Source organism: Polaromonas sp. AET17H-212, assembly GCF_002379085.1.
Classification (GTDB): domain Bacteria; phylum Pseudomonadota; class Gammaproteobacteria; order Burkholderiales; family Burkholderiaceae_C; genus Polaromonas.
This window is the reverse complement of sequence record NZ_NBZW01000005.1, coordinates 110,886-168,072: the sequence shown is the minus strand read 5'-3', so window position 1 is coordinate 168,072 and position 57,187 is coordinate 110,886. Positions and strand designations below refer to the sequence as shown.

Genomic DNA, 57,187 nt, shown 5'->3' with positions numbered 1-57,187 from the left:
CACCGGCGCCCAGCATACGCATCATCGGCGACATCATCGAGTACACGGCCAAACACATGCCGAAGTTCAACTCGATCTCCATCAGCGGCTACCACATGCAGGAAGCCGGCGCCAACCAGGCGCTGGAATTGGCGTTCACGCTGGCCGACGGCAAGGAGTATGTGAAGACGGCGATTGCCAAGGGCCTGGACGTCGACGGTTTTGCCGGGCGCCTGAGCTTCTTCTGGGCCATTGGCATGAACTTCTACCTCGAAGTGGCCAAGATGCGCGCGGCGCGCCTGCTTTGGTGCCGCATCATGAAGGAGTTCAACGCCAAGAGCCCGAAGAGCCTGATGTTGCGCACGCATTGCCAGACCAGCGGCTGGAGCCTGACCGAGCAGGACCCCTACAACAACGTGGTGCGCACCACCATCGAGGCCATGGCCGCGGTCTTTGGCGGCACGCAAAGCCTGCACACCAACAGCTTTGACGAGGCGATCGCGCTGCCGACCGAGTTTTCCTCGCGCATCGCGCGCAACACCCAGCTCATCATCCAGGAAGAAACCCACATCCCCAACGTGATCGACCCCTGGGCCGGCAGCTACATGATGGAAAAGCTCACGCAGGACATGGCCGACGCCGCCTGGGCCATCATCGAAGAGGTCGATGCCATGGGCGGCATGACCAAGGCCGTGGACAGCGGCTGGGCCAAGCTCAAGATCGAGGCGGCGGCCGCCGAAAAGCAGGCGCGCATCGACAGCGGCAAGGACGTCATCGTCGGCGTCAACAAGTACAAACTCAAGACAGAAGATGCGATTGAAACCCGTGACATCGACAACGTGGCGGTGCGCGACGGGCAGATCACCCGTCTGAAATCCATCCGCGCCAGCCGCGACCCGGCGGCGGTGCAGGCCGCGCTGGATGCCCTGACGGCCGCCGCTGAAAAGGGCGACGGCAATCTGCTCGATTTATGCATCAAGGCCATGCGCCTGCGTGCCACGGTGGGCGAGGTCAGCGATGCGCTGGAAAAAGTTTACGGGCGCCATCGCGCCGATACACAAAAGGTGACCGGTGTGTACGCTGCTGCTTATGACTCGGCCGAAGGCTGGGAAAACCTCAAGTCTGAAATCAACGCCTTTGCCGAAGCCCAGGGCCGGCGCCCGCGCGTGATGATTTCCAAGCTGGGCCAAGACGGCCATGACCGCGGCGCCAAGGTGGTGGCCACGGCTTTTGCCGACCTCGGTTTCGACGTGGACATGGGGCCGTTGTTCCAGACACCCGAAGAATGCGCGCGCCAGGCGATTGAAAACGATGTGCACGCGGTGGGGGTATCGACGCTGGCCGCCGGCCACAAGACGCTGGTGCCGGCCATCATCGCCGAGCTCAAGAAGCAGGGCGCCGACGACATCATCGTGTTTGTCGGCGGCGTGATTCCGCGCCAGGACTACGACATGCTTTATGAGGCGGGCGTGAAAGGCATTTACGGCCCAGGCACGCCGATTCCGGCCAGTGCCAAGGATGTGCTCGAGCAGATCAAGGCTGCGCTGAAGTGACTCGGCCCTTGCTCTGCGTCACTCTGAAAACCGTTCGGGCTGAGCCTGTCGAAGCCTTTCACCAGAAACCATCCAAATGAATCTCGATCTTGTTTGGCTGACAGATTCAATTCGAGATAAACCGCCGGAGTGGATTTCTGCAATGGCTGCAGTTGTTTCCGTTTTGGGTTTATTTCTTGTTTGGAGGCAACTAAGCCTTGCCAAGAGAATCGCCCAGTTGGCTTTTGAAGATGATCTTGAAAAAGAATATCGAGATTTAGTTAAGGAAATTCCTACGAAAGCATTGCTTGATTCTGATTTGGATGATTCTGAATACCAGAAGGCGTTTGATGAGTTTTTCCGATATTTTGATCTTAGTAATACGCAAATTATGTTGAGGCGACAGGACCGCATAGGCGATGTGGCTTGGAAAAATTGGTGCATGGGCATGCGTTTTAATTTGTCATTACCGGCTTTTTATCGAGCGTGGGGAGAAGTGAAAACGCGCACAAGTGAGCAGTCGAACGAATTTTTCAGTGAGCTGCGGCGATTGGAAGCAGACAAGTTTCAAAGCGATCCGAAGCACTGGAAATGAAAGACATGCGTCCTTTTTTTGTCTATCTCTTGCGTTGCTCAGACAGCTCCTACTATTGCGGGCACACGGATAACCTTGAATTGCGTATGCAGCAGCACCAAGCAGCGGATACCGGCTATACGGCGACTCGCAAACCCGTTGAATTGATGTGGCAAGGTGAGTTCGAAACCCGCGAAGGCGCGATTGCGTTCGAGCAACAAGTCAAAGGCTGGTCGCGGGCCAAGAAAGAAGCATTGATTGCCGGGAATTGGGACAAGATTCAGGCGCTTGCCAAATCGAAAAAAGCCATTCGCCGTGAGCTGCCGGTTCTGAGCTCCGACGAAGGGGTCGAAGGGGTTGAAAGTGATGCAAGGCTTCGACAGGCTTCCTTCGACTCCGCTCAGGACGGGCGGCTTCGACGAACTCAGCCCGAACGGGCGGGGACGGTTGCCGGGGCTGCTCTTCTGCACGGAATTCTGCACGGCGACGCCGCCGCGCAGCGCCGCGCCATTGCCAAAGCCATCACACTGCTCGAATCCACGCGCGGCGATCATCGCGCGCAGGGCGACGAACTGCTGACGGCCTTGTTGCCGCACACCGGCAAGGCCTTCCGCCTGGGCATCAGTGGTGTGCCCGGCGTCGGAAAATCCACCTTCATCGAGGTGTTGGGCCTTTACCTGATCGCGCAGGGCCACCGCGTGGCCGTGCTGACCATCGACCCGTCGTCGAGCGTCTCGGGCGGCTCCATCCTCGGCGACAAGACACGCATGGAACAGCTGTCGGTGCACGAACGCGCCTACATCCGCCCCAGCCCGTCCAGCGGCACCCTGGGCGGCGTGGCGGAAAAAACCCGCGAGGCCATGCTGGTCTGCGAGGCCGCCGGTTATGACATTGTGATTGTCGAGACCGTGGGTGTCGGCCAGAGCGAAACCGCGGTGGCCAACATGACCGACATGTTTGTGCTGATGCAACTGCCCAATGCCGGCGACGACCTGCAGGCGATCAAGAAGGGCGTGATGGAACTGGCCGACCTGGTTGTCATCAACAAGGCCGACATCGACGCCGATGCCGCGATGCGTGCGCAGGCGCAGATTGCCTCGGCCATGCGCCTGTTCGGGCTGGTCAACAACGCGATGGGGCAGGCCCAGGCCGCGACCTACGACACCTTCTGGCACCCCCAGGTGATCCAACTCAGCGCGCTGCACAACCAGGGGGTCGATGCCTTCTGGGCGGCGGTGACGCAGTTCAGGAACATCCAGACTGCCAACGGCCGGCTGGCCGAGCGCCGCCGGCACCAGTCGCTCGCGTGGATGTGGGAGCGCATCGACGCCGGGCTCAAGCAGGCTTTCCGGCAGGACCCGGCGGTCAGTGCCTTGCTGCCGACCCTGGTGGCCGATGTCGAAAGCGGCCGCATCCCGGCCTCCACCGCAGCACGACATCTGCTTGCAGCCCAATCAGGGCGGGCGACGACAGCTATCAAATAAAGAGCATATAGAAAGCAAACCATGCAAGACATTCTTGAACAACTCGAAAAAAAACGCGCCGCGGCCCGCCTGGGTGGAGGGCAGAAACGCATCGACGCCCAGCACGGCAAAGGCAAACTCACGGCGCGCGAGCGGCTGGAACTGCTGCTCGACGAAGGCACGTTTGAAGAATGGGACATGTTTGTCGAGCACCGCTGCACCGACTTCGGCATGGAGGACAACAAGATCCCCGGTGACGGCGTGGTGACCGGCTACGGCATGATCAACGGCCGCCTGGTGTTTGTCTTCAGCCAGGATTTCACCGTGTTCGGTGGCGCGCTGTCCGAGGCCCATGCCGAGAAGATCTGCAAGGTGATGGACCAGGCCATGAAGGTGGGCGCGCCGGTGATCGGCCTCAACGATTCCGGCGGTGCGCGCATCCAGGAAGGGGTGGCCTCGCTGGGCGGGTATGCCGATGTGTTCCAGCGCAATGTGATGGCCTCGGGCGTGGTGCCGCAGATCAGCATGATCATGGGCCCCAGCGCGGGCGGCGCGGTGTACTCGCCGGCCATGACCGACTTCATCTTCATGGTGAAAGACAGCTCCTACATGTTTGTCACCGGCCCCGAAGTGGTCAAAACCGTGACGCACGAGGAAGTAACGGCCGAGGAGCTCGGTGGCGCGACCACCCACACGACACGCAGCGGCGTGGCCGACCTGGCGTTTGAGAATGACGTGGAGGCGCTCTTGATGCTGCGCCGGCTCTACAACTACCTGCCGCTGAACAACCGCGAAAAAGCCCCGGTGCGGCCCAGTGCCGACCCGGCCGGCCGCATGGACCTGAGCCTGGACACGCTGGTGCCCGAGAACCCGAACAAGCCCTATGACATGAAGGAGCTGATCACCAAGACGGTGGACGACGGCGACTTTTTCGAGATCCAGCCCGAGTACGCCAAGAACATCATCATCGGTTTTGCCCGCATGGAAGGCCAGTCCGTTGGCATCGTTGCCAACCAGCCGCTGGTGCTCGCCGGCTGCCTGGACATCAAGAGCAGCATCAAGGCGGCGCGCTTCGTGCGTTTTTGCGATGCCTTCAACATCCCGGTGATCACCTTTGTCGACGTGCCCGGCTTCATGCCCGGCACATCACAGGAGTACGGCGGCATCATCAAACACGGCGCGAAGCTGTTGTATGCCTATGCCGAATGCACCGTGCCGAAAATCACCGTGATCACGCGCAAGGCCTATGGCGGCGCCTACGACGTGATGAGCTCCAAACACCTGCGCGGCGACGTCAACTTCGCCTGGCCGAATGCCGAGATTGCGGTGATGGGCGCCAAGGGCGCCGTCGAAATCATCTTCCGCGAAGACAAGGGCGACCCGGTCAAGCTGGCCGCGAAAGAGGCGGAGTACAAGGCGCGTTTTGCCAACCCTTTTGTGGCCGGTGCACGCGGTTTCATCGACGACGTGATCCTGCCGCACGAAACCCGCAAGCGCATCTGCCGCTCGCTGGTGATGCTCAAGGACAAGAAACTGGAAAACCCGTGGCGCAAGCACGGGAACATTCCGCTGTGAGCCGAACGGAGAACAACAACATGTTTACCAAAATACTGATCGCGAATCGGGGCGAAATCGCCTGCCGCGTCATCCAGACCGCCCGCAAGATGGGCATCAAGACCGTGGCGGTTTATTCCGACGCCGACAAGGACGCGCGCCATGTCGAGCTGGCCGACGAGGCGGTGCACATCGGGCCGGCGCCCAGCCGGGACAGCTACCTGCAGGCCGACAAGATCATTGCGGCGGCCAAACAGACGGGCGCGCAGGCGATTCACCCGGGCTACGGTTTTCTCAGCGAAAACGCCGGCTTTGCCAAGCGGGTCGAAGAAGAGGGCCTGGTGTTCATCGGCCCCAAGCATTATTCGATCGCCGCGATGGGCGACAAGATCGAGTCGAAAAAGCTCGCCGGTGCGGCGGGTGTCAACTGCATTCCCGGCGTCAACGATGCCATCGAAACGGCTGAGAAGGCGGTCGAGATCGCCAAGGGCATCGGTTACCCGGTGATGATCAAGGCCAGTGCCGGCGGTGGTGGCAAGGGCCTGCGTGTGGCCTTCAACGACAAGGAAGCCTTTGAAGGCTTCACCTCCTGCCGCAACGAGGCGCGCAACAGCTTTGGCGACGACCGCGTTTTCATCGAGAAGTTTGTCGAGGAGCCGCGCCACATCGAGATCCAGCTGATCGGCGACAGCCACGGCAATGTGATTTACCTCAACGAGCGGGAATGCTCGATCCAGCGCCGTCACCAGAAGGTGATCGAGGAGGCGCCGTCGCCCTTCATCAGCGAAGCCACGCGAAAAGCCATGGGTGAACAGGCCGTGGCGCTGGCCAAGGCCGTCAACTACGAGTCGGCTGGCACGGTCGAGTTTGTGGTCGGCAAGGACCAGAGCTTTTACTTCCTCGAGATGAACACGCGGCTGCAGGTCGAGCATCCGGTGACCGAATGCATCACCGGGCTGGACTTGGTCGAACTCATGATCCGCGTGGCGGCCGGTGAAAAGCTGCCGCTGGCGCAGAAGGACGTCAAACGCGAGGGTTGGGCCATCGAGTGCCGGATCAATGCCGAAGACCCGTTCCGCAATTTCCTGCCGTCCACCGGCCGGCTGGTGCGTTTCCAGCCGCCCCGGCAGGACATGTTTGCGGCGGAGACCGCGCAGCTGTTCGGCGTACGGGTCGATACCGGCGTGCAGGACGGTGGCGAGATCCCGATGTTTTACGACTCGATGATTGCCAAGCTCATCGTTCACGGCACCGATCGCCTTGACGCGATTGCCAAGATGCGCGAGGCCCTGAACAGCTTTGTGATTCGCGGCGTGTCCAGCAACATTCCGTTCCAGGCGGCGCTGCTGGCGCACCCGAAGTTTGTCGCCGGCGACTTCAACACCGGCTTCATCGCCGAAAACTACGCCCAGGGTTTCCGCGCCGAAGACGTGCCGCATGACGATGCCGGTTTCCTGGTGGCGCTGGCCGCCTATGTGAACCGCCGCCTGCTGGGCCGCGCCGCGGGCATCAGCGGCCAGTTGCCGGGGCACGGGGTGACGGTCGCTGAAGAGTTTGTGGTCATCGGCCTGGGGGAAGCTGGAAAAAACGTCCACGAAGCGGTGACGGTGCGGGATTTTCAAGCCGAATCGGGCTCCAGCGCCATAGAGGCGGGCGGGAAGCGCTATGAAATATGTAGCAGATGGCATCTGGGCGGTGCCCGCATCCGCGGCACGGTCAATGGCCAGCCCTTTGCCGCCCAGGTCGAGCGCGGGGTGGGCCGCAATCCTCTGGCCATCCGCATCGCGCACAACGGCACGCGGCTGGACACGCTGGTGCTGTCGCCGCGCGCCGCCCAGCTGCACGCGTTGATGCCTTACAAGGCGCCGCCGGACATGAGCCGCTTTGTGCTCTCGCCCATGCCCGGCCTGCTGGTCGAGGTTGCGGTACAGCCGGGCCAGAAGGTGCAGGCCGGCGAACGCGTGGCGGTGATCGAGGCCATGAAGATGGAAAACGTGCTGTTTGCCACCGCCGACGGCGTGGTGGGCAAGGTGCTGGCCGCCAAGGGCGAGTCGCTCGCCGTGGACCAGCCGATTGTCGAGTTTGTCTGAGCTGAACCGGGAGACGCCATGAACCCACAAGCATTTGAAGCCCTGCTGAAAACCGAGCGTTTCAGCGAGATCACCACCATCGACCGGCCGGCGGGTTACCAGCTGGGTGAACACCAGCACCCGTTTGATGCCTGTGCGCTGGTCACCGATGGGCAGATCACCCTGGTGGTGGCGGGTGTGTCCAGCACCTACGTCGCGGGCGATGTCTTCCGGCTGGCGGCGGGGACGCCGCACCTGGAATGCGCCGGCCCCCATGGCGTGACTTACCGGGTCGGCCGCCGCGCGGCCGCTGCCTCATGAACCGGCCCTTCAAGGTACTGGGCATCCAGCAAATCGCGATTGGCGGTACCAGCAAGGACCGCCTGCGCACCCTGTGGGTGGACATGCTGGGGCTGGAGGTCACCGGCAACTTTGTCAGCGAGCGTGAAAATGTCGATGAAGACATCTGCGCCATCGGCAGCGGGCCATTCAAGGTCGAGGTGGACCTGATGCAGCCGCTGGACCCGGACAAAAAACCGGCGGTTCACAGCACACCGCTGAACCACGTCGGCCTGTGGATCGACGACCTGCCCAGCGCCGTGGCCTGGTTGACGGCGCAAGGCGCGCGTTTCGCCCCGGGCGGCATCCGCCAGGGGGCGGCGGGTTTTGACATCTGCTTCCTCCATCCCAAGGCCAACGAGGAGTTTCCGGTGGCCGGGGAGGGCGTGCTGATCGAGCTGGTGCAGGCGCCGCCCGAGGTGGTCCAGGCCTTTGCCAGGCTGGCTGGCTGAAAAGAAGCGCACCCTTCGGGATAACCCGGCTTCAGGTTCCCGCTTCCGCCGCCGTTAAGTCAGAGCACCCTGAACCGTTGGTGCGGCACTGTAACCGGGCTGGGGCTGGCTGGCTGCCGGGCGATGCATGCTACCGGTTCTCTGTGTACGCACGGTCGTGCGGGTGCGTGTCACGCGGGTCCCTGGCGACAGTTACCGGGCCGGCGCAGCGGCACCCCATGCCGGTTCTCAAGCCGCGACTCCGGAGAATCCTCATGATATTTGGCAAGCTGCTTCATCCCGCCACCTGCTTGCTGCGTCGGCTGCGTCTGGCAGGCAAGCTGGCCCTGCTTGGGTTTGTGGCGGCGCTGCCGCTGCTGGTGCTGGCGCTGCAGCTCCTGCTGGGCAGCGGCAGCTTCAGCCGTCCGCTCAGCGTGCTTGCCACCGGCGGCGTGGGGCTGCTGGTGCTGCTGTATTTTTTGCTGGCTTTTCACCGCAGCCTTGCGCAGGATCTGCAGCAGGTGATCCTGGCGACCCGGCAGCTGGTGGCCGGCGATTTGCGTCTGAACCTGACGCGACGCGGCCCCGACGAGGCCGGCGAGTTGGCCCAGGCCATGGGCGAGTTGGGCCGCACGCTGTCCGGCATGGTGGCCAATGTACGCAGCAACGCCGCTTTTGTCGCCCATTCCGGCCAAAGCATGGCCATGGGCAACCGGGACCTGTCGGACCGCACCGAGCAGCAGGCGGCCAGCCTGGAAGAAACGGCCGCCAGCGTGGAACAGCTGTCGTCCACGGTTCAGGCCAATGCCGGCATGGCTGGCCAGGCCAGTGACCGGGCCGCCCAGGTGCGGGATGTGGCCGAGCAGGGCGCGGCGGCCATGGCCCAGGCCATCGAGTCGGTGGAGGCCGTGCAGGGCAGTGCCAAACGCATGGGCGACATCGTGGGGGTGATCGACGGGCTGGCGTTCCAGACCAACATCCTGGCGCTCAATGCGGCCGTGGAGGCGGCGCGTGCCGGCGAGTCGGGCCGCGGCTTTGCGGTGGTGGCCAGCGAGGTGCGCTCACTGGCGCAGCGTTCGGCCGACTCGGCCCGGGAAATCCGCCAGCTGATCGGGGTGTCGTCGGGCCAGGTGGCAGCCAGTGCGGAAAAAATCCGTGCGGCGGGTTCGAACATGAACCAGATCGTTTCGGGCATCCGCGACGTGGCGGCCAACATGGCCCAGATCTCGGCCTCCAGTGCCGAGCAGAGTACCGGGCTGACCGAAATCACCTCGGCCGTGCACCAGCTCGACGAAATCACCCAGAGCAATGCCCGGATGGTGGGGCGCGCGGTCACGCAGGCGGGCAACCTGGAGACGCGGGCCGGCACACTGGTGCAGTCGGTGGCGTCGTTCAAGCTGCAGCAGGGGTCGGCCGAAGAGGCGGTGGCGCTGGTGGCGCGTGCCGTGGCGCACCGCCAACGCACCTCGCGAGACGCCTTCCTGCGCGAGCTGACCCTGCCCGCCAGGGGGTTTCACGACCGCGACATGTATGTTTTTGCGCTCGACAGCCAGGGCACCTACCTGGCCTTCGGCGGCAACCCGTCCAAGATTGGCACCCGGGTGCAGGACATCCCCGGCATCGATGGCGGGCAATTGCTCCAGTCCATCATCGACCAGGCCGGCCACGAGCCGGGCTGGGTGGAGTACGGCATCACCAACCCGACCACGGGCAAGGTGCAGGCCAAGATGTCCTTTGTCCAGCAGGTGGACGATGTGTTCGTGGGCTGCGGTGTCTACAAAAACCTGGTGGCGGGCTGATGCCGGCACAACGGGCCGGAGGAGGGACCGAGGGATTTACCCGAGAGCACAGTCCGCCGGGCCGGGCGTAAACTGGTCGGGCCTCCTGACCCGGTGGTGTTGCAGCGGGGCGAAGGAGACAGCGTTTTGCAGCCTACCAACACAGCCAATCCGTCCTACTTCCACAAGGTCGTCGATTGCCAATGGGCCTGTCCCGCCCACACCCCCGTTCCTGAATACATCCGCCTGATCGGCCAGGGTCGTTACACCGACGCTTACATGGTCAACTGGGTGTCCAACGTCTTCCCCGGCATTCTGGGCCGCACCTGCGATCGGCCCTGCGAGCCGGCTTGCCGCCGCACCCGGGTCGAGGAAAACAACGGCGAGCACCCGGAACCGGTGGCCATCTGCCGCCTCAAGCGTGTCGCCGCCGACATGAAAGACGATGTCCGCCAGCGCATGCCCCAACTCGCGCCCAAAAACGGCAAGCGCATTGCCTGCATCGGTGCCGGGCCGGCCTCGCTGACGGTGGCGCGTGACCTGGCGCCACTCGGTTACGAGGTCACGGTGTTTGACGGCGAAGCGAAGGCCGGTGGCTTCATCCGCACCCAGATCCCGCGCTTTCGCCTGCCCGAGTCGGTGATCGACGAGGAAACCGGCTACATCCTGGACCTGGGTGTCAACTTCAAGAGCAGCCAGCGCATCGCCTCCATGAAGGGTCTGCTGGCGCAGGACTACGACGCGGTGTTTGTCGGCTGCGGCGCGCCGCGCGGGCGCGACCTGGAGCTGCCGGGCCGCAGCGAGATCACGGAGAACATCCACATCGGCATTGACTGGCTGGCCTCGGTCTCTTTCGGCCACATCACCACGATTGGACAGCGCGTGATTGTGCTCGGCGGCGGCAACACGGCCATGGACTGCTGCCGGTCCGCCCGGCGTCTGGGCGGCACCGACGTGAAAGTCATTGTGCGCAGCGGCTTCGACGAAATGAAAGCCTCGCCCTGGGAGAAGGAAGACGCCCAGCACGAGGGTATTCCCATCATCAACTTCCACGTGCCCAAGTCTTTTGAACACCGGCAGGGCAAGCTCAGCGGCATGACGTTTGAGGTGGTCCAGGCGGTGTATGACGGCAGTGGCCAGCGCAGCCTGGTGGCGACCGGTGCGCCGGATGTGCGGGTCGAGTGCGACGCCGTGTTGATTGCCGTAGGTCAGGAAAATGCCTTTCCCTGGATAGAGCGCGACTGCGGCATCGGCTTCGACAAGTGGGGGCTGCCGGTGCTGGGCGAGGAGACTTTCCAGTCCAGCCTGCCCCATGTTTTTTTTGGCGGCGATGCGGCCTTCGGTCCGAAAAACATCATCACGGCAGTGGCGCACGGGCATGAGGCGGCGGTGTCGATCGACCGCTTTCTGAACGGCGAGGACATCCGCCGCCGGCCCGACCCGATGACCAACTTGATGTCGACCAAGATGGGCATCCATGAGTGGAGCTACGACAACGACACCTCTAACGATGCCCGTTTCAAGGTGCCCTGGGCAAAGGCGGAAATTGCGCTGGCCAGCATACGCGTCGAGGTGGAGCTCGGCTTCGATGCCGCAACGGCCTTCAAGGAAGCCGGCCGTTGCCTGAACTGCGATGTGCAGACGGTGTTCACCGCGCCAGCCTGCATCGAATGCGACGCCTGTGTCGATATCTGCCCGATGGACTGCATCAGCTTCACTGCCAATGGCGACGAGGCCGACCTGCGCACGCGGCTGAAGGCGCCGGCGCTGAACCTGGCGCAGGACCTCTATGTGTCCGGCGAACTCAAGACCGGGCGGGTGATGGTCAAGGACGAGGATGTCTGCCTGCACTGCGGCCTGTGTGCCGAGCGCTGCCCGACCGGGGCCTGGGACATGCAGAAGTTTTTGCTGACAACGACACAGGCCGGGCCGTCCTGCCGCGATGCCAACAAGGCTGCCAAACGCGCAGCAGGAGTGTCCGCATGAAAAAAAGGATTGAAGCCGTCAACGATTTTGTGATCAAGTTTGCCAATGTCAACGGTTCGGGTTCGGCCTCCGCCAACGAGCTGTTTGCCAAGGCCATTTTGCGCATGGGGGTGCCGGTGAGCCCGCGCAACATTTTTCCCAGCAACATCCAGGGGCTGCCGACCTGGTACGAGGCGCGTGTGAGTGACAAGGGCTATCAGGGCCGGCGCGGCGGCGTCGACATGATGGTGGCCATGAACCCGCAGACTTGGGGATCGGATGTGGCCGAGTTGGAACCGGGCGGCTACCTGTTTTACGACAGCACGCGGCCCCTGCCGGCGTCCAGCTTCCGCGACGACATCCATGTCATCGGCATGCCGCTGACCGAGATCTGCAATGCGGTCTACAGCGACCCGCGCCAGCGCCAGCTGTTCAAGAACATCGTGTACGTGGGCGCGCTGTCGGTGCTGCTGGAGATCGAACCCGAGGTGCTCGAAAAGCTGTTCGGCGAGCAGTACAAGGGCAAGGAAAAGCTGCTGGCCTCCAACGTGCAGGCCCTGCACCTGGGCCGGGACTTCGCCAGCGAACACCTGCAGGCGCCGCTGGGCATACGCGTGCAGCGCCGCGACATGGTCGGTGGCAGGATCTTTGTCGACGGCAACAGCGCCGCGGCGCTGGGCTGCGTCTATGGCGGCGCCACCGTGGCCGCCTGGTACCCGATCACACCGTCCTCGTCGGTGGCCGAGGCCTTCCAGTCCTACTGCGCCAGGTACCGGGTGGACCCCGCGACCGGCCGGCACAACTACGCCGTGGTGCAGGCGGAAGACGAAATCGCCTCCATCGGCATGGTGGTGGGCGCCGGCTGGAACGGCGCGCGCGCCTTCACCGCCACCTCGGGGCCGGGCGTGTCGCTGATGACCGAGTTCCTCGGGCTGGCCTACTTTGCCGAGATCCCGGTCACCATCATCAATGTGCAGCGCGGCGGGCCGTCCACCGGCATGCCGACGCGCACCCAGCAGGCCGACCTGATTTCCTGTGCCTATGCCTCGCATGGCGACACCAAACATGTGCTGCTGCTGCCGGAAGACCCGCACGAGTGTTTCGAACATGCCGCCGCGGCGCTGGACCTGGCCGACCGGCTGCAGACGCCGGTGTTTGTGATGACCGACCTGGACATCGGCATGAACCAGCGTCTGTGCGAACCCTTTGCCTGGGACGACAGCCGCAGCTACGACCGCGGCAAGGTGATGACGGCCGAGGAGCTGGAGGCGGGCAAGGACTTCGGCCGCTACAAGGACGTGGACGGCGACGGCATTCCCTGGCGCACCTTGCCGGGCACGCATCCCAGCAAGGGCAGTTATTTCACGCGTGGCACCACGCGCAATGCCTACGCCCAGTATTCCGAACGCGGCCCGGACTACATCTACAACGTGCAGCGGCTGCTGAAAAAGTTCGAGACCGCGGCCACGCTGGTGCCGCAGCCGGTGCTGCGGCCCGCCGCTCGCCCGACCCGGCTGGGCGTGATTTATTTCGGATCCACCAGCCCGGCCATGAACGAGGCGCTCGATGTGTTGACCGACGCCGGTATCCACATCGATGCGCTGCGCCTGCGCGCCTTTCCGTTTCCTGCGCCGGTCGCGCAGTTCATTGCCGGGCATGACAAGGTGTTTGTGGTCGAGCAGAACCGCGATGCACAGATGCATTGCCTGCTGGTCAACGAGCTTGATGTCGATCCGGCGCGCCTGGTGCGGGTGCTGCATTACGACGGCACGCCGATCACTGCGCGTTTCATCACCGCGGCCATTCTGCAGCAGGTGCAGGCCGGGGCAGAGACCTCACAGCCGCAAGGCAAGGAGCGTGCGACATGACTTATCTGGCCAAACCGCGGCTGCATCATCCCTCGCTGACCGTCAACAAGGTCGGCTACACCCGGCGTGACTACGAAGGCAAAATTTCCACGCTGTGCGCCGGCTGCGGGCACGACTCGATCTCGGCGGCCATCATCCAGGCCTGCTGGGAACTCGACATCGAGCCGCACCGCGTCGCCAAACTTTCGGGCATCGGCTGCAGCTCCAAGACGCCCGACTATTTCCTCGGCGCCTCCCATGGCTTCAACACCGTGCATGGCCGCATGCCCTCGGTGCTGACCGGCGCCAACCTGGCCAACCGCGACCTGCTGTACCTGGGTGTGTCGGGGGACGGCGATTCGGCGTCGATTGGCCTGGGCCAGTTCGCCCACGCGATGCGACGCGGCGTCAACATGGTCTACTTGGTGGAGAACAACGGCGTGTATGGCCTGACCAAGGGGCAGTTTTCGGCGACGGCCGACCAGGGCTCCAAAAGCAAGAAGGGTGTGGTCAACAGCGACAGCCCGGTGGACCTGGTGGCCCTGGCGCTGCAACTGGGCGCGACCTATGTGGCACGCGGGTTTTCGGGCGACAAGGCGCAGCTGGTGCCGCTGATCAAGGGCGCCATCGGCCACGGCGGTGCCGCTTTCATCGACATCATCAGTCCCTGCGTGGCCTTCAACAACCATGCCGGCAGCACCAAGAGTTACGACTACGTGCGTGAGCACAACGAGGCGGTCAGCCGCATCGATTTCATCAGTGCGCGCGAGGAAATCACCACCAGTTATGCGCCGGGCGAAGTGATTGACGTGGTGCAGCACGATGGTTCCAGCCTGCGTTTTCGCAAGCTGCACGCCGACTACGATCCCACCGACCGGTATGCGGCCCTGAGTTACATGAACGCACACCAGGCGCGTGGCGAAGTGGTCACCGGGCTGCTTTATGTCGACCCGCTGGCGACCGACCTGCATGTGGCGCTCAACACCAGCGACACAGCGCTGAACAAGCTGGACGCTGCGGCCCTGTGTCCGGGCTCGCGTGCGCTGGACAAGGTCAATTCATCCCTGCGATAACCCGATTCCTGCTGGACAGGAGGACCCCATGTCTGAACGTACCGTGTTTCAATCCATCCCGCACCGGCATGTGGTGAGTTGTCCGCCGCAAGCCAGCGTCTGGCAAGCCGCCTGTGTGATGACCAAGGCCAACTGCGGCAGCGTGCTGGTCATCGACACTGCCGGCGTCATGCAGGGCATCCTGACCGAACGTGACCTGATGACCCGCGTGCTGGCCAAGGCCCTGAATGCCAAAAAAACACCGGTGTCCGAGGTGATGACACACAACCCCCTGTGTGTGGTGCCCGAGATGACCGTCTCGGATGCCGTGTTGATCCTGCTGGAGCGCGGATTCCGGCATTTACCGATTGTCTCGTCGGCCGGAAAAATCCTGGGGGTGTTCTCGATTCGTGATGCTTTGCCGCGCGAAATTGACAGCGCTGTCAGCCTGGCCGAGTTCCGGGACTCGGTCAATGACGCGCTGGGCTAGCTGTTGCCTGCGTCGCGCCTGGCGCGTGAGCGTGCCAGCGCCGCTTCAATCACGGCGCGTTTCTGGTCCAGCACCGCCGGGTCGGTGTGTTGTGAGTGCCCGGGCAGGTCCGCCAGCGCGGCCTCGGCTTTTTCTTCAAGCCTTTTACGGTTCTTTCCCTCGTCCATCATGCGCCGATAGCTATGAATTTCATAGCGTTTTCGGGCCAGCCCGGCCTCGGCTCCCGACCACGCGGCCCAGCCGGTGCGTTCACCCGTGACGTTTTCCAGGCTGATGCAATCCACGGGGCAGACTGGAATGCACAGCTCACAACCGGTGCAATAAGGCTCTATCACGGTGTGCATGAGTTTGTTGCTGCCCAGGATGGCGTCCACCGGGCAGGCGTCCAGGCACAGGGTGCAGCCGATGCACCAGGCCTCGTCGATAACCGCCATCTGGCGCGGGACTTCGCTGCCGTTGTCGGGGTTGAGGGGCAGGGCGGGCCGGCCGGTGATCCGGGCCAGGCGCGCAATGCCTTCGGCGCCGCCGGGCGGGCACTGGTTGATTTCAGCCTGGCCGTCGGCCATGGCCTGCGCATAGGTGGCGCAGTCGGGGTAGCCGCAGCGTGTGCACTGCGTTTGCGGCAGTGCGGCATTGAGCCGCTCGGCGAGCAGGTTCACGGCGCGGCGCTCAGGATTGATGGCTGCTTATTTCCTGGCCGCGCTCTTTTTGGCGACGCTGCGGGTGGCGGGCTTGGGCGCCGCCTTGACGGCCGGTTGGGCTACAGGCTTGGCTGCCTTCTTTGGAGCTGCCTTGGCCTGTGCGGAAAGGGTGGGCCCCTGGTTGTGCTCAAGAATGAAAGCCTTGACCTGCGGATACACGATGTCGCGCCAGCGGCGGCCGCTGAAAATGCCGTAGTGGCCCGCGCCCTTGACTTCCAGGTGCTTCTGGCGTGCCTTGGGCACGTTGTAGCAAAGGCCGTGGGCGGCTTCGGTCTGGCCGGAGCCCGAGATGTCGTCGAGTTCGCCTTCGACCGTGAAGTGCGCGGTGGTGGTGATGTCCTCGGGGCGCACCCGCTCGAGCTTGCCTTCCCTGGACTTCACATCCCAGGTGCCGTTAACCAGCTTGAACTCCTGGAACACGATCTTGATGGTGTCCAGGTAGTAGTCGGCGTCCATGTCCAGCACGGCGTTGTACTCGTCGTAAAACCGGGTGTGGGCTTCGGTGCTGGCGTCGTCACCCTTGATCAGGTCCTTGAAATAGTCGTAGTGGCTGCTGGCATGGCGGTCGGGGTTCATGGCCACAAAACCCGTGTGCTGTAAAAAGCCCGGGTAGACACGGCGCCCGGCGCCGGGGAAGTTGCTCGGCACGCGGTAGATCACGTTGTTCTCGAACCATTCGAAGCTCTTGTTCATGGCCAGGTTGTTGACGGCCGTCGGTGACCGGCGCGCGTCGATGGGGCCACCCATCATGGTCATGGACAGCGGCGTGGTTTCGCCCCGGCTGGCCATCAGCGAAATCGCGGCCAGCACCGGCACGGTCGGCTGGCACACGCTGATGACATGGCAGTTGCCGTAGATGCCCTGCACGTGGGTGATGAATTCCTGCACGTAGTTGACGTAGTCGTCGAGCGCGAAGGCACCGTCGGACAGCGGCACGGTGCGGGCGTTTTTCCAGTCGGTGATGTAGACCTTGTGGTCCTTGAGCATGGTCTTGACGGTGTCGCGCAGCAAGGTGGCGTAATGGCCCGACAGCGGCGCCACGATCAGCACGGCCGGCTGGCCCTTGAGTTTGGTCAGGGTGGCCGGATCGTCGGTGAAACGCTTGAAGCGGCGCAGCTCGCAAAAGGGCTTGTCCACCTCGATGCGCTCGTGCACGGCCACGCCGGTACCATCCACATCGACGGTGGTCAGGCCGAAGGCCGGTTTTTCGTAGTCCTTGCCGAGGCGGTAAATCAGGCTGTAGCCGGCGGCCGCCCGCTGCGCCAGCGGGCTCTGGCTCAAGGGCGACAGCGGATTGTTGTAGAGCTTGGCGGCGGCCTGGGCGAAGTCGACAAACGGCTCCATCAGCGAACGCTGGGTTTCATAAACTTGATAAAGCATGGTCTGACCTTTGTACAACGATATGCTGCAGTGCAACAAATAATAACAGGTGTGCTTACGATTAAATGGAGGGCAAACACCAATACAGAAGGGCCGGATGGCACTTCTTTTGGCCATTCAATGGAAAATCTCACATGCGCGGCCGGCCTGTGCCCTGATCGCCATCCCTCCAGGCAGGCGCATGGGCTTTAATAATGCGTCGCAAGGCGCCAGGGCTTCTGGCCCCCGCTTGCCAAAATGGACTTTTTATGACCGAAATGACCGGCGCCCTGGCGCTTGACGAATTCACTTCACTGAAAAAATCCGACCGGATGCCGGTGCTGTTTGTCGGCCATGGCAGCCCCATGAACGCGATAGGCGACAACGAATACCGCCGCAGCTGGCAGGAGCTGGGCGCAGCGTTCGGCAGCCAGTACCCGCCGCCGCAGCTGGTGCTGTGCGTTTCGGCCCATTGGCTGACCGAGGGCTGGTGGGTGACCGGCATGGCGCAACCCAAGACCATCCATGATTTCGGCGGTTTTCCGCAGGAGCTGTTCGACCAGCAGTACCCGGCGCCCGGCGCGCCCGCCGCCGCACGCGAGATCAGCCGTTTTGTCAGGCAGCGTGGCTCGGCCCCGCTGGGGGTCGATCTGGACGCCTGGGGCCTGGACCACGGCGCCTGGTCGGTGCTGCAACCCATGTTTCCCGACGCCGCCATCCCGGTGCTGCAGCTGAGCATGGACTACAGCCGCCCGCCCTCCGACCACTACGCGCTGGCCAGACAGCTCAAGGGCCTGCGCGAGCGCGGTGTGCTGATCGTGGGCAGCGGCAACATCGTGCACAACCTGCGCCAGGCGCAGCGCGGCGCGGCCGGCCACCAGGCCTATGATTGGGCACTGGAGTTTGACCAGACCACCGGCGGCTACATTCAGCAGGGCAACCTAGATGCGCTGCAGAATTTCCAGAAGCTGGGCCAGCTGGCGCTGATGGCGCACCCGACCCATGAGCATTACCTGCCGTTGCTGTATGCGGCAGCGGCTGTGGACGCCCATGAAGCGCCGCGCTTTTTCAATACCAGTTTCCAGTTCGGCTCGATCTCCATGCGCTCCGTGATCTGGGGCTGAACCAGGAACCTACCCACACCATGCCAAGCCGCCAAACTGTCCAGGAATTCATCGCACTGGTGGAGCAGGGCCACTACGTCGAGGCTATCGAGCAGTTTTATGCGCCCGACGCCAGCATGCAGGAAAACAGCGAGCCGCCCCGGCGCGGCCGGGATACGTTGGTCTGCTACGAGCGGGCCGTCATGGCCGCCTGCAGCGCGATGCGCACCTTGCCGGTGGACTCCTTCCTGGTCGACGGCGACTTCGTCGTGATCCACTGGGTGTTCGAGTTCACCCGTGTTTCAGGCTCGATGCTGCGCATCGACGAACTGGCGCACCAGCGCTGGGAGGGCGACAAGATTGTGGAAGAGCGCTTTTTCTACGATCCGACGACGGTCGGTGGCTGATCAGTGGCTGCCATGGCTTTTGCTATCAAATAAATAGCATATGGTGCTTGTTTCATAGGGGCCGTGGGCACTTTTTTCATGAATTTTGGAAGGCCGCCGGAAGCGGCGCCGGGTCGGGCCGCCTGAGCCGGGGCCACCGCGCCCAACCGCGCGGCAGGCCGGCCAGGCCGATTTACATCACCTTGGCGATGGACGCGCAGACGTGGGCGATGTTGTGGCTGTTCAGCGCGGCCACACACATGCGGCCGGTGTCGGTGCCGTAGACGCCGAATTCATTGCGCAGGCGCACCATCTGGTCTTTCGTCAGGCCGGAGTAGCTGAACATGCCGATCTGCTTGGTGATGAAGCTCATGTTTTCCTTCACGCCGGCGGCTTTCAGCCCGTCCACCAGCTTCTGGCGCATGTCCTTGATGCGCACGCGCATCTCGCCCAGCTCTTTCTCCCAGAGCGCGCGCAGTTCGGGGTTGTTCAGCACGTTGGCGACCACGGTGGCGCCATGGATCTGCGGGTTGCTGTAGTTGGTGCGAATTACGATCTTGAGCTGCGACAGCACGCGGTCAGCCTCGTCCTTGCTCTCGCACAGCACCGACAGGGCGCCGACACGTTCGCCGTACAGGCTGAAGCTTTTGGAGAAGGAAGTCGAGACAAAGAAGCAGAGGCCGGCGGCGACAAACTTGCCGATGACCGCGCCATCTTCCTGGATGCCCTGGCCGAAGCCCTGGTAGGCCATGTCCAGGAAGGGGGTCAGCTGGCGCGCCTTGACGGCAGCGATCACCTGGTCCCACTGTTCGCTGGTGATGTCGTAGCCGGTCGGGTTGTGGCAGCAGGCGTGCAGAACCACAATGGTGCCGGCAGGCGCGGCATTCAGGGCCGCGAGCATGCCCTCGAAGTTGACGCCGCGTTTGGCGGCGTCGTAATAGGGGTAGCTTTCCACGGTGAAGCCGGCCTGGGCGAACAGGGCGCGGTGGTTCTCCCAGCTCGGGTCGCTGATCAGGACCTTGGCGTCCGGGCTGAGCTTTTTCAGGAAGTCGGCACCTATTTTCAGGCCGCCGGTGCCGCCTATGGCCTGGGCGGTGGCAACGCGGCCGCTCTTGACAGGCTCACTGTCGGCGCCAAATACCAGCGTCTTGACGGCCGCGTCATAGGCGGCCACACCGTCCATGGGCAGGTAGCCGCGCGGCTTGGGCGATGCCATCATGGCCTTTTCTGCGGCCTGCACACATTGCAGCAGGGGCAGCTTGCCGTCGTCGTCGTAATAAACACCGACGCCGAGATTGACCTTGTTCGGGTTGGTGTCGGCATTGAATTGCTCGTTCAGGCCCAATATAGGGTCACGGGGGGCCATTTCGACGGCGGTGAAAAGCGACATGAAAATCCTCTGCAAGGGTGGTTGGTGTTTTTTAAACGGTCCGGCACGCCATCTGGTTTACCGGGTGTGAGGCGGACAGCCGGCAGATCGGCAGATCGGCAGCCCCAGGTTCCGCCCGCCCCCGCCAAATGTCGTATTCTGTTTGATTGCCCCAGATTTTAGCGGGCCAGGATTGAGTTTTTTTATGCCAGAAGTGATTGAAGTCATGCCGGAGTCCGGCACAGCCCCCGCCAACGGCGAATTTGTGCGCTTTCCGGACTCGCCGTTCGAGCTCTTCATGCCTTACCCGCCGGCCGGCGACCAGCCGGTGGCCATCGAGCAACTGGTTGAGGGCCTCAACGATGGCGAGGTGTTCCAGACCCTGCTCGGCGTGACCGGCTCGGGCAAAACTTTCACCATGGCCAACGTGATTGCCCGGATGGGGCGGCCGGCCATCGTGTTTGCGCCCAACAAGACGCTGGCGGCGCAGCTGTACAGCGAGTTCCGCGAGTTTTTCCCGAAAAATGCGGTGGAGTATTTCGTCAGTTATTACGACTACTACCAGCCCGAGGCCTACGTGCCGCAGCGCGACCTGTTCATCGAAAAAGACTCGGCGATCAACGAGCACATCGAGCAGATGCGCCTGTCGGCGACCAAAAGCGTGCTGGAGCGGCGCGACACCATCATCGTCGCCACGGTCAGCGCGATTTACGGCATTGGCGCGCCCGAGGACTACACGCAGATGCGTTTCATCGCGCGCGCCGGTGACAAGATGAACCAGCGCGACGTGATCTCGCGCCTGATCCGCATGCAGTATGCGCGCAACGACCAGGACTTTGCGCGCGGCACCTTCCGCGTGCGCGGCGACGTGATTGACGTGTTCCCGGCCGAACATTCCGAGCTGGCCATCCGCATCGAGCTGTTTGACGACGAGATCGAGTCGCTGCAGCTGTTCGACCCGCTGACCGGGCGCATCCGCCAGAAGGTGCCGCGTTTTGTGGTCTACCCCAAGAGCCATTACGTGACGCCGCGCGACAAGGTCATGGCCGCGGTGGAAACCATCAAGATCGAGCTGTCCGAGCGTGTCAAGCAGTTTGTCGGCGACGGCAAGCTGGTCGAGGCGCAGCGCATCGAGCAGCGCACCCGTTTCGACCTGGAGATGCTCAGCGAAATCGGCCATTGCAAGGGCATCGAGAACTACACGCGCCATCTGAGCGGCGCGCCGCCGGGCTCGCCGCCGTCGACGCTGTGCGACTACCTGCCGAAAGACGCCATCATGTTTCTCGACGAGAGCCACGTCATGATCGGCCAGCTCAACGCCATGTACAACGGCGACCGGTCACGCAAGACCACACTGGTCGAATACGGTTTTCGCCTGCCCAGCGCGCTGGACAACCGGCCGCTGAAGTTCGAGGAATTCGAGACAAAGATGCGCCAGGCGATTTTTGTGTCGGCCACGCCGGCGGCTTACGAGCAGCAGCATGCCGGCAAGGTGGTGGAGCAGGTGGTGCGGCCCACCGGGCTGGTGGACCCCGAGGTGGAGGTGCGGCCGGCCACGCACCAGGTCGACGACGTGCTGCAGGAAATCCGCATCCGTGTGGACAAGAACGAGCGCGTGCTGATCACCACCCTGACCAAACGCATGGCCGAGCAGCTGACCGATTACTTGACCGACAACGGCGTCAAGGTGCGTTATCTGCACAGCGACGTGGACACCGTCGAGCGGGTCGAAATCCTGCGCGACCTGCGCCTCGGCACCTTCGACGTGCTGGTTGGCATCAATTTGCTGCGCGAAGGCCTGGACATTCCCGAGGTCAGCCTGGTCGCGATCCTGGACGCCGACAAGGAAGGTTTCCTGCGGGCCGAGCGCAGCCTGATCCAGACCATAGGCCGGGCGGCCCGCAACCTCAACGGCCGGGCCATCCTGTATGCGGACCGCATCACCGACTCCATGAAAAAGGCGATGGATGAAACCGAACGCCGGCGGAACAAACAGATCGCTTTCAACCTCGAACATGGCATCACGCCGCGCAGCATCGTCAAACGCATCAAGGACCTGATCGACGGCGTCTACAGCGAGAAATCCGGCAAGGAAGCGGAAAAACTCGAGCTGCAGAAGGCCCTGGTGGAGGACATGAGTGAAAAAGACATTGCCCGCGAAATCAAGCGGCTTGAAAAACAGATGATCGAACATGCCAAAAACCTGGAGTTCGAAAGGGCGGCCAGCGTTCGCGACCAGTTGCACGTGCTCAAGGCGCAGGCGTTTGGCGCGCCGGGGGTGGACAATGTGCCACCGGTGGCGGACTGAGGGCGGAGTGCGGAAGCGAGGACTTTCGTCACGAATGCCGCTCTGTTTGTCTTGGACAAACAGGCTCTGGCGGTACAATGGCGACTGGATCGCTAGGGTTTTGTGCTATACTTGACGAAAATAGTCAAGATCAACCAGAACAACAAAAGCCCTGTAGCCGATCAGGCCGACAGGCCGGGGCGGGTGGAGAAAAAGTTCCCTGTCAAGCCACAAGCGGACAGGGTGAGCCAAACGACAGTCAAGCCAACTTTTAAGGAGCTTGAAAATGCGCCTCACGACCAAAGGCCGCTTTGCGGTCACTGCGATGATTGACCTGGCCCTGCGCCAGAACAACGGCCCCGTTACCCTGGCGGCCATCAGCCAGCGCCAGCAGATTTCTCTGTCCTACCTCGAGCAGCTGTTCGGCAAACTGCGCCGCCATGAACTCGTCGAGTCCACCCGTGGCCCCGGCGGCGGTTATACCTTGGGCCGCAAGGCGGCAGACATCACCGTGGCCGACATCATCGTGTCGGTGGACGAACCCATCGACTCGACCCAGTGCGGTGGCAAGGAAAACTGTCTCGGTGACGGTGGCCGCTGCATGACGCACGAGCTGTGGGCCTCGCTGAACAGCCGCATGGTGGAATTTCTCGACTCTGTGACCCTGCAAAAGCTGGTCGATGACCAGTTGGCCAAGGGCGTGGTTGTTGAGAATACGCCCATGGTGAAAAAAGCCATCTTCACCGCGCCTGTGGCCAAGCCGATGCGCGTCAACGCGCCCAATTCGGTGTTTGCCCTGGGCAACGCGTTTTCGAAGTCCTAAGCGTCGGTGGCCCGTGAGGGCCCGACTGCCGGAGACTGCCGTCCATTTTTTTGATGCTGCAAGCCAGCCGTGACCTAAAAAGCCAGCCACATGGAAACCCCACACTTCCCCATTTACATGGATTACAGCGCCACGAACCCGTGCGACCCGCGGGTGGTGGATGCCATGATTCCCTGGTTGCGTGAGCATTTCGGCAACCCCGCTTCGCGCAGCCATGCGTGGGGCTGGGAAGCCGAAGCCGCCGTGGAAAAAGCCCGCGAGCAGGTGGCCGAGCTGATTGGTGCCGACCCGCGCGAGATCGTCTGGACCAGCGGCGCGACCGAGTCCAACAACCTGGCGCTCAAGGGTGCCGCGCATTTCTACAAGTCCAAAGGCAAACACCTGATCACGGTCAAGACCGAACACAAGGCCGTGCTCGACACCTGCCGCGAACTGGAGCGCCAGGGGTTTGAAGTGACTTATCTCGATGTGCAGTCCGACGGCCTGCTCGACCTGGAAGTGCTGAAGGCGGCGATCCGCCCCGACACCATCATTGTCAGTGTCATGTTCGTCAACAACGAGATTGGCGTCATCCAGGATATCCCGGCGATTGGCGCCCTGTGCCGCGAAAAAGGCATCATTTTCCATGTGGACGCGGCGCAGGCCACCGGCCGTGTGGACATCGATCTCGCCACCTTGCCGGTCGACCTGATGAGCCTGACCTCGCACAAGACCTACGGCCCCAAAGGCATAGGCGCGCTGTATGTTCGGCGCAAGCCGCGCGTGCGGCTGGAGGCGCAGATGCACGGTGGCGGCCACGAGCGCGGCATGCGTTCGGGCACCTTGCCGACACACCAGTGTGTGGGCATGGGCGAGGCCTACCGCATTGCCAAGGCGGAAATGCACGACGAAAACCAGCGTATCCGTGCCCTGCACGAGCGCATGCTGGCCGGTCTGAAAGACGTGGAAGAGGTTTTCCTCAACGGTCATGCCGACAAGCGCGTGCCGCACAACCTCAACATGAGCTTCAACTATGTCGAGGGCGAGTCCCTGATCATGGGCATCAAGGGCCTGGCGGTCTCCAGCGGATCGGCCTGTACCTCGGCCAGCCTGGAGCCCAGCTATGTGTTGCGCGCCCTGGGCCGCAGCGACGAACTGGCCCACAGCAGCCTGCGCATGACCATAGGCCGCTGGACCACCGAAGAAGAGATTGATTACGCCGTGGCGACGATCAAGGAAAACGTCGCCAAACTGCGTGACCTGTCGCCGCTCTGGGAAATGTTCAAGGATGGCGTGGACCTGTCCACCATCCAGTGGGCTGCTCACTAAGCAGCGCAAACAGCTTGAAGAGGTAAACAAAATGGCATACAGCGAAAAAGTGGTGGACCACTATGAAAACCCCCGCAACGTCGGCTCGTTTGAAAAGGGCGACGACACGGTAGGCACCGGCATGGTCGGCGCACCGGCCTGCGGCGACGTCATGAAGCTGCAGATCAAGGTCAACCCGCTGACCGGCGTGATTGAAGACGCGCGTTTCAAGACCTACGGCTGCGGTTCGGCGATTGCCTCGAGCTCACTCGTGACCGAGTGGGTCAAGGGCAAGACCCTGGACGAAGCGGCGAGCATCAAGAACAGCGCGATCGCCGAAGAGCTGGCCTTGCCGCCCGTGAAAATCCATTGCTCCATCCTCGCCGAAGACGCCATCAAGGCGGCCGTCAGCGACTACAAGTTGAAGCACGCCGACCAACCGCATTGACCTGAGAAGCTTTTCCCATGTCCGTTACCCTCACCGATGCTGCCGCACGACACGTCACCCGCTACATGGCCAAACGCGGCAAGGGCGTGGGCGTGCGCCTGGGCGTCAGAACCACCGGCTGCTCCGGCCTGGCCTACAAGCTCGAATATGCCGACGAGATTGCGCCTGAAGACGTGGTGTTTGAAGACAACGGCGTGAAGGTGCTGGTGGACCCGAAAAGCATGGCTTACATCGACGGCACCCAGCTCGACTTCGTGCGTGAGGGCCTGAACGAAGGCTTCAAGTTCATCAATCCGAATGAGCGTGACCGCTGTGGGTGCGGCGAAAGCTTTCGTGTGTAAAGCTACTGCGCGGGCGCCATGCGTCGTTGCGCGGTGCTCGCAATCCTCACGTACCTGAGTACGTTCCGGTTGCTGCGCTCCGTGCGCCTAGCCTGACGGCCGCTCGCTACGCTTTCCATCACGAAACCAGACTCTCCAAGTGGCGTCGCTCCAATCCAACGATTTCGAACTTTTTGACGTGCCTGAGCAGTTTGCGCAGGACAGCGCCGTGCTCGATGCGCGCTGGAAAGAGCTGCAGCGCGAGGCGCATCCCGACCGGTTTGCGGCGCAGGGCGCTGCCGCCCAGCGCCTGGCCATGCAGTGGTCGGTGCGCATCAACGAGGCCTACCAGCGGCTGAAGAACCCGCTCAAACGTGCGATCTACCTCTGCGAGCTGCACGGCGCGCCCATCCAGGCCGAGAGCAACACGGCCATGCCGCCGGATTTCCTGATCCAGCAGATGCAATGGCGGGAAGCGCTGGAAGAGGCGGAAGGCCTCGACAGCCTGGAAGAAATAGCCGCCCAGACCCTGGACAGCAAGCGCGAGCAGCTATCAAAAATAGAGCATTCGCTGGACCGGGAGAAAGACTTTCCGGCCGCCGCCCGGCAGGTGAGAAGCCTTATGTTCATTGAGCGCTTTGGCAGCGAGATTGATGCGCGCATCGACTCGCTGGGACAATAGCCTGTCACAGACCTCCAGCCCCCAGCGCGACCCACACATTCATGGCATTACTGCAAATTTCCGAACCCGGCCAGACTCCTGATCCGCACCAGCGGCGCATCGCCATTGGCATTGATCTGGGCACCACCCATTCGCTGGTGGCCAGCGTGCGCAGCGGCGTGGCCGAATGCCTGCCTGACGCGCAGGGCCGCGTGCTGCTGCCCAGCGTGGTGCGTTACCTGGTGGACGACAACGGCGCCACCGGCCGCCAGATCGGCTACGACGCGCTCGCCGCACAGGTGGAGGATCCGCAAAACACCATCGCTTCGGTCAAGCGCCTGATGGGCCGCGGCATCAACGACATCGGCAACCGCGCGCAACTGCCGTACCAGCTGATCGACCAGCCCGGCATGGTCACGCTGCAAACCGTGGCCGGTGAAAAAAGCCCGGTCGAGGTTAGTGCCGAGATCCTGGCGACGCTGCGTTACCGGGCGGAAGACAGCTTTGACGACGAGATTTTCGGCGCGGTCATCACGGTGCCGGCGTATTTTGACGACGCCCAGCGCCAGGCCACCAAAGATGCCGCGCAACTGGCCGGGCTCAACGTGCTGCGCCTGATCAACGAACCGACCGCCGCAGCCATTGCCTACGGCCTGGACAACGCCAGTGAAGGTGTTTACGCGATTTATGACCTCGGTGGCGGCACTTTCGACATTTCCATCCTGCGCCTGACGCAGGGCGTGTTTGAAGTCGTGGCCACCGGCGGCGACTCGGCCCTCGGCGGCGACGACTATGACCGCGCGCTGGTCGACTGGGTGCTGGCCAAGGCGGGCCTGGCGGCCGACACGCTCACGCCCGGCGACAAAGCCGCCTTGCTGCAGGCCGCCCGGGCTTGCAAGGAGGCTTTGTCTGCTACGGATTCAGTAGCATTCACCGCACGTCTGGCAAGGGCTAACGTGCAGTTTGACATGAAGGCTGCGGACTTCGAGACGGCCACCGCCGGGCTGACCCAGCGCACGCTGACGGTGGCGCGCAAGGCCTTGCGCGATGCCGGGCTGGGCAAGGACGAGGTCCAGGGCGTGGTGCTGGTGGGCGGGTCCACCCGCATGCCGCAGGTGCGCCGCGCCGTGGCCGGCCTGTTTGGCCGCGAGCCCCTGACCAACCTGAACCCCGACGAGGTGGTGGCCCTGGGCGCCGCCATTTCGGCCAACCAGCTGGCCGGCAACAGCACCGGCAGCGACCTGCTGCTGCTTGACGTGATTCCGCTGTCACTGGGCATCGAAACCATGGGGGGCCTGGTTGAACGCATCGTGCCACGCAACCAGACCATCCCGACCGCGATGGCGCAGGACTTCACCACCTACCAGGACGGCCAGACTGCGCTGGCCCTGCATGTGGTGCAGGGCGAGCGCGACCTGGTGGCCGACTGCCGCAGCCTCGCGCGTTTCGAGCTGCGCGGCATTCCTCCGATGGCCGCGGGCGCGGCGCGCATCCGCGTGACCTTCACCGTGGACGCCGATGGCCTGCTCAGCGTCAGCGCCAAAGAGCAGGGCAGCGGCGTGGAAGCGCATATTGACGTGAAGCCATCGTACGGCCTGTCCGACGCCGACATTGCCCGCATGCTGCAGGAGAGTTTTTCGACGGCCCAGCAGGACATGCAGGCGCGCGCGCTGGCCGAGGCGCAGGTCGATGCCGACCGCATGATCCTGGCGACCCGCAGCGCGCTGGCTGCCGATGCCGACTTGCTGACCCCCGAGGAAAAGGTGGAGATCGATCGCCTGATGGCCGACCTGGCGGCCATCCGGCAGCAGGGCGATGCCGCGCAGATCGAAGCCGCCATCAAGGCCCTGGCTGGCGGGACCGAAAACTTTGCGGCCCAGCGCATGAACCGGGGCATCCGCCAGGCCCTGGCCGGAAAAAACATAGCGACGGTCTGACCCCCGGACCGAACACCCCATGCCCATCATCAAAATACTGCCCCATCCTGAATACTGCCCCAACGGTGCCGAAGTGTCCGCGCCTGCGGGCACGTCCATCTGCGAGGCGCTGCTCGACAACAACATCAACATCGAGCACGCCTGCGACATGAGCTGCGCCTGCACCACCTGTCACGTCATCGTGCGCGAAGGGATGCGCTCGCTCAACGAGATGGACGAGAGCGAGGAAGACCTGCTGGACCGCGCCTGGGGCCTGGAGCCCAACTCGCGCCTGAGCTGCCAGGCCATCGTGGCGCAAACCGACCTGACGGTCGAGATTCCCAAATACTCGATCAACCACGCCAAGGAAGTGCACTAGCCCCCACGCTTGCCACTGCGTGTGCTGCGCTGCCCCCCGAGGGGGCGCATTTTTCCTTGGGGCGGCCCGGCGGAAAAACATTCTCGGACCCAGCGCAGCTATCATCTGAACCATGCGCCAAATCGTTCTAGACACTGAAACCACCGGCCTGTCCGCTGAAAACGGCGACCGCATCATCGAAATCGGCTGCGTCGAGCTGATCGGCCGCAAGCTCACCGGCAACAACAAACACTTCTACCTGAACCCCGAGCGCGACAGCCACGAGGACGCGCTCAAGGTACACGGCATCAGCAACGAGTTCCTGCAGGACAAGCCCAAATTTCCGGCGGTCGCCGACGAGTTGCTGGCGTATCTGGAAGGCGCCGAAGTCATCATTCACAACGCGCCTTTCGACATCAGCTTCCTGGACAAGGAGCTTGAGCTGATGGGGCGTGCCTCGATCCGCAACTGCGTGGCCAAGGTCACCGACAGCCTGATGATGGCCAAGGAGCTGTATCCCGGCAAACGCAATTCGCTCGACGCACTGTGCGATCGCCTGGACGTCGACAACTCGGGCCGCACGCTGCATGGCGCCCTGCTCGACGCCGAGCTGCTGGCCGACGTCTATATCAACCTGACGCGCGGGCAGAATTCGCTGGTGATGGAGCTGGGCGGCAGCACGCAGGAGGGGGGCGCCGCCGTGGTGATGGACCTCAGCGGTTTTGATTTGCCGCTGCTGCTGGCCAACGATCAGGAGATCGCCGCCCACGAAAGCCTGCTGGCGGACATCGATAAAAGCAGCAAAGGCAAAACTGTCTGGCGCGAACTGGCCGGTGCGTGACAAAAAACCCTTATAATCTGAGGCTGACCAAACAGGGCGGTTAGCTCAGGGGTAGAGCACTGCATTCACACTGCAGGGGTCGCAAGTTCGAAACTTGCACCGCCCACCAGAATTGAAGCCCCAAGTCGCTTGCGACTTGGGGCTTTTTCTATGGCCCGGTTGGTGTCAGAACCGGTACTTCAGGCCCAGCGTGGTGGCGTTCACGTTGTCGCGTCCCGAGCCGGAAAACTTGAAGTCGTGCCGCTCCCATTGCAGGACCGCGGACCATCTGTCGGTAAAGTCGTAACTCACACCCGCCCCGAGCGACAGCCCGAAGCCGTCCTCGTCGCCGCTGGTGACGCCCGAACCAGGCGTGGAGGTCACGCTGGTGCGGCCGTAGGTTGTGCCCACCTTGCCGAACAGGCCCCATGTCGGACTGAGCGGCACCCTGCCGACCAGGCTCAGGTTGATGCCGTAAGCCTTGGTCGTGCCACCACCACGGTCAATGCTGCCCATGTCGACGTAGCCCAACTCCAGGCCGAAGTTGTTGCTGAACGTGCCGCCTCCGTAGAGGCTGTAGGCATTGTCCTTGTCACCGCAGTTGAACACTCCGGTGCCGCATCCTTGCCGGTAACTGGAGCGACCGGCATTGAAGCCGAGGTAAGCGCTGCCAGGGGCATACCAGGCGCTGCTGCCGGAACTCGAGGAAGGGTTGCTGATCTGGGCCTGGACGGGCAGGCTGCCGGCGACGGCTGCTGCACTGAGCAACACGCTGGAGAGAACACGATGAATTATTTTCACGATGACTCCTCGCAGGATGAAGATCCGCCTCTTGGTGGGATGGACCGACAAATGACGCGGCCAGTCTAAATCTTCAGGGCGGAACGGCTTGTAGGAGGCGTCTGACGCGCATGTAGGACGGACGGAAGAAATCAGATCATGGTGGCGGGCCATGGTGTCACCCGCCGGGCACCACACGTCAGCCGTGTGGGCAGGGTACAAGCAGGCTCAATTTGCTATGAAATTAATAGCTATTGGTGAACGACCATCAAGGGCTGAGGGCTAATTTTGCTTTATTTTTGGGAGAATGCAGGGCTGGCGGCACCCGGCCGCCAGCTTCCTGCGGCGCAGGTTTTCGGCGCTTTACTGCGCTGCCCAGCCGCCGTCCATGTTCCAGGCCACGCCGCGCACATTGTTGCCGGCCGGCGAGCAGAAAAACACCGCCAGCGCGCCCAGTTCCTCGGGCGTGGTGAACTGCATCGACGGTTCTTTCTCGCCCAGCAGCTGCTGCGTGGCCAGCTGGTTGGAGATGGCGCCTGCCGCGGCCCTGGCGTCCACCTGTTTTTGCACCAGCGGCGTCAGCACCCAGCCCGGGCAGATGGCGTTGCAGGTCACGCCGGTGGTGGCGTTTTCGAGGGCCGTGACTTTGGTCAGGCCGACGATGCCGTGTTTGGCGGCAACATACGCGGATTTTTCAGCCGAGCCGACCAGGCCGTGTACCGAGGCGACATTGATGATGCGGCCCCAGCCCTTGCCGCCGTTGGCGGCCTGCATGGCCGGCAGGGCCAGCCGCGTGGCGTGGAAGGCGCTGCTCAGGTTGATGGCCAGCACGGCGTCCCAGCGCTCTACCGGAAAGTTCTCGATTCTGGCCACATGCTGGATGCCGGCGTTGTTGACCAGGATGTCCACCTGCCCGAATTGCGCCGCGGCAAAAGTCATCATGGCTTCGATCTCGGCGGGCTTGCTCATGTCGGCACCGTGGTAGGCCACTTTCACGCCCAGCGCTGCAATTTCCCCCTTGGGGCCTTCGGCGTCGCCGAAACCGTTGAGCACGATGTTGGCCCCCTGCGCCGCCAGCGCCTTGGCGATCCCCAGGCCGATGCCGCTGGTGGAGCCGGTCACGAGTGCAGTTTTACCTTTGAGCATGAAGTTTTCTCCGGATGATTTACGATGCCTGTCAGACGCTGAACAACAGCGGCTCGGGCAATTATCAAGCCTGCAACCCGGATTCCCTGGCCATGACTGAACCTACGCTGAACTACGTATCGTGCCCCGACGCTTCGGGAGGGCACCGCATGGCGTACTGGGAGTGGGGCGATCCGGCCAACCCGCATGTGGTGCTGTGTGTTCATGGCCTGTCGCGCCAGGGCAGGGATTTTGATGTGCTGGCCGAATACCTGTCGGACGAGGTCCGGGTCGTGTGCCCCGACGTGGCCGGTCGGGGCCGCAGTGACTGGCTCCAGGACCCCATGGGTTACCAGATTCCGCAGTACGCCGCCGACATGATGGGACTGCTGGCGCACCTGCAGCAGCAAGCGCCGGTCACAACGCTGGACTGGGTCGGCACCAGCATGGGCGGCCTGATCGGCATGGCCATTGCGGGCCAGCCCGAGCTGCCCCTGCCGGCGCCGGTGCGCAAGCTGGTCCTCAACGACGTGGGGCCGGCCATCGAGTGGCAGGCCATCACGCGTATTGCGGCCTACCTCGGCAAAGCCGGCCATTTCGCCTCGCTGCAACACGCGGCCGACGCGATGTGGGCGATCTCGACCAGCTTTGGCCCGCACACGCCCGAGCAATGGCTGGCGCTGTCGCGCCACATGGTCAAGCCTGTGCCGGGTGCCACCGATGGCAGCGTGATGCTGCATTACGACCCGGCCATTGCGGTGCCGGTCCGGGCGGCGACCGAAACCTCGGCGCGCGAAGGTGAAACCCTGTTGTGGCAACTTTTTGACAACATTCGGGCGCCGACACTGGTCGTACGCGGCGCACAATCGGACTTGCTCAGCCGCGTCACGGCGCAGGCCATGACGCAGCGCGGTCCCCGGGCCCGCCTGGTGGAGTTTGAAGGAGTCGGCCATGCCCCGACCCTGGTGGCGCTGGATCAGGTCAGCACGGTGGGCGATTTTCTTCTTGTCTGAAATTTTTTATTGAAAAGTTGCCTGTGACGAAACATGCCGGGGCCGGGCCGGGCGCCCCGCCCAAGTCGCCTTTGAAGCCCAACACGGGCATGGCGCCCATGACGCCCATGACACCGCTGCCCAACGCGTCCATCGTGACCGCCACGGCGGACAGCCTGCCGGACCAGCCGCACGCGCTGGCACGCGCCAGGGCCTTTGCCGAGCCGCTGATCGCCAGTGAAACGCTGGACACCGGTGAAAACATCCTGGCCCATGCGGATGCCGTCGCGGCGATTCTCAAGGCCATTGGCGGCTCCGAGGCCATGCAGGCCGCGACCTACCTCGTTCACGCCTGCGCGCACCTGAACAAGCCGCAGGAGGTGATTGCCAAGGCTTTCGGCGCCAACTTCGCGGCCCTGGCCATGGAAACCACCAAACTCGTCCATGTGCAGAAGCAGGCCCGCGGCGCCGATGCCAGGGCGCAGCTGGAAGACCCGGCGGCGCAGACTGAAAACGTGCGCAAGATGCTGCTGGCGTTTTCGCGCGATCTGCGCGTCGTGATGCTGCGCCTCGCGTCTCGCCTGCAGACGCTGCGTTACTTTGCGGCCATCCGGCAACCTTGCCCGCTGGCCGTGGCGCGCGAATCGCTCAACGTGTTTGCACCCCTGGCCAACCGCCTGGGCATCTGGCAGGTCAAGTGGGAAATGGAAGACCTCGCCTTCCGTTTTCTGGAGCCGGACACCTACAAAAGCATTGCCCGCCTGCTCGATGAAAAACGCGCCGAGCGCGAGGTTTTCATGGAGGCGCTGCGCGCGCAGCTGGAACGCGACCTGAACAGCAACGGCATTGCCGCGCTGGTGCAGGGCCGGCCCAAACACATCTACAGCATCGTCAAGAAGATGCGCGGCAAGGGCCTCGATTTCGACCAGGTGTTCGACATCCGCGCTCTGCGCGTGATCGCCGCGGACGTCAAGGGCTGTTACGCGGCGCTCGGGTTTGTGCATTCGCATTTCACGCCGGTCGAGGGCGAATTCGACGACTACATCGCCAAGCCGAAATCCAACGGCTACCAGTCGCTGCACACGGTGGTGCGCGATGCGCAGCAGCGCGCGGTCGAGATCCAGATCCGCACGCAGGCCATGCACGACCATGCCGAGCATGGCGTGGCGGCCCACTGGGCCTACAAGGAGGCCGGCACCAAGGGTTACAGCGGCGTGTCGGCCAGCAGCGAGTACGACGCAAAAATTGCCGTGTTGCGACAGCTGCTGGCCTGGGAGCGCGACCTGTCGGGACCGGTGGCAGCCAAGGCGCGCGACGCCAACCAGGGCCTGTTTGAAGACCGCATCTATGTGCTGACGCCGGACGCGGCTGTCGTCGAACTGCCGCAAGGGGCGACGGCGCTCGACTTCGCCTACAGCGTGCACACCAGCCTGGGCCACCGCTGCCGCGGCGCACGCATCGACGGCGCCATGGTGCCGCTGAACACGCCGCTGCAAAACGGGCAGACGGTGGAAGTCGTCACCACCAAGGAGGGCGGCCCGTCGCGCGACTGGCTCAACCCCGAACTCGGCTTTCTGGCCAGCCACCGCGCGCGCTCGAAAGTGCGTGCCTGGTTCAATGCCCAGGCCATGGCGCAAACGGTGGCGCGCGGACGTGAGGCGGTGGAAAAGCTGCTGCAACGCGAGGGCAAGACCGCGATGAAGCTCGAGGATGTCGCGACGCAGCTGGGCTTCAAGAGCGCCGAGGATCTGTTTGAAGTGGTGGGCAAGGACGAGCTGTCGCTGCGCACCATTGAAAACATGCTCAAGCCGCCCGAGCCGCCGCCCACGCAGGACGACTATGTGCTGGCCAAAAAGGCCCGGCAACATGACAAGTCGTCCGAGCGCGGGCGCAAAGGCGGGGTGCTGGTGGTCGGCATCGACTCGCTGCTCACGCAACTGGCCAGGTGCTGCAAGCCCGCACCGCCCGATGCGATTCTCGGGTTTGTCACCAAGGGCAAGGGCGTGAGCATCCACCGCAGCGATTGCAGCAACTTCAGGAACATGGCCAGCGGCAGCCCCGACCGGGTGATCGAGGTGCAGTGGAGTCAGCCCAAAAGCAGCGAGGGCTCGGTGTACCCGGTGGACGTGGCCGTGGAAGCGGCCGACCGGCAAGGCCTGCTGCGCGATATTTCGGAAGTGTTTGCGCGGGAAAAAATGAACGTCATTGGCGTGCAGACCACCTCGGTCAAGGACAACCGCGGCGGCACGGCCTGGATGACCTTCACGGTGGAGGTGGCCGACGCGGGCCGGCTCAACCAGGTGCTGGCCACCGTCGCCGAGGTCAATGGCGTGCGTTCGGCGCGCAGGCGCTGATTTGTCGGCAAAAAAATCGGCGCGGGCGCAAAAGGCCGGGTTTGCCCTGCTACAATGACGAGGTCGAACAGTCCTTAGGCGCGTAGCTCAGCTGGTTAGAGCACCACCTTGACATGGTGGGGGTCGTTGGTTCGAGTCCAATCGCGCCTACCAATTTCCTGAAGTTGTTTTCCCGTCAGCCGTGCATCCCACGGTGCACACAGGGTAAACCAAGGGGATTGCAGGTAGGCATACTTCCTAGAATGTGATGACCCTGTGCATTGGTGCAGGCAGTCATTCACAGAGGAGTTCGCACAGTGCCCAAGAGCAAGCCCACCAGTGAGTCCAGGAGCCAGTCAACCGACTCGTCTCCCCCCGTCGATAGCACGCCGGGAAAAAAGCCGGGCACCAAGGGCGGTAACGGCAAGGCGGCGTCGCCGCGTGTCATCAAGAAATACCCGAATCGCCGTCTTTACGACACCGATACCTCGGCCTACATCACGCTGGCCGAAGTCAAGAACCTCGTCATGGACAGCACCGATTTCGTGGTGCGCGATGCCAAAACCAACGAGGACCTGACACGCAGCATCCTGCTGCAGATCATCCTGGAAGAAGAAGCCGGCGGCGCACCCATGTTCACCGAGGCGGTGTTGTCCAACATCATCCGCTTTTACGGCAATGCGATGCAGAGCTTCATGGGTTCCTACCTCGAGAAAAACGTCCAGTCCTTCATGGACTTGCAGCTCAAGATGTCCGAGCAGTCCAAAGGCCTGACGCCGGAAGCGTGGGCGCAGTTTGTCAATGCGCAGTCGCCGGCCATGCAGGGCATGATGGGCAGTTATGTCGAGCAGTCGAAAACCGTGTTCACGCAAATGCAGGAGCAGATGCAAAAACAAAGCGAGCAGATGCTCGCCGCCCTGGGCCTGAAGCGCTGACCGCGTCCAGGCCATTTAGGACGCCAGCGGCCCCAGCGGGCCGGCTCTGAGACAATAGAGGGCATGAGCCAAGCCCTTGTTACCCCACCATCCCCTACCTTGAACACGGCGCCCCGCGTCGGTTTTGTCAGCCTCGGCTGCCCCAAGGCCCTGACCGACTCCGAGCTGATCCTGACGCAACTCAGCGCCGAGGGTTACCAGACCTCCAAAACCTTTGAAGGCGCCGACCTGGTGATCGTCAACACCTGCGGCTTCATCGACGACGCCGTCCGGGAAAGCCTGGACACCATTGGCGAGGCGCTGGCCGAAAACGGCAGGGTCATCGTGACCGGCTGCCTGGGCGCCAAGGCGGGCGAGGGCGGCGGCAACCTGGTGCGCCAGATGCATCCGAGTGTGCTGGCCGTGACTGGCCCGCACGCGACGCAGGAAGTGATGGACGCGGTTCACCTGAACCTGCCCAAGCCGCACGACCCGTTTGTGGACCTGGTGCCCAACGCCTTCGGCATCGCCGGCATCAAGCTCACGCCGCGGCACTATGCCTACCTGAAGATCAGCGAAGGCTGCAACCACCGCTGCACCTTCTGCATCATCCCGTCGATGCGCGGCGACCTGGTGTCGCGGCCGATAGGCGACGTGCTCAACGAGGCGCGCGCGCTGTTTGAAGGCGGTGTCCGGGAACTGCTGGTCATCAGCCAGGATACCTCGGCCTACGGTGTGGACGTGAAGTACCGCACCGGCTTCTGGGATGGCAAGCCGGTCAAGACCCGCATGCTGGAACTGGTGCAGGCGCTGGGCGAGATTGCCGAGCCCTACGGCGCCTGGGTGCGCTTGCATTACGTCTACCCGTACCCAAGTGTGGATGAGATCCTGCCGCTGATGGCCACCGGCAAGGTGCTGCCTTACCTGGACGTGCCCCTGCAGCACAGCCACCCCGATGTGCTCAAGCGCATGAAACGACCGGCCAGTGGCGAGAAAAATCTGGAGCGGATTGCGCGCTGGCGCGAGATCTGTCCCGAGATCGTGATCCGCAGCACCTTCATTGCCGGTTTTCCCGGCGAAACCGAAGGCGAGTTCGAGCACCTGCTGGACTTCATGCGCGAAGCGCAGATTGACCGCGCGGGCTGCTTTGCCTACAGCGCAGTGGCGGGCGCCACCGCCAACGACATTCCGGGCATGCTGCCCCTGGAACTTCGCGAAGAGCGCCGTGCACGTTTCATGGCCGTGGCCGAAGCGGTCTCGGCCGCGAAGCTGCAGCAGCGTGTGGGAGCGACCATGCAGGTGCTGGTGGACTCCGCGCCCGGCATGGGTAAAAAGGGTGGCGTGGGCCGCAGTTATGCCGACGCGCCCGAGATCGATGGTGTCGTGAAATTGTTGCCGCCCGAGAAAATCAGCAAGACGCTGAAGGTCGGGGAATTCACCAAGGCCCGGATTGTCGGCACACAAGGCCACGATCTGGTGGCGGTGCCGGTCTGAGGACGTCTGGATGGGGCTGGACCAAGTGCTGAAAAAGCGCCTGGAAAGCAAAAAGGCCACTGTGTTGGCAGTGGCCTTTTTTGGACCAGCTTTCGCTGGATTTGATGTATCTGGTGCCCGGGAGAGAACTCGAATCTCCACATCTTGCGATACACGGACCTGAACCGTGCGCGTCTACCAATTCCGCCACCCGGGCACAGCCAGCAGTGTACCATTACAGAATCGGTTTTTCGGTCCGGATTCCAAAAAAATTCCATCTAGGTGCGGGCCATGAGGAGCATCACATGCCAGCCTCGCAGTTTCACGCCACGGTCCGGCAAACCGCCGGCTTTTGACATGCAGAAAAATACAGACAAGACGGATTTCCCGCCGGCAGCAAGCCGGTGCCGGAATTCTTTCCCCCATTAATCATCTCAAGAAGAGAGACCAGTTATCAAAACAACTAATCACAGCAACGGCCCAGGCGCCGGACTGCTCGCCGAATTTGAAGGCACTGTTTCAGGCCACCGCGATGGCCACGGCTTCGTGCTGCGTGATGACGGCGAAGCCGACATCTACCTGCCGCCCAACGAAATGCGCGCGGTGCTGCACAAGGACCGCGTCAAGGCGCGCATCGTGCGGCACGACCGCAAGAACCGGCCCGAAGGCCGCGTCACGGAAATCATTGAACGTTCGCCCAATCCCATCATTGGCCGCCTGCTGCAGGAAAGCGGTGTCTGGTTGGTGGCGCCCGAGGACAAGCGTTACGGCCAGGATGTGCTGATCCCCAAGGGCGCGATCGGCACAGCCAAGCCCGGACAGATCGTGGTGGTCCAGCTGACCGAGCCGCCGGCGCTGTTTGGCCAGCCGGTCGGCCGCGTCAAGGAAGTGCTCGGTGAAATCGACGACCCCGGCATGGAAATTGAAATTGCGGTGCGCAAATACGGTGTGCCGCACGAGTTCAGCGACGCCGCGCTGGCGCTGGCCCGCACCCTGCCGGACGCCGTGCGCCCCGCCGACAAAAAAGGCCGCGTGGACCTGACCGACATCCCGCTGGTGACCATCGACGGTGAAGACGCGCGTGACTTCGACGATGCGGTGTATTGCGAACCGGCCAAGGTCGGCCGCGGCAAGGGCTGGCGCCTGCTGGTGGCGATTGCCGACGTGAGCCACTATGTGGAAACCGGCAGTGCGATCGACATCGACGCCTACGACCGTGCGACCAGCGTTTATTTCCCGCGCCGCGTGATCCCCATGCTGCCCGAGAAGCTCTCCAACGGCCTGTGTTCGCTGAACCCGAACGTCGAGCGCCTGTGCATGGTCTGCGACATGCTGGTCAACGCCAAGGGCGAAGTCCATGCCTACCAGTTTTACCCGGCCGTGATGTTCAGCCACGCGCGTTTCACCTACACCGAAGTTGCCGCCATCCTGGCCAACACGCGCGGCCCGGAAGCGGCGCATCGCAAGGCGCTGGTGCCGCACCTGCTGGACCTGCATGACGTCTACCAGGCGCTGCTCAAGGAGCGTGGCGTGCGCGGCGCGGTGGACTTTGAAACCACCGAGACCCAGATCGTCTGCGACGAGGCCGGGCGCATCGAGAAAATTGTGCCGCGCACCCGCAACGTTGCCCACCGCATCATTGAAGAGGCCATGCTGGCGGCCAACGTCTGTTCGGCAGACTTCATTTCCGGAAGCAAACACGAAGGGTTGTTCCGCGTGCATGAAGGCCCGACGCCCGAGAAGAAGGACATCCTGCGCACCTACCTGAAGGCCCTGGGCATTGGCATGACGATCACGGAGAACCCCGCGCCGGGCGAGTTCCAGCAGATCGCCATGGCCACCAAGGACCGGCCCGATGCGATGCAGATCCATTCCATGCTGCTGCGCTCCATGCAGCAGGCGATCTACACCCCCATGAACGCCGGCCACTTCGGCCTGGCCTACGAGGCCTACACGCACTTCACCAGCCCGATCCGCCGCTACCCGGACCTGCTGGTGCACCGCGTCATCAAGGCGGTGCTGACCAAGTCCAGGTACCAGCTGCCGGTGTTGCCCACCCCTGGCGAGGCCGAGGCCAAGCTGTCGAAACGGCTGGCCTCGCGCGTCACCGAGCCGGACCAGAAACCGAAAAAGCCCACGGCCGACCAACTCGCCTGGCAGGCCGCCGGCCTGCATTGCAGCGCCAACGAACGCCGTGCCGACGAAGCCAGCCGCGACGTGGAAGCCTGGCTCAAGTGCAAATACATGCGCGAGCATCTGGGCGAGGAGTTCGGCGGTGTCGTCACGGCGGCGACCAGCTTTGGCATTTTTGTCACGCTCGATGCGATGTATGTCGAGGGCCTGGTGCACATCACCGAACTGGGCGGCGAGTATTTCCGCTTTGACGAGGCGCGCCAGGAGCTGCGCGGCGAACGCACCGGCATCCGCTACGCCATCGGCACCCGGGTGCGGGTCCAGGTCAGCCGGGTCGATCTCGACGGCCGCAAGATCGACTTCCGCCTGGTGCGCGAGGGCGAAGAGCTGATTGCCCGCGCCATGAAGGACAAGGCCGGCGGCCGCAGCGCCGACCTGCCCGAGCAAGAGCGCGCCTTGCCGCGCAAGGCCAGCGAGCAGCGCGGTGGCAAGCGCGCGGGCAAGGGGGCCGAGCCGCGTACCGGTGCGCGCGAGGGCAGTGCGGCAGCGGGCAGCCGGACGGCCAAGTCGCCGATCCAGGCGCTGAAGGCCGCGGTCAAGAAGTCGGCCTCCAGCGCCGGGCGCAAGCAGAGCAAGAAGCCCCGGCGGTAATGACATGAGCCCTCCTGATCCATTGCACGTCACCACCGGGAACCAACCACCATGCTGATCCGCATCCTGTCCTTTTTGGTGGACAGCCTGTTCTTCGTGCTGATAGGCGCGGCGCTGATGCGTGCCTGGATGAACCGCCTGCGCATCAACATGAGCGCGCAGCCCGGCACCTTTGTGATGGCCGTGACGGACTGGCTGGTCAAGCCCTTGCGGCGCGTGTTGCCCAAGGCGCTGGCGCAGTCGCGGGTGGACTGGGCCAGTCTGCTGGCCGCCTTCCTGCTGGCGCTGGTGTATGCGCTGGTCTGGGCAGCCCTGTTCGGCGCCTTGCTGAACCTGACTGCGGCCATGCTGCCTGCTTTGCTGTTGATGGGCCTGAAGATGCTGCTGCGTGTCGCGCTGCAACTGGCCTTCATGGTGGTGCTGGTTTACGCCATCATTTCCTGGCTGCAGCCGGGCTCGCCCATGTACGGCCTGCTGGGCCGGCTGGCCGAACCGCTGCTGGCGCCGCTGCGGCGCATCATCCCGTCAATCGGCGGGCTGGACCTGTCGGCGCTGGTGCTGCTCCTGCTGCTACAGATCGGCCTGATGGTTCTGGGCTAGCAGGGAAGCGGTCAGCGCCTGCCCCGGGTGGAACGCCGGCCAGTCATCGGCCAGCTGGCCATGCTGGAAAACGGCGCTGCAGGCGGCGTCAAAGGCCGTCTGTCCGCCGGCCAGCCGGGCACCCACCATGCCCGCCAGCACATCGCCGGTGCCGGCCGTGGCCAGGCGCGCATTGCCGGTGGGGTTGATGGCGCTGACCTGGTCCGGCGCAGCAATCACCGTACCCGAGCCCTTGAGCACCACCACACAACCGAATTGTTCAGCCAGCTGCCGCGCCGCCTGCAGGCGGTCGGCCTGCACCGCGGCTGCGCTGCTGCCGAGCAGGCGCGCGGCCTCCAGCGGATGCGGCGTCAGCACCGTGCGGTAGCCGCGGCCCTGGCGCGCCCGCAGCAGGGTCTGCAGCTGGGTGTCGGCGGCGATGGCATTGAGCGCATCGGCGTCCAGCACGGCCGCCTGCGCGCCCGACAACACACGCGGCAGCACGCCGGCCACGGCGTCGCCGCCGCCACAGCCGCAGACCAGCACCTGGGCCTTGAGGTCCAGCGCCGCGGGGCTGCGGAACATCAGCTCGGGCTGCTGCGGGTCCACCGTGAGGGCCGCGCCACCCAGCAGGGCCACAAACACCCGGCCGGCGCCCGCATGCAGGGCGGCACGCCCGGCCAGCAGGGCGGCGCCGCTCATGTGGGTGGCGGCTTCCGGGCTGGACTGCCCGCCGAGGATGGCGACATCGCCAAAGCTGCCTTTGTGGCTGGCATGTGCCGCCTGTGACCGGTAGTGCGACCCGGCACGGTCCTGGCCCAGCAGCCAGGCGTCGGGCGCCAGCGCCGATGCAGGGGGGACGCCGAGGTCGTCCCACCAGACCTGCCCGGCCAGGTCGCGGCCGGTGGCCGTGAACAAGCCCGGCTTCAGCGTCAAAAGGCTCAAGGTAAATCGGGCACCAGCCCTTGACCGTAAAGCGCGGTTAGCTATCGATTCAGGAGCAAGCAAGGTGCCGGTATTGGCGTCCAGTCCGCTCGGGATATCGATCGCCAGGACCGGCTGGGCGCTGGCCCGCAGCAGCGCCAGCCACTGGCCGAGCAGATCGGTCCGGCCCGGGGCTGCCGCAGGGCGGGGTGCGCCGCCTATGCCCAGCAGGGCGTCGATCGCGAAGTCAAAGCCGGCCGGTGGTGCGCTGGCAAGGCTGGCAAAGGGCACACCGGCCGCACGGGCGCGTACCAGCGAGGCCAGCGCATCGGCGGGGACCTTGGCTTCGTTTTGCGCGCCCAGCCAGCTCACCATCACGGTTTTGCCCCACTGGTGCAGGTGCATGGCCGCTTCCAGGCCGTCGCCGCCGTTGTTGCCCGGCCCGCAGGCGATCCAGGTGCACCGCGCGTGCGGCGCCAGCGCCAGGGCCAGGCGCGCAGTGGCCAGCCCTGCGCGCTGCATCAGGGTGTGGGGTGCCAGCTGGGCCGCCGCCTGCTGCTCCAGCAGGCGCGTGGCGGCCACCCCATGGAGCGGCAGGCTGAGGACAGGGGAGACGGCTTGCATGGGCCGATTGTGCAACCTTCAGGCGGTCGGGGATTTGAGCCGGCTCAGGTCCAGCCCGTCCAGGTCAATCTCCGGCGCCTGGCCGGCGACCAGGTCGGCGACGGCCCGCGCGCTGCCGCAGCTCAGCGCCCAGCCGCTGGAACCGTGGCCCAGGTTGAGCCACAGGCCGGGCAGGCCGCTGGCCCCGAGGATGGGCGGACCGTCCGGCAGCATGGGCCGCACGCCTTTCCATTCCTGCACATGGGTGGTGGTGTTGGAGGTGTGAGCGGCGCCCGGGAACCAGTCCTGCAGCACCTTGTACAGCGTCTGGATGGCCGCGGCGCTCTTTTTGTCCGGCCGGCCGCCGATTTCGGCGCTGCCGGCCACGCGCACGCGGTTGCCCAGGCGGGAGATCGCGACCTTGTACCGTTCGTCCATCAGGGCGCTGCGCGGTGCGTTCAGGGGCTCACGGAGCGGCGCGCTCAGGGAGTAGCCATACACCGCTGCCAACGGAATCCGGATGCCCAGCGGCCGCAGCAGCGAGGCCGAGGCCAGGCCGGCGCACAGCACCACCGCGTCAAAGTTTCGCGGCAGCGTTTCGCCTGCTATCAAAAAAGTAGCTGGTTGCGCACGGTCCATCTGGGCTACAGTCGTATTGAACTCAAAAGTCACACCCAGGCGCTGGGCTTCGGCCTTGAGCAGCAGGGCGAACTGGCGACAGTTGGCCACTTCGTCGTCGGGCAGGTGAATGGCGCCCAGCAAGGGCGTGTCCGGGTTCAGCGCCGGCTCGATCCGGCGCGCTTCGTCGGAGCCGATCTGCCGGAAGCTGACCCCGGCATCCCGCAGCAACTGCAGGCCGGGTTCGACCATCTGGCCGTCCCGTTCGGCGCGCAGCAGCACCATGTAGCCGGGACTGCGGTCGTATTCGAGCTGGTGCTCGGCGCTGATCTGGTGCAGGCGCGCCCGGCTGTAAAAAGCCAGGCGCTGCAGGCGGGCACGGTTGGCCAGGTAGGTTTCCAGCCGGCAGGCGCGCCACCATTGCCACATCCAGGCCAGCTCACGGCCGGACAGCGGCAGGCTGAGCCTGACCGAGGCGTGGCGGCCCAGCAGCTGGCCCAGCACCTTGCCCGGCATGCCGGGCGCCGCCCAGGGTGTCACGTAGCCGGGGGCCACCACGCCGGCGTTGGCAAAACTGCTCTCTTCGGCGGCCGCGCCCCGGCGCTCGAAAACAGTGACCTCGTGACCGTCCTGAGCGAGCTCCCAGGCGGTGGTGATGCCGATGATGCCGGCGCCAATGACGGCGACCCTCATGGGGCCGTCCCTGCAGGGTGGATACAGGGGCGGGGGCAGAAAGTCGCTGGGTTCATGTTTCTGGGGCTCAATTGGATGCAAGCCCGCGCGGGAAAAGCGCGTGCTGCTATTGTTTTTGAAGTGCCGACGGGACCGGAAACCCTGGCCGGCGCGCGGCCGGCTACAAGGGATGGGGCACGGCAGGGCTCGGGCGGGGACGTTGGCACAGGCAGGGATGTTATACTCAGCAGGCTGTACGAAAGGCAATTCCGCCGTCGTGCAGCAAATCGCAAATCAGCCATTCAAGGTGTTGCCCGGGAGCTTTTAACCATGCTTTCAGGTGATAAGCGCTGATTTTAGACACAACCTTTGGAGTATCTCTATGTCAACAAGCATGCGTGAAATGCTGGAAGCCGGCGTCCATTTCGGTCACCAAACCCGCTTCTGGAACCCCAAGATGGCCCCGTACATCTTCGGCCACCGCAACCGTATCCACATCATCAACCTCGAAAAATCGCTGCCGATGTTCGAGGACGCGATGAAGTTCGCCAAGCAGCTGTCCGCCAACCGCGGCACCATCCTGATGGTCGGCACCAAGCGCCAGGCCCGCGAACTCGTTTCCGCCGAAGCCAAACGCGCCGGCGTGCCTTTTGTCGACCAGCGCTGGCTGGGCGGCATGCTGACCAACTTCAAGACGGTCAAGACCTCGATCAAGCGCCTCAAGGAAATGAAGGCCCAGCAGGAAGTCGGTCTCGACACCCTGAGCAAGAAAGAGCAGCTCACGTTCAAGCGTGAAATGGAAAAGCTGGAAAAAGACATCGGCGGCATCCAGGACATGAATGCCTTGCCTGACGCCATCTTCGTGATCGACGTGGGTTTCCACAAGATCGCCGTGCTCGAAGCCAAGAAGCTGGGCATTCCGCTGATCGGCGTGGTTGACTCCAACCATTCCCCCATCGGCATTGACTACGTTATCCCGGGTAACGACGACTCGTCCAAGGCCGTGGCGCTGTATGCCCGCGGCATCGCCGACGCGATCATCGAAGGCCGCGCCGCCGCCGGCAATGAAGTCGTCAAGATGGCTTCCGCCGAAAGCAGCGACGAATTCGTCGAAGTGGAAAACGCCGCAGCCTGATCGTCGCGGCCCTGCGCCTGACGCGAAAAAGGGGCTCGCGTAGCCCCTTTTTCACAGCCTTGTCCAAAGGCACCCCCCTTTATTTGAAGTCAACACGACACACGGAGAACTGAAAATGGCAATCACAGCAAGCATGGTCGCAGAGTTGCGCGCAAAAACCGACGCACCGATGATGGAGTGCAAGAAGGCCTTGACCGAGGCCGAAGGCAACTTCGAAAAAGCTGAAGAAATCCTGCGCGTCAAGCTGGGCAACAAGGCCGGCAAGGCTGCTTCCCGCATCACCGCCGAAGGCGTGATCGCCTTCCACAGCGAAGGTGCTGTGGGCGCGCTGGTCGAGATCAACTGCGAAACCGACTTCGTCACCAAGAACGACAGCTTCCTGGCTTTCACCGACGCGGTGGTCAAGGGCATCGTCAAGAACAACCCGGCCGACGTGGCCGCGATCGGCGCCATGCCCCTGACTTTGGACGGTTTCGGCCCGACGGTGGAAGACGTGCGCAAGGGCCTGATCGGCAAGATCGGCGAAAACATGAGCGTGCGCCGCTTCAAACGTTTTGAAGGTGGCAAGCTGGCCTCCTACCTGCACGGCACGCGTATCGGCGTGGTCGTCGAGTACGAAGGCGACGAAGTGCCGGCCAAGGACGTTGCCATGCACGTTGCGGCGATGAAGCCGGTGTCGCTGTCGAGCGACCAGGTGCCCGCCGAGCTGGTGGCCCGCGAACGTTCGGTCGCTGCGGCCAAGGCTGCCGAGGATGCCGCTGTGGCCACCGCCGCCGGCAAGCCTGTGCAATCCGCCGAGATTGTTGCCAAACGTATTGAGGGCGGCGTGCAGAAATACCTCAAGGAGGTGTCCCTGTTCAACCAGCCTTTCGTGAAAAACGACAAGCAGACCGTTGAGCAGATGCTCAAGGAAAAAGGCACGACCGTGAAGGCGTTCACGCTGTATGTGGTCGGCGAAGGCATCGAGAAGAAGGTCGACGATTTTGCGGCTGAAGTGGCCGCCCAGGTGGCCGCCGCCAAAGCGGCCTGATTGCGTCCGCTGATCCGAAAGGCCGCTAAACTTACGCCCATAAAAACGACAGGAACTCCCCCCATGCCAGCCTACAAGCGAATCTTGTTGAAACTTTCAGGCGAAGCCTTGATGGGAGACGATGCCTTCGGCATCAACCGCGCGACGATTGTGCGCATGGTCGAGGAAATTGCGGACATCACCCGCATGGGCGTGGAAGTGGCTGTCGTGATCGGCGGCGGCAATATTTTCCGCGGCGTGGCCGGCGGCTCGGTCGGCATGGACCGCGCGACCGCCGACTACATGGGCATGCTGGCCACCGTGATGAATGCCCTGGCACTGGGCGACACCATGGACAAGGCCGGCCTCACGCCGCGAGTCATGTCGGCGATCGGCATCGAACGCATCGTGGAGCCGTATGTGCGCCCCAAGGCGCTGCAGTACCTCGAAGAGGGCAAGGTCGTCATCTTCGCGGCGGGCACCGGCAACCCTTTCTTCACGACCGACACCGCGGCCGCCCTGCGCGGCGCGGAAATCGGCGCCGAGATTGTGCTCAAGGCCACCAAGGTGGACGGCGTGTACAGCGCGGACCCGAAGAAAGACCCGACGGCCACGCGTTACACCAACATCACCTTCGACGAGGCCATGGGCAAAAACCTCGAAGTCATGGATGCCACCGCCTTTGCGCTGTGCCGCGACCAGAAACTGCCGATCAAGATTTTCAGCATCTTCAAGCACGGCGCGCTCAAGCGCGTGGTGCAGGGCCAGGACGAAGGTACGCTGGTCCACGTCTGACGCCTGCCGATGCGCATGCCACCCCTTTGCAGAACAAGAATCCTCCGGAGATTTCAACCATGAGCATTCCCGATATCAAGAGCCAGGCCGAGCAGAAAATGCAGCAGTCGGTGGAGGCCTTCAAACATGCCTTGACCAAGATCCGCACCGGCCGTGCCAACCCCGGACTGCTGGACACCGTGCATGTGGACTACTACGGCGCCATGGTGCCGATCAGCCAGGTGGCCAATGTGGCGCTGCTCGATGCGCGCACCATCAGCGTTTCGCCCTGGGAAAAAGGCATGGGCGCCAAGATTGAAAAAGCCATCCGCGACTCCGACCTCGGACTCAACCCGGCGTCCCAGGGTGACCTGATTCGCGTGCCCATGCCGGCCATGACCGAAGAGCGGCGCAAGGAGCTGACCAAGGTGGTTCGTGCCGAAGGTGAACACGCCAAGGTCGCCATCCGCAATCTGCGCCGTGATGCGAATGACGGCGTCAAGAAACTCGTCAAGGAAAAGCTGGCGTCGGAAGATGACGAGCGCCGCGCCCACGACGAAGTGCAGAAGTTCACCGACCGTTTCATTGCCGAGGTCGACAAGCTGGTCGCAGGCAAGGAACAAGACATCATGGCGGTTTAGATTGCCCCCACGTTCGCTCGCTTCGCGTAGCTCTCTGCCCCCCGAGGGGGCCGCTGCGCCTGCGGCCCGGCGAAGCCGGTTCCGCGGCCCCTGCTTGAAAAGACAGGTCCCCACGCTCGCTCAGGGCAGTGACTGATCGCTGACATGGCCACTCCAAGTTCCACCGCCGTTCCCCACCATGTCGCCATCGTGATGGACGGCAACGGCCGCTGGGCCACGCGGCGTTTCCTGCCGCGTATCGCCGGCCACAAGCAGGGGGTCGGTGCGCTGAACCGCTGCGTGCAGGCCTGCATGGCCCGCGGCATCGGCGTGCTGACCGTGTTTGCCTTTTCTTCGGAGAACTGGAATCGGCCGCCGGACGAAGTCTCCGGGCTCATGGAGCTGCTGGCGTTGTCGCTGGCCCGGGAAGTGCCCGCGCTCAAGGCCAATGGCGTGCAACTGCATTTTGTCGGGGACCGGCAGCGCCTGTCCGACAAGTTCAAGGCCGGGCTGGCGCAGGCCGAGCAGGCCACCGCGGACAACCAGCGCCTGATCCTCAATGTGTGTTTCAACTACGGTGGTCGCTGGGACATCGCGCAGGCGGCACGCAAGCTGGCTGCCGCGGGCCAGGAAATCACCGAAATGGCGCTGGACCGTGCGCTGGCGCTGGCCCATGTGCCCGACCCGGACCTCGTGATCCGCACCGGCGGCGAGCTGCGCATCAGCAATTTCCTGCTCTGGCAGGCGGCGTATTCCGAACTGCATTTTTCCGACAAGCTCTGGCCCGACTTCGACGAGGCGGCGCTCGATGAAGCCATCGCGGTCTACCGCAGCCGCGAGCGGCGGTTTGGCCAGACCTCCGCGCAAGTCGTCTCGTCAGCCCCCAACCCCGACATGAAGGCTGCCTGATGCTCAAGCAACGCGTGATCACGGCGCTGGTGATGCTGGCCATCCTGCTGCCAGCGCTTTTTTACCGGACCCCGGTGCCGTTTGCCATGGTCGCCCTGGTGCTGATCGCCGCCGGCGCCTGGGAGTGGGCCCGCCTGAACGGTTATGGCCAGCTCAGCGCGCTGGGGGCTGGTTTTGCCTCCGTGGTGTTGTGCGGCATGTCCTGGGACCTGGGACTGCTCGACGAACCGCTGCCTTTGCTGTGGCGGCTGGTCGGCGCTGGCTGGGTGCTGGCGGGCGCCTGGCTGCTGCGCAGTGGCGTGGCCGGCTGGTCGCGCATTCCGCGCGCCGTACGTCTGGTGGTCGGTGTGCTGGCGCTCTGGATGGCCTGGCTGGCCGTGGCGCAGGCCCGTTTCATCGGCATCGAGTTCCTGCTGTCGGTGCTCTTGCTGGTCTGGGTCGCCGACATCGGCGCCTATTTCGCCGGCAAGGCGCTGGGCGGGCGCTTCAGCAAGGGCAAGCTGGCCCCTTCGATCAGCCCCGGCAAAAGCTGGGAGGGGGTCTGGGGCGGCATGGCGGGGGTGCTGGTGCTGTGTATTGCGTGGCTGCTGCTCGACGCCACCGGTGAGAGTTTGTATGCGCGCCTGGCGGCGCAGCACGGCCTCGCCGTGACGCTGCTGGCCATGGTGTTCCTGGCGGCGCTCAGTGTGGTGGGCGATCTGGTCGAGTCCCTGGTCAAGCGCAGCGCCGGCGCCAAGGACTCCAGTGGCCTGCTGCCGGGCCACGGCGGTGTGCTGGACCGGGTCGATGCGCTGTTGCCGGTGCTGCCGCTGGCCATGATGCTGATCACCGTCTAGCCCGCGCCCATGTCATTGAAAAAACAAAGCATCACGGTGCTGGGCTCGACCGGCTCGGTGGGGGTCAACACGCTGGACGTGATTGCCGGCCACCCCGACCGCTTTGAGGTGTTTGCGCTCAGTGCGGCCACGCAGACCGAGTTGATGCTGGCGCAGTGCCTGCGCTTCAAACCGGCGTACGCTGTCATGGCCAGCGCCCCGCACGCCCGCATCCTGGCCCAAAGCCTGAAGCAACATGGGCTTTCTACCGAGGTCCTGCTTGCGCCGGATGCTCTTGAAATGATAGCGTCGGATGAACGGGTGGATACCGTGATGGCGGCCATCGTGGGCGCGGCCGGGCTGGCGGCCTGCATGGCGGCCGCGCGCGCCGGCAAGCGGCTGCTGCTGGCCAACAAGGAGGCGCTGGTGGTCGGCGGTGAGGTGTTCATGCAGGCCGTGCGCGAGGGCGGGGCGCAGTTGTTGCCCATCGACAGCGAACACTCGGCGATCTTCCAGTCCCTGCCGGAAGACCCGGCGGCCTGGATGGAGCGCATCGACAAGATCATCCTGACGGCCTCCGGCGGGCCGTTTCGCACCCGCGCGCCGGCCACGCTGCGCGATGTCACGCCCGACGAGGCCTGCGCCCACCCGAACTGGGTGATGGGCCGCAAGATTTCGGTGGACTCGGCCACCATGATGAACAAGGCGCTCGAAGTGATCGAGGCACGTTACCTGTTCGGTCTGGCGCCGGCGCAGATCGAGGTGGTGATTCATCCGCAAAGCATCATTCATTCGATGGTTCAATACCGCGACACCTCGGTGGTGGCGCAGCTCGGCACGCCCGACATGCGGGTGCCGATCGCCTACGGCCTGGCCTGGCCGGGGCGGATTTCCTCGGGTGCGCAGGCGCTCGATTTCCGGGCGCTGGCCACCATGACTTTCGCCGTTCCCGACAATGAACATTTCCCCGGCTTGCCGCTGGCCTGGGAGGTGCTCGATGCACCTGTCGGCACCACGGCGGTGCTGAACGCCGCCAACGAAGTGGCGGTGGCCGCTTTCCTTGAAAAACGGATACGCTTCGACCAGATTCACGCGGTGAACCGCGGAACTCTGGACACCGTGAGCGCCTCTGAAATCCGGGGCATCGGGGACTTGCTGGCGCTGGATGGGCAGGCGCGCGCCGCGGCCACCCGCATCGCCGGCAATCTGACGACTTGACAGGAGTTTTTCCATGCTGACCTTGGTCGCCTTTGTTGTTGCCCTGGGTATCCTGATTGCTGTCCACGAGTACGGGCACTACCGCGTTGCCGTGGCCTGCGGCATCAAGGTCCTGAAGTTCTCCGTCGGATTTGGCAAGCCGATCTACACCTGGCGCCTCAAAAACAGCCCCACCGAATTTTCCATCGGCATGTTGCCGCTGGGCGGCTACGTCAAGATGCTGGACGAGCGGGAAGGACCGGTCGATCCGGCAGAACGCCACCTGGCCTTCAACACCCAACCCTTGCGTTCGCGTGCCGCGGTGGTGGCAGCCGGGCCGGCAGCCAACCTGTTGCTGGCCATCGTGCTGTATGCCATCGTCAACTGGAGCGGCCTGCAGGAGCCCGAGCCCGTGCTGGCCAGCCCGGTGGCGGGGTCGATCGCCGAGCGTGCCGGCTTGCGCGGTGGCGAGCGGGTGCAGCAGGCGGCCCTGGACGGCGAGTCCCTGCAGGACATACGTTCCTTTGAGGAGCTGCGCTGGCTGTTGACCCAGGGCGCGCTGAACGGCCGCGACGTGCGGCTGGCGCTAGGCGGACCCGATGCGTCTGCGGCCGCGTCGCGAGAACTGGTGTTGCCGCTGGGCCAGCTCCAGGCCGCCGACGCCGATGCCCAGTTGTTCCGCAAGATCGGCATCATCGGGCCCTGGACCCGGCCGCTGATCGGCGAGCTGATGGCCGGCGGTGCTGCCGAAAAATCGGGCCTGCGCAGCGGTGACCTGGTGTTGCGCATTGGCAGCCTGGCCATCGTTGATGGTCCGCAATTGCGTGAAACCATCCGCGCTTCCAGCGGCACCCAGACCTGGCACATCGAGCGGGCCGGGCAGGCGATGGAGGTGCCGGTCACGCCCGAGATCAGGCAGGAGGCCGGCCGGTCGATCGCCCGCATCGGCGCCTATGTCGGCGCACCGCCGGCCATGGTCACGGTGCGCTACGGCCCGCTCGACGGCCTGTGGCAGGGCGTGGTCCGTACCTGGCAGGTCTCGGCGCTGACGCTGAAGATGATGGGCAAGATGGTCATCGGCGAGGCCTCCCTGAAAAACCTCAGCGGGCCGCTGACGATTGCCGACTACGCCGGCAAGTCGGCGAGCATCGGCTGGACGGCCTATCTGCTGTTTCTGGCACTGATCAGCGTCAGTCTGGGCGTGCTCAATTTACTGCCGTTGCCGGTTTTGGACGGGGGGCACCTGATGTATTATCTTTGGGAGGCGATTACCGGCAAAAGCGTGTCTGACGCGTGGATGGACCGGTTGCAGCGCGGTGGCGTTGCAATCCTGCTGGGCATGATGTCAGTTGCCCTGTTTAACGATGTCTCCCGGCTTTTGGGTTAACTCCATACTTTTCATGCAAAAACAAATCAAACGATTCAAGGTCCGCAGCATTTCCGCGGTGGTGGCCAGCTTTCTCATCGCGCATGCAGCCTGGGCCGTGGATCCTTTCACCGTGCGCGATATTCGCGTCGAAGGCCTGCAACGCGTTGAACCGGGAACTATTTTTGCATCGCTGCCTTTCCGTGTCGGTGAGACCTATAACGACGACAAGGGTGCGGGTGCGATCCGCGCGCTGTTCGGGCTGGGCCTGTTCAAGGACGTGCGGCTTGAAGTCAACGGCGATGTGCTGGTCGTGATCGTCGAGGAACGCCCGACGGTGGCCGACGTGGATTTTGTCGGGGCCAAGGAGTTTGACAAGGAAGTGCTCAAGAAGGCGCTGCGCGAGATCGGGCTCACCGATGGCCGGCCCTTCGACAAGGCGCTGGCAGACCGCGCCGAACAGGAGCTCAAGCGGCAGTACATCAATCGCAGCCTGTACGGCGCCGAGGTGGTGACCACCGTGACCCCGATCGAGCGCAACCGGGTCAATGTGACCTTCAGCGTGACCGAAGGCGATGTTGCCAAGATCAAGGAAATCCGCATTGTCGGCAACAAGGTGTTCAGCGAGTCCACCTTGCGCGGCCTGTTCGACCTGGACACCGGTGGCTGGCTCAGCTGGTACACCAAGGCGGACCGTTATTCGCGGGCCAAGCTCAATGCCGACATCGAAACCCTGCGTTCCTACTACCTGACGCGCGGCTACCTGGAGTTCAAGGTCGACTCGACCCAGGTCGCCATCTCCCCGAACAAGCAGGATATTTCGGTGACCATCAACGTCACCGAAGGTGAGCGTTTCACCGTTTCCGGTGTCAAGCTCGAAGGCAATTTCCTCGAGCGCGATGAAGAGTTCAAGTCGCTGGTCACCATCAAGCCCGGCGAGCCCTACAACGCCGACCAGGTGGCCCAGACCGTCAAGGCCTTCGTCGAGTATTACGGCAGTTTCGGTTTTGCCTTTGCCAAGGTCGAAGCCCAGCCCGAAATCGACCGGGTCAACAACCGCGTTGCGTTTGTGCTGCAGGGCGAGCCCTCGCGCCGCGCTTATGTGCGGCGCATCAACATCAGCGGCAACAACCGCACGCGCGATGAAGTGGTGCGCCGGGAGTTCCGGCAGTTCGAGGCGTCCTGGTACGACGGCGACAAGATCCGCCTGTCGCGAGACCGCGTGGACCGCCTCGGGTTTTTCACCGAGGTCAATATCGACACGCAGGAAGTGCCGGGCACGCCCGACCAGGTGGACCTGAACCTCGCGGTGGCGGAAAAACCCACCGGCAACCTGCAGCTCGGCGCCGGCTTTTCCAGCGCCGACCGCTTGTCGCTGGTGTTCGGTTTCAAGCAGGAAAATGCTTTTGGCACCGGCAACTACCTGGGCCTGGAGGTCAACACCGGCAAGTACAACCGGCAAATGGTGCTGAGCACCGTGGACCCATATTTCACGAACGACGGCATTTCGCGGACCATCGATCTGTACACCCGCACCGCGCGGCCCTACAGCAGCCAGATCGGCGTGGTGAACACCGACTATGCCCTCAAAACCACCGGCGCCAGCATACGTTTCGGGGTACCGTTCAGTGAAGTCGACACGGTTTATTTCGGCGGTGGCCTGGAGCAGATCGACATTTCCGGCACCAACCTCCCGGCGGTCTACCAGACTTATGTCAACACCTTTGGTGCCAAGAGCAATTCCGTGCCCTTGACCATCGGCTGGTCGCGCGATGAGCGCGACAGCGCCATCGTCCCGACCAAGGGGCGTTTCCAGCGCGTTTACGGCGACTGGGGCGTTGCCGGTGACGCCCGCTTCCTGCGCAGCAACTACCAGTTCCAGCAGTACATCCCGCTGAACAAGCAGTTCACCGTTGCGCTGAACACCGAGCTCGGCTGGGGCAAGGGCCTGAACGGACAGCCTTTCCCGGTGTTCAAGAACTTCTATTCCGGCGGCCTGGGTTCGGTGCGCGGCTATGAGCCAGGCACCCTGGGCCCGCGTGACAGCCAGAACAACTCCATCGGCGGACCGAAAAAGATCACGCTGAACGCCGAAATCCTGGCGCCGTTTCCCGGCGCGGGCAACGACAGGACCCTGCGGATGTTCGGTTTTGTGGACGCGGGCAATGTGTTTGGCGAGAATGAGAAATATTCACTGAGCGAGATGCGCTCATCGGTGGGTTTCGGCGTGAGCTGGATCTCGCCGCTCGGGCCGCTGCGCCTGGCCTTTGCCCATCCTTTGAACAAGAAGCCGACGGATAAAATCCAGAGACTGCAATTCCAGATTGGTACATCCTTCTAATGAAATCTCTTTCCACCAAGTTTTTCCTCGCTGCCGTGATGGCTCTGGCCACGTTTGCGGCAGGCGCGCAGGACTTCAAGATCGGCGTGGTCGTCATTGACCGCATCTTCCGTGAAGCCAACAGCGCCAAGGCGGCCCAGGCCAAGCTCGAGCAGGAATTCAGCAAACGCGAGAAGGATATCGCGGCCCTCGAGACCCAGCTCAAATCAGCGGCTGACAAGTTTGACCGCGAGGCCCCCACGTTGTCGGAGAGCCAGCGTGTGGCCCGCCAGAAGCAGCTTGTGGAGCAGGAGCGGGAATTCCAGCGCAAGCGCCGCGAATTCCAGGAAGACCTCAACGCGCGCAAAAGTGAAGAGTTGCAGCAACTCATAGAGCGCGCCAACAAGATCGTCAAGACCGTTGCCGAGGCCGAGAAGTACGACCTCATCCTGCAGGAAGCGGTTTACGCCAACCCTAAGCATGACATCACCGACAAGGTGATCAGGGCGCTCAACGCCGCCAAATAAGCCTGCATCCAGGGACACGCCAGGTGTGACGCTCAGACTCGGGGACATTGTTGCAGCGCTGGCGGGCGAATTTCAGGCCCGGCTGGTGGGAGACCCGGATGTCCTGGTCGAGCGGCTCGCCCCCCTCGAATCGGCCAGCGCGGCCGAGCTGACCTTTCTCAGTCACCCGAAATACCAGGGCAAACTCGCCCAGTCCGCCGCCGCCTGTGTGGTGGTGGGGCCGGGCGCCGCCGAGGCCGCCATGCAACGCGGCGCCTGCATCATCGTCGATGACCCGTATTTTTACTTTGCCCGCATCACCCAGCTCTGGAAGCGCGAGCATGCGCATGCCGGCGCGTCCAGTGCGACCGGCGCGCCCGCCATCCACCCGAGCGCCTTCATCGACCCCCAGGCCCGCCTGGCAGCCGGTGTGGCGGTGGGCGCCTTTGCCTGCATTGGTGCCCATGCGGTGCTGGACGCCGGTGTCGAGGTGGGCGCGCACGGCGTGATCGGCAGCCATGTCCACATCGGTGCCGGGACGCGCCTGTCGGCCCGCGTGACGGTGGCCGACGGTTGCTCCCTCGGCGAGCGCTGCATTGTCCACCCGGGTGCCGTGATCGGCGCCGATGGTTTCGGCTTCGCGCCGCATGCCGGCCGCTGGGAAAAAATCGAACAGCTGGGCGCCGTGCGCATCGGCAACGATGTCGAGATAGGTGCCAACACCTGCATCGACCGGGGCGCGCTGCAGGACACCGTGATCGAAGACGGCGTCAAGCTGGACAACCTGGTGCAGATCGGCCACAACGTGCGCGTGGGCGCCCACACGGCCATGGCCGGTTGTGCCGGGGTGGCGGGCAGCGCCACCATCGGTGCGCATTGCACCGTGGGGGGCGGTGCGGTGGTGCTGGGGCATCTGAGCCTGGCCGACCATGTGCATATTTCCGCGGCTTCGGTGGTGACCCGCTCGATTCACAAGCCGGGGCATTACACCGGGCTGTTTCCCATCGACGACAATGCGCAGTGGGAAAAAAATGCAGCCACACTCAAGCAGCTTCACGCCCTGCGTGAACGCCTCAAGGCGCTCGAGCAAACGACTGACAAAGCCTCTGGAAAGACCGAAGAAAAATCATGATGGACATTCACCAAATTCTCAAGCAGCTCCCGCACCGCTTTCCCTTCCTGCTGGTGGACCGTGTGCTGGAACTCGAAAAAGGCAAGCGTATCAAGGCGCTGAAGAACGTCACGATCAACGAGCCGTTTTTCACCGGGCACTTTCCGCACCGGCCGGTGATGCCGGGTGTGCTGATGCTCGAAGCCATGGCGCAGGCCGCCGCCCTGCTGGCCTTCGACATGCAGGGTGTGACGCCCGATGACAAGACCGTGTATTACTTTGCCGGCATCGACGGTGCGCGCTTCAAGCGCCCGGTGGAGCCCGGCGACCAGCTGATCATGGAAGTCACGCTGGAGCGGCTCAAGGCCGGCGTGTTCAAGTTCAAGGGGGTGACCCGGGTCGACGACAACATGGTCTGCGAGGCCGAACTGATGTGCACCATGCGCACGATCGCCTGAATGGCCCCCACGCTTTTCGCTTCGCGTAATGCGCTGCCCCCCGAGGGGGCCGCTGCGCCTGCGGTCTGGCGGAGCCAGTCCCGCGGCCGCGGCTTGAAGGGGCGCTTGTTTGCGCGGCTGCTGGTATTTCCGAAACAGTTCACTTTCTCATGACGGCCATTCATTCCACCGCACTGATCGACCCTGCGGCCCAGCTCGACAGCAGTGTCAGCGTGGGGCCGTACACCGTGATCGGTCCGCACGTCAAGGTCGCGGCCGGCACGACGATTGGCGCGCATTGCGTCATCGAGGGCCACACGACGATAGGGCGCGACAACCGCATTTTCCAGTTCAACTCGCTGGGCGCCATTCCGCAGGACAAGAAGTATGCGGGCGAGCCCTGCGAGCTGGTCATCGGCGACCGCAACACCGTCCGCGAGTTCTGCACTTTCAACATCGGCTCGCCCGGCGACACCGGGGTGACGCGGGTCGGCGACGACAACTGGATCATGGCTTACGTGCACCTGGCGCACGACTGCCATGTCGGCAGCCACACGATATTCGCCAACAACTCGCAATTGGCCGGCCATGTGCACGTCGGCGACTGGGTGATCCTGGGCGGCTTTACCGTCGTGCACCAGTTTGTCCGGCTGGGCGCGCACAGCATGACGGCCATGTGTTCGCTGCTGTTTGCCGACCTGCCGCCGTTCGTGATGTGCCAGGGCCAGCCCGCCGAGGCGCGTTCGATGAACTACGAGGGCCTGCGCCGGCGCGGCTACACGCCAGACCGCATTGCAGCCGTCAAGGCCATGCACAAGGCCCTGTACCGCGAGGACCTGACGCTGGAGCAGGCGAAGGCGCGCATCGCCGAGCTGGTTGTCAGGCATCCCGAAGCGGCGCCTGATGTACAGGCGATGTTGGCCTTTCTGACCGGCACCTCACCGCAGCGCGGCATCGTCCGGTAGGCGACGATGTCCGGTGTACCAAGCCCTGTGCCCGGTCGTACAGAGGCGGCTGGGTCCTTGGCGGCAAACGCTCCCCGTCTGGCCATGGTCGCCGGCGAAACCTCGGGGGACCTGCTGGCCGGTTTGCTGCTCGATGGTTTTCGCGCACGCTGGCCCGGGCTGACGGCGGTTGGCATCGGCGGGCCGCAGATGGCGGGCCGCGGCTTTTCGCCCTGGTGGCCCAGTGAAAAACTGGCGGTGCGCGGTTATGTCGAGGTACTGCGGCATTACCGCGAAATCGTCGGCATCCGCAAGCAGCTCAAGGAACGGCTGCTGCAGGTGCGGCCCGATGTGTTCATCGGCGTCGATGCACCCGACTTCAACCTCGACCTCGAGGCCGACCTCAAGGCCGCCGGCATACGCACGGTTCATTTCATCAGCCCCTCGGTCTGGGCCTGGCGCGCCGACCGCGTCGAAAAAATCCGCCGCAGTGTCGACCACGTGCTGTGCATTTTTCCCTTCGAGCCGGCCTTGCTTGCGCAACACGGCATTGCCGCCACCTACGTGGGCCACCCGCTGGCCGGCATGATCCCGATGCAGGCGGACAAGGCGGCGGCCCGGCAACAGCTGGGCCTGGCACCGGGCGATCTGGTGCTGGCCGTGTTGCCGGGCAGCCGCCGCTCCGAAATCCAGTACCTCGCCAACAGGTTCTTTCGGGCTGCAGCCCTTGTACAGAGGGCGCAGCCTGCTATTAAAATAGTAGTTCCTGCGGTGCCCGCCTTGCGCCAGCAGATCGAGCAGGCGGCGCAAGACGCGGGTGTGGGGGCGCAGGTGAAAATCGTCGCCGGACAGTCGCACACGGTGTTGGCGGCCTGCGATGTCACGCTGATCGCCAGCGGCACCGCGACGCTGGAGGCGGCGCTGTTCAAGCGTCCCATGGTGATTGCCTACAACATGAACTGGCTGTCCTGGCAGATCATGCGCCGCAAGAAGCTGCAGCCCTGGGTGGGCCTGCCCAACATCCTGTGTCGCGATTTTGTGGTGCCTGAACTGCTGCAGGACGCCGCCACGCCGCAGGCGCTGGCCGATGCGGTGCTGCAATGGATGGATGCGAAAATCTCCGCACCCGAAAAAATAGCCGCCGTCGAACAACGATTCACCCAGCTGCACCACGAACTGCAGCGAGATACCGCCCAACTGGCCACCGATGCGATCCAGAACATTCTTGAAGGCTGAGCAGGTCACCCTGTCTTGGGACACGCCCGGACTGTGGGCTGGCGTGGACGAGGCCGGCCGCGGGCCGCTGGCCGGCCCGGTGGTGGCGGCGGCGGTGATC

General features: G+C 63.8%; 51 protein-coding genes, 3 tRNA genes and 1 pseudogene (2 of these 55 only partly in view). 47 read left to right on the top strand and 8 right to left on the bottom strand.

The window, feature by feature from the left end:
• From scpA to B7G53_RS06900, 13 genes and pseudogenes are all read left to right on the top strand, one after another.
• Positions 1–1,532, top strand: the 3' portion of a protein-coding gene (gene scpA / locus B7G53_RS06950; RefSeq protein WP_096665556.1) for a methylmalonyl-CoA mutase. The gene continues 637 nt to the left of window position 1, outside the view; the window shows 1,532 of its 2,169 coding nt (coding positions 638–2,169); its start codon lies beyond the left edge, outside the window; the stop codon is at positions 1,530–1,532.
• A 76-nt stretch (positions 1,533–1,608) separates the two neighbouring features.
• Positions 1,609–2,106 carry a hypothetical protein gene (locus tag B7G53_RS22455; protein ID WP_141396305.1) on the top strand — a complete coding sequence of 166 codons (498 nt, stop codon included), beginning with the start codon at positions 1,609–1,611 and terminating at the stop codon, positions 2,104–2,106.
• Positions 2,103–2,273: pseudogene (locus B7G53_RS23155) on the top strand (GIY-YIG nuclease family protein); the annotation flags it as partial. The gene B7G53_RS22455 and the pseudogene B7G53_RS23155, both read left to right, overlap by 4 nt.
• A gap of 276 nt (positions 2,274–2,549) precedes the next feature.
• Entirely contained in the window at positions 2,550–3,569 is a 1,020-nt protein-coding gene (gene meaB / locus B7G53_RS06945) for a methylmalonyl Co-A mutase-associated GTPase MeaB (protein ID WP_176491305.1), read from the top strand.
• A gap of 21 nt (positions 3,570–3,590) precedes the next feature.
• On the top strand, positions 3,591–5,123 hold the full coding sequence (locus B7G53_RS06940) for an acyl-CoA carboxylase subunit beta (protein ID WP_096665550.1): 1,533 nt from the start codon (positions 3,591–3,593) through the stop codon (positions 5,121–5,123).
• Between the two features lie 20 nt (positions 5,124–5,143).
• On the top strand, positions 5,144–7,192 hold the full coding sequence (locus tag B7G53_RS06935) for an acetyl-CoA carboxylase biotin carboxylase subunit (protein ID WP_096665610.1): 2,049 nt from the start codon (positions 5,144–5,146) through the stop codon (positions 7,190–7,192).
• Positions 7,193–7,210: 18 nt separating this feature from the next.
• Positions 7,211–7,492 (top strand): cupin domain-containing protein, encoded by a 282-nt coding sequence (locus B7G53_RS06930; protein WP_096665547.1) that lies wholly within the window; start codon positions 7,211–7,213, stop codon positions 7,490–7,492.
• Positions 7,489–7,962 carry a VOC family protein gene (locus B7G53_RS06925; protein WP_176491301.1) on the top strand — a complete coding sequence of 158 codons (474 nt, stop codon included), beginning with the start codon at positions 7,489–7,491 and terminating at the stop codon, positions 7,960–7,962. Before B7G53_RS06930 ends, B7G53_RS06925 begins: the two co-directional genes overlap by 4 nt.
• 254 nt (positions 7,963–8,216) lie before the next feature.
• Positions 8,217–9,740: a methyl-accepting chemotaxis protein gene (locus B7G53_RS06920; RefSeq protein WP_096665541.1), complete on the top strand. Its 1,524-nt coding sequence runs from the start codon at positions 8,217–8,219 to the stop codon at positions 9,738–9,740.
• A 126-nt stretch (positions 9,741–9,866) separates the two neighbouring features.
• Positions 9,867–11,705 carry an FAD-dependent oxidoreductase gene (locus tag B7G53_RS06915; protein WP_096665538.1) on the top strand — a complete coding sequence of 613 codons (1,839 nt, stop codon included), beginning with the start codon at positions 9,867–9,869 and terminating at the stop codon, positions 11,703–11,705.
• Positions 11,702–13,552: a 2-oxoacid:acceptor oxidoreductase subunit alpha gene (locus B7G53_RS06910; protein ID WP_096665535.1), complete on the top strand. Its 1,851-nt coding sequence runs from the start codon at positions 11,702–11,704 to the stop codon at positions 13,550–13,552. Before B7G53_RS06915 ends, B7G53_RS06910 begins: the two co-directional genes overlap by 4 nt.
• Complete coding sequence (locus tag B7G53_RS06905; RefSeq protein ID WP_096665532.1) at positions 13,549–14,604, top strand: 2-oxoacid:ferredoxin oxidoreductase subunit beta; 1,056 nt, start codon at positions 13,549–13,551, stop codon at positions 14,602–14,604. The genes B7G53_RS06910 and B7G53_RS06905 overlap by 4 nt, the downstream gene beginning before the upstream one ends.
• 28 nt (positions 14,605–14,632) lie before the next feature.
• Positions 14,633–15,073, top strand: coding sequence for a CBS domain-containing protein (locus tag B7G53_RS06900; RefSeq protein WP_096665529.1), 441 nt, complete (start codon positions 14,633–14,635; stop codon positions 15,071–15,073).
• On the opposite strand, the gene rsxB is transcribed toward B7G53_RS06900, so the two are convergent.
• The gene (gene rsxB / locus B7G53_RS06895) at positions 15,070–15,732 is read right to left on the bottom strand and encodes an electron transport complex subunit RsxB (RefSeq protein WP_096665526.1); all 663 of its coding nucleotides are present in this window, start codon (positions 15,730–15,732) and stop codon (positions 15,070–15,072) included. The two genes, B7G53_RS06900 and rsxB, sit on opposite strands and share 4 nt — an antisense overlap.
• Positions 15,733–15,759: 27 nt before the next feature.
• Positions 15,760–17,154: a polyhydroxyalkanoate depolymerase gene (locus tag B7G53_RS06890; protein ID WP_096665608.1), complete on the bottom strand. Its 1,395-nt coding sequence runs from the start codon at positions 17,152–17,154 to the stop codon at positions 15,760–15,762.
• A 248-nt stretch (positions 17,155–17,402) separates the two neighbouring features.
• Here B7G53_RS06890 and ygiD point away from each other — a divergent pair, with 248 nt between their 5' ends.
• Positions 17,403–18,257: a 4,5-DOPA dioxygenase extradiol gene (gene ygiD, locus B7G53_RS06885; RefSeq protein WP_096665523.1), complete on the top strand. Its 855-nt coding sequence runs from the start codon at positions 17,403–17,405 to the stop codon at positions 18,255–18,257.
• 20 nt (positions 18,258–18,277) lie between these two features.
• A complete protein-coding gene (locus B7G53_RS06880; RefSeq protein ID WP_096665520.1) occupies positions 18,278–18,643 on the top strand; it encodes a nuclear transport factor 2 family protein in 366 nt (121 codons plus the stop codon).
• 172 nt (positions 18,644–18,815) lie between these two features.
• Here the strand turns inward: B7G53_RS06880 and B7G53_RS06875 are convergent, their stop codons facing one another.
• Complete coding sequence (locus B7G53_RS06875; RefSeq protein WP_096665517.1) at positions 18,816–20,012, bottom strand: amino acid aminotransferase; 1,197 nt, start codon at positions 20,010–20,012, stop codon at positions 18,816–18,818.
• A 184-nt stretch (positions 20,013–20,196) separates the two neighbouring features.
• Here B7G53_RS06875 and uvrB point away from each other — a divergent pair, with 184 nt between their 5' ends.
• From uvrB to B7G53_RS06825, 10 genes are all read left to right on the top strand, one after another.
• Entirely contained in the window at positions 20,197–22,299 is a 2,103-nt protein-coding gene (gene uvrB / locus B7G53_RS06870) for an excinuclease ABC subunit UvrB (protein ID WP_096665514.1), read from the top strand.
• A 265-nt stretch (positions 22,300–22,564) separates the two neighbouring features.
• Positions 22,565–23,101, top strand: coding sequence for a Fe-S cluster assembly transcriptional regulator IscR (gene iscR / locus B7G53_RS06865; protein ID WP_096665511.1), 537 nt, complete (start codon positions 22,565–22,567; stop codon positions 23,099–23,101).
• Between the two features lie 90 nt (positions 23,102–23,191).
• Positions 23,192–24,409 (top strand): IscS subfamily cysteine desulfurase, encoded by a 1,218-nt coding sequence (locus B7G53_RS06860; RefSeq protein WP_096665508.1) that lies wholly within the window; start codon positions 23,192–23,194, stop codon positions 24,407–24,409.
• 31 nt (positions 24,410–24,440) lie between these two features.
• Positions 24,441–24,836 (top strand): Fe-S cluster assembly scaffold IscU, encoded by a 396-nt coding sequence (iscU, locus tag B7G53_RS06855; protein WP_096665505.1) that lies wholly within the window; start codon positions 24,441–24,443, stop codon positions 24,834–24,836.
• 17 nt (positions 24,837–24,853) lie between these two features.
• Positions 24,854–25,177: an iron-sulfur cluster assembly protein IscA gene (gene iscA, locus B7G53_RS06850; RefSeq protein WP_096665502.1), complete on the top strand. Its 324-nt coding sequence runs from the start codon at positions 24,854–24,856 to the stop codon at positions 25,175–25,177.
• Positions 25,178–25,316: 139 nt separating this feature from the next.
• Positions 25,317–25,838: a Fe-S protein assembly co-chaperone HscB gene (hscB, locus tag B7G53_RS06845; RefSeq protein WP_096665499.1), complete on the top strand. Its 522-nt coding sequence runs from the start codon at positions 25,317–25,319 to the stop codon at positions 25,836–25,838.
• 41 nt (positions 25,839–25,879) lie between these two features.
• Positions 25,880–27,754 carry a Fe-S protein assembly chaperone HscA gene (gene hscA, locus B7G53_RS06840; protein ID WP_096665496.1) on the top strand — a complete coding sequence of 625 codons (1,875 nt, stop codon included), beginning with the start codon at positions 25,880–25,882 and terminating at the stop codon, positions 27,752–27,754.
• 19 nt (positions 27,755–27,773) lie between these two features.
• Positions 27,774–28,112: an ISC system 2Fe-2S type ferredoxin gene (gene fdx / locus B7G53_RS06835; RefSeq protein ID WP_096665493.1), complete on the top strand. Its 339-nt coding sequence runs from the start codon at positions 27,774–27,776 to the stop codon at positions 28,110–28,112.
• A gap of 112 nt (positions 28,113–28,224) precedes the next feature.
• Positions 28,225–28,932, top strand: coding sequence for a DNA polymerase III subunit epsilon (gene dnaQ / locus B7G53_RS06830; RefSeq protein WP_096665491.1), 708 nt, complete (start codon positions 28,225–28,227; stop codon positions 28,930–28,932).
• A gap of 34 nt (positions 28,933–28,966) precedes the next feature.
• Positions 28,967–29,041, top strand: a tRNA-Val gene (locus tag B7G53_RS06825).
• Positions 29,042–29,097: 56 nt separating this feature from the next.
• Here the strand turns inward: B7G53_RS06825 and B7G53_RS06820 are convergent.
• Both B7G53_RS06820 and B7G53_RS06815 read right to left on the bottom strand, forming a co-directional pair.
• On the bottom strand, positions 29,098–29,712 hold the full coding sequence (locus B7G53_RS06820; RefSeq protein ID WP_096665488.1) for a porin family protein: 615 nt from the start codon (positions 29,710–29,712) through the stop codon (positions 29,098–29,100).
• Positions 29,713–30,054: 342 nt separating this feature from the next.
• Positions 30,055–30,837, bottom strand: a complete 783-nt coding sequence (locus B7G53_RS06815) for a 3-hydroxybutyrate dehydrogenase (RefSeq protein ID WP_096665485.1) — start codon at positions 30,835–30,837, stop codon at positions 30,055–30,057.
• Positions 30,838–30,929: 92 nt separating this feature from the next.
• Between B7G53_RS06815 and B7G53_RS06810 the strand changes: the two genes are divergently transcribed.
• From B7G53_RS06810 to rimO, 5 genes are all read left to right on the top strand, one after another.
• On the top strand, positions 30,930–31,829 hold the full coding sequence (locus tag B7G53_RS06810; protein ID WP_096665605.1) for an alpha/beta fold hydrolase: 900 nt from the start codon (positions 30,930–30,932) through the stop codon (positions 31,827–31,829).
• 89 nt (positions 31,830–31,918) lie between these two features.
• A complete protein-coding gene (locus B7G53_RS06805) occupies positions 31,919–34,162 on the top strand; it encodes a RelA/SpoT family protein (RefSeq protein ID WP_096665602.1) in 2,244 nt (747 codons plus the stop codon).
• Positions 34,163–34,238: 76 nt separating this feature from the next.
• Positions 34,239–34,315: transfer RNA gene (locus tag B7G53_RS06800), tRNA-Val, on the top strand.
• A gap of 272 nt (positions 34,316–34,587) precedes the next feature.
• A complete protein-coding gene (phaR, locus tag B7G53_RS06795) occupies positions 34,588–35,076 on the top strand; it encodes a polyhydroxyalkanoate synthesis repressor PhaR (RefSeq protein ID WP_255249931.1) in 489 nt (162 codons plus the stop codon).
• Positions 35,077–35,139: 63 nt separating this feature from the next.
• Positions 35,140–36,549, top strand: a complete 1,410-nt coding sequence (gene rimO, locus B7G53_RS06790; protein WP_096665479.1) for a 30S ribosomal protein S12 methylthiotransferase RimO — start codon at positions 35,140–35,142, stop codon at positions 36,547–36,549.
• Between the two features lie 111 nt (positions 36,550–36,660).
• Here rimO and B7G53_RS06785 read toward each other — a convergent pair.
• Positions 36,661–36,745, bottom strand: a tRNA-Leu gene (locus tag B7G53_RS06785).
• A 275-nt stretch (positions 36,746–37,020) separates the two neighbouring features.
• Here B7G53_RS06785 and rnr point away from each other — a divergent pair.
• Entirely contained in the window at positions 37,021–39,312 is a 2,292-nt protein-coding gene (gene rnr, locus B7G53_RS06780) for a ribonuclease R (protein WP_255249930.1), read from the top strand.
• A 51-nt stretch (positions 39,313–39,363) separates the two neighbouring features.
• Positions 39,364–39,912, top strand: a complete 549-nt coding sequence (locus B7G53_RS06775) for a YggT family protein (protein WP_096665473.1) — start codon at positions 39,364–39,366, stop codon at positions 39,910–39,912.
• On the opposite strand, the gene B7G53_RS06770 is transcribed toward B7G53_RS06775, so the two are convergent.
• Positions 39,883–41,439, bottom strand: a complete 1,557-nt coding sequence (locus B7G53_RS06770) for an NAD(P)H-hydrate dehydratase (RefSeq protein ID WP_096665470.1) — start codon at positions 41,437–41,439, stop codon at positions 39,883–39,885. The genes B7G53_RS06775 and B7G53_RS06770 overlap by 30 nt on opposite strands.
• Positions 41,440–41,457: 18 nt before the next feature.
• Entirely contained in the window at positions 41,458–42,729 is a 1,272-nt protein-coding gene (locus tag B7G53_RS06765; RefSeq protein ID WP_096665467.1) for a D-amino acid dehydrogenase, read from the bottom strand.
• A gap of 361 nt (positions 42,730–43,090) precedes the next feature.
• On the opposite strand from B7G53_RS06765, the gene rpsB reads away from it, so the two are divergent.
• The 15 genes from rpsB to rnhB all read left to right on the top strand — a co-directional run.
• Positions 43,091–43,843, top strand: coding sequence for a 30S ribosomal protein S2 (gene rpsB / locus B7G53_RS06760; RefSeq protein ID WP_096665465.1), 753 nt, complete (start codon positions 43,091–43,093; stop codon positions 43,841–43,843).
• Between the two features lie 115 nt (positions 43,844–43,958).
• The gene (gene tsf / locus B7G53_RS06755) at positions 43,959–44,873 is read left to right on the top strand and encodes a translation elongation factor Ts (RefSeq protein WP_096665462.1); all 915 of its coding nucleotides are present in this window, start codon (positions 43,959–43,961) and stop codon (positions 44,871–44,873) included.
• Between the two features lie 63 nt (positions 44,874–44,936).
• Positions 44,937–45,647, top strand: coding sequence for a UMP kinase (gene pyrH, locus B7G53_RS06750; protein WP_096665460.1), 711 nt, complete (start codon positions 44,937–44,939; stop codon positions 45,645–45,647).
• A gap of 59 nt (positions 45,648–45,706) precedes the next feature.
• Positions 45,707–46,267 (top strand): ribosome recycling factor, encoded by a 561-nt coding sequence (gene frr, locus B7G53_RS06745; RefSeq protein ID WP_096665457.1) that lies wholly within the window; start codon positions 45,707–45,709, stop codon positions 46,265–46,267.
• Positions 46,268–46,411: 144 nt separating this feature from the next.
• Complete coding sequence (gene uppS, locus B7G53_RS06740) at positions 46,412–47,155, top strand: polyprenyl diphosphate synthase (protein WP_096665454.1); 744 nt, start codon at positions 46,412–46,414, stop codon at positions 47,153–47,155.
• Positions 47,155–47,991: a phosphatidate cytidylyltransferase gene (locus B7G53_RS06735; RefSeq protein ID WP_096665452.1), complete on the top strand. Its 837-nt coding sequence runs from the start codon at positions 47,155–47,157 to the stop codon at positions 47,989–47,991. The genes uppS and B7G53_RS06735 overlap by 1 nt, the downstream gene beginning before the upstream one ends.
• 9 nt (positions 47,992–48,000) lie before the next feature.
• Positions 48,001–49,188 carry a 1-deoxy-D-xylulose-5-phosphate reductoisomerase gene (gene ispC, locus B7G53_RS06730; protein ID WP_096665449.1) on the top strand — a complete coding sequence of 396 codons (1,188 nt, stop codon included), beginning with the start codon at positions 48,001–48,003 and terminating at the stop codon, positions 49,186–49,188.
• A gap of 13 nt (positions 49,189–49,201) precedes the next feature.
• Entirely contained in the window at positions 49,202–50,554 is a 1,353-nt protein-coding gene (gene rseP, locus B7G53_RS06725) for an RIP metalloprotease RseP (RefSeq protein WP_096665447.1), read from the top strand.
• A gap of 13 nt (positions 50,555–50,567) precedes the next feature.
• Positions 50,568–52,874, top strand: a complete 2,307-nt coding sequence (gene bamA / locus B7G53_RS06720) for an outer membrane protein assembly factor BamA (RefSeq protein WP_096665444.1) — start codon at positions 50,568–50,570, stop codon at positions 52,872–52,874.
• Entirely contained in the window at positions 52,874–53,380 is a 507-nt protein-coding gene (locus B7G53_RS06715) for an OmpH family outer membrane protein (RefSeq protein WP_096665441.1), read from the top strand. Before bamA ends, B7G53_RS06715 begins: the two co-directional genes overlap by 1 nt.
• 25 nt (positions 53,381–53,405) lie before the next feature.
• Complete coding sequence (lpxD, locus tag B7G53_RS06710) at positions 53,406–54,491, top strand: UDP-3-O-(3-hydroxymyristoyl)glucosamine N-acyltransferase (protein ID WP_096665438.1); 1,086 nt, start codon at positions 53,406–53,408, stop codon at positions 54,489–54,491.
• The gene (fabZ, locus tag B7G53_RS06705; RefSeq protein ID WP_096665436.1) at positions 54,488–54,928 is read left to right on the top strand and encodes a 3-hydroxyacyl-ACP dehydratase FabZ; all 441 of its coding nucleotides are present in this window, start codon (positions 54,488–54,490) and stop codon (positions 54,926–54,928) included. Before lpxD ends, fabZ begins: the two co-directional genes overlap by 4 nt.
• A 149-nt stretch (positions 54,929–55,077) precedes the next feature.
• Complete coding sequence (gene lpxA, locus B7G53_RS06700; RefSeq protein ID WP_096665433.1) at positions 55,078–55,872, top strand: acyl-ACP--UDP-N-acetylglucosamine O-acyltransferase; 795 nt, start codon at positions 55,078–55,080, stop codon at positions 55,870–55,872.
• Between the two features lie 84 nt (positions 55,873–55,956).
• The gene (gene lpxB, locus B7G53_RS06695) at positions 55,957–57,087 is read left to right on the top strand and encodes a lipid-A-disaccharide synthase (RefSeq protein WP_141396306.1); all 1,131 of its coding nucleotides are present in this window, start codon (positions 55,957–55,959) and stop codon (positions 57,085–57,087) included.
• A protein-coding gene (gene rnhB, locus B7G53_RS06690) for a ribonuclease HII (RefSeq protein WP_096665427.1) crosses the window boundary here: on the top strand, positions 57,059–57,187 show its beginning. It continues 489 nt past the right edge of the window; the window shows 129 of its 618 coding nt (coding positions 1–129); the start codon lies at positions 57,059–57,061; its stop codon lies beyond the right edge, outside the window. The genes lpxB and rnhB overlap by 29 nt, the downstream gene beginning before the upstream one ends.

What these genes read in the sequence shown, in the direction of transcription:
- B7G53_RS06925 (WP_176491301.1), top strand. Translation starts at nt 7,489, where the DNA reads ATGAACCGGCCCTTCAAGGTACTGGGCATCCAGCAAATCGCGATTGGC.
- B7G53_RS06890 (WP_096665608.1), bottom strand. Translation starts at nt 17,154, where the DNA reads ATGCTTTATCAAGTTTATGAAACCCAGCGTTCGCTGATGGAGCCGTTT.
- ispC (WP_096665449.1), top strand. Translation starts at nt 48,001, where the DNA reads ATGTCATTGAAAAAACAAAGCATCACGGTGCTGGGCTCGACCGGCTCG.
- rpsB (WP_096665465.1), top strand. Translation starts at nt 43,091, where the DNA reads ATGTCAACAAGCATGCGTGAAATGCTGGAAGCCGGCGTCCATTTCGGT.
- hscA (WP_096665496.1), top strand. Translation starts at nt 25,880, where the DNA reads ATGGCATTACTGCAAATTTCCGAACCCGGCCAGACTCCTGATCCGCAC.
- fdx (WP_096665493.1), top strand. Translation starts at nt 27,774, where the DNA reads ATGCCCATCATCAAAATACTGCCCCATCCTGAATACTGCCCCAACGGT.
- lpxB (WP_141396306.1), top strand. Translation starts at nt 55,957, where the DNA reads ATGGTCGCCGGCGAAACCTCGGGGGACCTGCTGGCCGGTTTGCTGCTC.
- B7G53_RS06935 (WP_096665610.1), top strand. Translation starts at nt 5,144, where the DNA reads ATGTTTACCAAAATACTGATCGCGAATCGGGGCGAAATCGCCTGCCGC.
- ygiD (WP_096665523.1), top strand. Translation starts at nt 17,403, where the DNA reads ATGACCGAAATGACCGGCGCCCTGGCGCTTGACGAATTCACTTCACTG.
- B7G53_RS06815 (WP_096665485.1), bottom strand. Translation starts at nt 30,837, where the DNA reads ATGCTCAAAGGTAAAACTGCACTCGTGACCGGCTCCACCAGCGGCATC.
- frr (WP_096665457.1), top strand. Translation starts at nt 45,707, where the DNA reads ATGAGCATTCCCGATATCAAGAGCCAGGCCGAGCAGAAAATGCAGCAG.
- B7G53_RS06940 (WP_096665550.1), top strand. Translation starts at nt 3,591, where the DNA reads ATGCAAGACATTCTTGAACAACTCGAAAAAAAACGCGCCGCGGCCCGC.
- rseP (WP_096665447.1), top strand. Translation starts at nt 49,202, where the DNA reads ATGCTGACCTTGGTCGCCTTTGTTGTTGCCCTGGGTATCCTGATTGCT.
- B7G53_RS06880 (WP_096665520.1), top strand. Translation starts at nt 18,278, where the DNA reads ATGCCAAGCCGCCAAACTGTCCAGGAATTCATCGCACTGGTGGAGCAG.
- B7G53_RS06875 (WP_096665517.1), bottom strand. Translation starts at nt 20,012, where the DNA reads ATGTCGCTTTTCACCGCCGTCGAAATGGCCCCCCGTGACCCTATATTG.
- B7G53_RS06930 (WP_096665547.1), top strand. Translation starts at nt 7,211, where the DNA reads ATGAACCCACAAGCATTTGAAGCCCTGCTGAAAACCGAGCGTTTCAGC.
- B7G53_RS22455 (WP_141396305.1), top strand. Translation starts at nt 1,609, where the DNA reads ATGAATCTCGATCTTGTTTGGCTGACAGATTCAATTCGAGATAAACCG.
- B7G53_RS06735 (WP_096665452.1), top strand. Translation starts at nt 47,155, where the DNA reads ATGCTCAAGCAACGCGTGATCACGGCGCTGGTGATGCTGGCCATCCTG.
- tsf (WP_096665462.1), top strand. Translation starts at nt 43,959, where the DNA reads ATGGCAATCACAGCAAGCATGGTCGCAGAGTTGCGCGCAAAAACCGAC.
- B7G53_RS06900 (WP_096665529.1), top strand. Translation starts at nt 14,633, where the DNA reads ATGTCTGAACGTACCGTGTTTCAATCCATCCCGCACCGGCATGTGGTG.
- B7G53_RS06770 (WP_096665470.1), bottom strand. Translation starts at nt 41,439, where the DNA reads ATGCAAGCCGTCTCCCCTGTCCTCAGCCTGCCGCTCCATGGGGTGGCC.
- B7G53_RS06775 (WP_096665473.1), top strand. Translation starts at nt 39,364, where the DNA reads ATGCTGATCCGCATCCTGTCCTTTTTGGTGGACAGCCTGTTCTTCGTG.
- iscR (WP_096665511.1), top strand. Translation starts at nt 22,565, where the DNA reads ATGCGCCTCACGACCAAAGGCCGCTTTGCGGTCACTGCGATGATTGAC.
- iscU (WP_096665505.1), top strand. Translation starts at nt 24,441, where the DNA reads ATGGCATACAGCGAAAAAGTGGTGGACCACTATGAAAACCCCCGCAAC.
- B7G53_RS06910 (WP_096665535.1), top strand. Translation starts at nt 11,702, where the DNA reads ATGAAAAAAAGGATTGAAGCCGTCAACGATTTTGTGATCAAGTTTGCC.
- B7G53_RS06905 (WP_096665532.1), top strand. Translation starts at nt 13,549, where the DNA reads ATGACTTATCTGGCCAAACCGCGGCTGCATCATCCCTCGCTGACCGTC.
- lpxA (WP_096665433.1), top strand. Translation starts at nt 55,078, where the DNA reads ATGACGGCCATTCATTCCACCGCACTGATCGACCCTGCGGCCCAGCTC.
- B7G53_RS06860 (WP_096665508.1), top strand. Translation starts at nt 23,192, where the DNA reads ATGGAAACCCCACACTTCCCCATTTACATGGATTACAGCGCCACGAAC.
- B7G53_RS06765 (WP_096665467.1), bottom strand. Translation starts at nt 42,729, where the DNA reads ATGAGGGTCGCCGTCATTGGCGCCGGCATCATCGGCATCACCACCGCC.
- B7G53_RS06810 (WP_096665605.1), top strand. Translation starts at nt 30,930, where the DNA reads ATGACTGAACCTACGCTGAACTACGTATCGTGCCCCGACGCTTCGGGA.
- uppS (WP_096665454.1), top strand. Translation starts at nt 46,412, where the DNA reads ATGGCCACTCCAAGTTCCACCGCCGTTCCCCACCATGTCGCCATCGTG.
- bamA (WP_096665444.1), top strand. Translation starts at nt 50,568, where the DNA reads ATGCAAAAACAAATCAAACGATTCAAGGTCCGCAGCATTTCCGCGGTG.
- fabZ (WP_096665436.1), top strand. Translation starts at nt 54,488, where the DNA reads ATGATGGACATTCACCAAATTCTCAAGCAGCTCCCGCACCGCTTTCCC.
- pyrH (WP_096665460.1), top strand. Translation starts at nt 44,937, where the DNA reads ATGCCAGCCTACAAGCGAATCTTGTTGAAACTTTCAGGCGAAGCCTTG.
- B7G53_RS06715 (WP_096665441.1), top strand. Translation starts at nt 52,874, where the DNA reads ATGAAATCTCTTTCCACCAAGTTTTTCCTCGCTGCCGTGATGGCTCTG.
- iscA (WP_096665502.1), top strand. Translation starts at nt 24,854, where the DNA reads ATGTCCGTTACCCTCACCGATGCTGCCGCACGACACGTCACCCGCTAC.
- dnaQ (WP_096665491.1), top strand. Translation starts at nt 28,225, where the DNA reads ATGCGCCAAATCGTTCTAGACACTGAAACCACCGGCCTGTCCGCTGAA.
- rimO (WP_096665479.1), top strand. Translation starts at nt 35,140, where the DNA reads ATGAGCCAAGCCCTTGTTACCCCACCATCCCCTACCTTGAACACGGCG.
- B7G53_RS06920 (WP_096665541.1), top strand. Translation starts at nt 8,217, where the DNA reads ATGATATTTGGCAAGCTGCTTCATCCCGCCACCTGCTTGCTGCGTCGG.
- uvrB (WP_096665514.1), top strand. Translation starts at nt 20,197, where the DNA reads ATGCCAGAAGTGATTGAAGTCATGCCGGAGTCCGGCACAGCCCCCGCC.
- B7G53_RS06805 (WP_096665602.1), top strand. Translation starts at nt 31,919, where the DNA reads ATGGCGCCCATGACGCCCATGACACCGCTGCCCAACGCGTCCATCGTG.